This window comes from Sinorhizobium sp. KGO-5 (genome assembly GCF_036245905.1).
In the GTDB taxonomy this organism is placed as follows: domain Bacteria; phylum Pseudomonadota; class Alphaproteobacteria; order Rhizobiales; family Rhizobiaceae; genus Sinorhizobium; species Sinorhizobium meliloti_A.
In genome coordinates this window covers 448,849-506,519 of the sequence record NZ_BDIZ01000002.1, presented here as the reverse complement: position 1 = coordinate 506,519, position 57,671 = coordinate 448,849, and the positions used below count along the sequence as shown (strand labels likewise).

General features: G+C 61.9%; 46 protein-coding genes and 1 pseudogene (2 of these 47 only partly in view). 38 read left to right on the top strand and 9 right to left on the bottom strand.

Annotated features, from left to right (window positions below; translation table 11 throughout):
* Window positions 1-27, top strand: the final stretch of a protein-coding gene (locus tag BHD07_RS11585) for an NADH:flavin oxidoreductase (RefSeq protein ID WP_338280187.1). 1,110 nt of this gene lie to the left of the window's left edge; 27 of the gene's 1,137 nt are visible here — the last part of the coding sequence; the start codon falls outside the window, past its left edge; its stop codon occupies window positions 25-27.
* A gap of 46 nt (window positions 28-73) precedes the next feature.
* Here BHD07_RS11585 and BHD07_RS11580 read toward each other — a convergent pair whose 3' ends face one another.
* Window positions 74-958 carry a LysR family transcriptional regulator gene (locus tag BHD07_RS11580; protein WP_275598588.1) on the bottom strand — a complete coding sequence of 295 codons (885 nt, stop codon included), beginning with the start codon at window positions 956-958 and terminating at the stop codon, window positions 74-76.
* 311 nt (window positions 959-1,269) lie between these two features.
* On the opposite strand from BHD07_RS11580, the gene BHD07_RS11575 reads away from it, so the two are divergent.
* The 3 genes from BHD07_RS11575 (at window position 1,270) to BHD07_RS11565 (ending at window position 6,647) form a co-directional block, all read left to right on the top strand.
* Window positions 1,270-3,705, top strand: a complete 2,436-nt coding sequence (locus tag BHD07_RS11575; protein ID WP_338280183.1) for a penicillin-binding protein 1A — start codon at window positions 1,270-1,272, stop codon at window positions 3,703-3,705.
* 32 nt (window positions 3,706-3,737) lie between these two features.
* Window positions 3,738-5,441: a peptidoglycan D,D-transpeptidase FtsI family protein gene (locus BHD07_RS11570; RefSeq protein WP_338280180.1), complete on the top strand. Its 1,704-nt coding sequence runs from the start codon at window positions 3,738-3,740 to the stop codon at window positions 5,439-5,441.
* 390 nt (window positions 5,442-5,831) lie between these two features.
* Window positions 5,832-6,647: an SH3 domain-containing protein gene (locus BHD07_RS11565; RefSeq protein ID WP_338280917.1), complete on the top strand. Its 816-nt coding sequence runs from the start codon at window positions 5,832-5,834 to the stop codon at window positions 6,645-6,647.
* Between the two features lie 64 nt (window positions 6,648-6,711).
* Here BHD07_RS11565 and BHD07_RS11560 read toward each other — a convergent pair.
* From BHD07_RS11560 to BHD07_RS11550, 3 genes and pseudogenes are all read right to left on the bottom strand, one after another.
* Window positions 6,712-7,035, bottom strand: a pseudogene (locus BHD07_RS11560) (DUF6969 family protein); the annotation flags it as partial.
* A gap of 36 nt (window positions 7,036-7,071) precedes the next feature.
* Entirely contained in the window at window positions 7,072-8,352 is a 1,281-nt protein-coding gene (locus BHD07_RS11555) for a GGDEF domain-containing protein (RefSeq protein WP_275598594.1), read from the bottom strand.
* Window positions 8,353-8,508: 156 nt separating this feature from the next.
* Window positions 8,509-9,678: an ROK family transcriptional regulator gene (locus tag BHD07_RS11550; protein ID WP_338280176.1), complete on the bottom strand. Its 1,170-nt coding sequence runs from the start codon at window positions 9,676-9,678 to the stop codon at window positions 8,509-8,511.
* A gap of 237 nt (window positions 9,679-9,915) precedes the next feature.
* Here BHD07_RS11550 and BHD07_RS11545 point away from each other — a divergent pair, with 237 nt between their 5' ends.
* From BHD07_RS11545 to BHD07_RS11470, 16 genes are all read left to right on the top strand, one after another.
* Window positions 9,916-11,184, top strand: coding sequence for an ABC transporter substrate-binding protein (locus BHD07_RS11545; RefSeq protein ID WP_338280173.1), 1,269 nt, complete (start codon window positions 9,916-9,918; stop codon window positions 11,182-11,184).
* A gap of 74 nt (window positions 11,185-11,258) precedes the next feature.
* Window positions 11,259-12,143, top strand: a complete 885-nt coding sequence (locus tag BHD07_RS11540; protein ID WP_338280170.1) for a carbohydrate ABC transporter permease — start codon at window positions 11,259-11,261, stop codon at window positions 12,141-12,143.
* Window positions 12,143-12,994, top strand: a complete 852-nt coding sequence (locus BHD07_RS11535; RefSeq protein ID WP_324764868.1) for a carbohydrate ABC transporter permease — start codon at window positions 12,143-12,145, stop codon at window positions 12,992-12,994. The genes BHD07_RS11540 and BHD07_RS11535 overlap by 1 nt, the downstream gene beginning before the upstream one ends.
* Window positions 12,995-13,050: 56 nt before the next feature.
* Complete coding sequence (locus BHD07_RS11530; protein ID WP_275598598.1) at window positions 13,051-14,217, top strand: ABC transporter ATP-binding protein; 1,167 nt, start codon at window positions 13,051-13,053, stop codon at window positions 14,215-14,217.
* Complete coding sequence (locus BHD07_RS11525) at window positions 14,214-16,247, top strand: aldo/keto reductase (RefSeq protein ID WP_338280163.1); 2,034 nt, start codon at window positions 14,214-14,216, stop codon at window positions 16,245-16,247. Before BHD07_RS11530 ends, BHD07_RS11525 begins: the two co-directional genes overlap by 4 nt.
* Before the next feature lie 188 nt (window positions 16,248-16,435).
* Window positions 16,436-17,212, top strand: a complete 777-nt coding sequence (locus BHD07_RS11520) for an aminoglycoside adenylyltransferase family protein (protein ID WP_338280162.1) — start codon at window positions 16,436-16,438, stop codon at window positions 17,210-17,212.
* Window positions 17,213-17,373: 161 nt separating this feature from the next.
* A complete protein-coding gene (locus tag BHD07_RS11515) occupies window positions 17,374-18,024 on the top strand; it encodes a glutathione S-transferase family protein (RefSeq protein WP_338280160.1) in 651 nt (216 codons plus the stop codon).
* A gap of 150 nt (window positions 18,025-18,174) precedes the next feature.
* On the top strand, window positions 18,175-20,238 hold the full coding sequence (locus BHD07_RS11510) for an ATP-dependent helicase (protein ID WP_338280158.1): 2,064 nt from the start codon (window positions 18,175-18,177) through the stop codon (window positions 20,236-20,238).
* Between the two features lie 301 nt (window positions 20,239-20,539).
* A complete protein-coding gene (locus tag BHD07_RS11505) occupies window positions 20,540-20,980 on the top strand; it encodes a potassium channel family protein (protein ID WP_338280155.1) in 441 nt (146 codons plus the stop codon).
* Between the two features lie 980 nt (window positions 20,981-21,960).
* Window positions 21,961-23,265, top strand: coding sequence for a RhtX/FptX family siderophore transporter (locus BHD07_RS11500; RefSeq protein ID WP_338280153.1), 1,305 nt, complete (start codon window positions 21,961-21,963; stop codon window positions 23,263-23,265).
* 56 nt (window positions 23,266-23,321) lie between these two features.
* Window positions 23,322-24,698 carry a diaminobutyrate--2-oxoglutarate transaminase gene (gene rhbA / locus BHD07_RS11495; RefSeq protein ID WP_338280915.1) on the top strand — a complete coding sequence of 459 codons (1,377 nt, stop codon included), beginning with the start codon at window positions 23,322-23,324 and terminating at the stop codon, window positions 24,696-24,698.
* A complete protein-coding gene (rhbB, locus tag BHD07_RS11490) occupies window positions 24,695-26,182 on the top strand; it encodes a diaminobutyrate decarboxylase (protein ID WP_338280151.1) in 1,488 nt (495 codons plus the stop codon). The genes rhbA and rhbB overlap by 4 nt, the downstream gene beginning before the upstream one ends.
* Complete coding sequence (locus BHD07_RS11485) at window positions 26,169-27,926, top strand: IucA/IucC family protein (RefSeq protein ID WP_338280150.1); 1,758 nt, start codon at window positions 26,169-26,171, stop codon at window positions 27,924-27,926. Before rhbB ends, BHD07_RS11485 begins: the two co-directional genes overlap by 14 nt.
* On the top strand, window positions 27,919-28,509 hold the full coding sequence (gene rhbD / locus BHD07_RS11480; protein WP_338280149.1) for a rhizobactin siderophore biosynthesis protein RhbD: 591 nt from the start codon (window positions 27,919-27,921) through the stop codon (window positions 28,507-28,509). The genes BHD07_RS11485 and rhbD overlap by 8 nt, the downstream gene beginning before the upstream one ends.
* Before the next feature lie 2 nt (window positions 28,510-28,511).
* Complete coding sequence (gene basC, locus BHD07_RS11475; RefSeq protein ID WP_338280147.1) at window positions 28,512-29,876, top strand: putative histamine N-monooxygenase; 1,365 nt, start codon at window positions 28,512-28,514, stop codon at window positions 29,874-29,876.
* Window positions 29,860-31,665 (top strand): IucA/IucC family protein, encoded by a 1,806-nt coding sequence (locus BHD07_RS11470; protein ID WP_338280144.1) that lies wholly within the window; start codon window positions 29,860-29,862, stop codon window positions 31,663-31,665. Before basC ends, BHD07_RS11470 begins: the two co-directional genes overlap by 17 nt.
* A 73-nt stretch (window positions 31,666-31,738) precedes the next feature.
* Here BHD07_RS11470 and rhrA read toward each other — a convergent pair whose 3' ends face one another.
* Complete coding sequence (rhrA, locus tag BHD07_RS11465; protein ID WP_338280141.1) at window positions 31,739-32,683, bottom strand: rhizobactin biosynthesis transcriptional regulator RhrA; 945 nt, start codon at window positions 32,681-32,683, stop codon at window positions 31,739-31,741.
* Window positions 32,684-32,835: 152 nt separating this feature from the next.
* On the opposite strand from rhrA, the gene BHD07_RS11460 reads away from it, so the two are divergent.
* Both BHD07_RS11460 and BHD07_RS11455 read left to right on the top strand, forming a co-directional pair.
* Window positions 32,836-35,076: a TonB-dependent receptor gene (locus BHD07_RS11460; protein WP_338280138.1), complete on the top strand. Its 2,241-nt coding sequence runs from the start codon at window positions 32,836-32,838 to the stop codon at window positions 35,074-35,076.
* A gap of 362 nt (window positions 35,077-35,438) precedes the next feature.
* Window positions 35,439-36,191, top strand: a complete 753-nt coding sequence (locus BHD07_RS11455; RefSeq protein WP_338280135.1) for a GNAT family N-acetyltransferase — start codon at window positions 35,439-35,441, stop codon at window positions 36,189-36,191.
* Window positions 36,192-36,419: 228 nt separating this feature from the next.
* Here the strand turns inward: BHD07_RS11455 and BHD07_RS11450 are convergent, their stop codons facing one another.
* Window positions 36,420-37,307, bottom strand: a complete 888-nt coding sequence (locus BHD07_RS11450) for a LysR family transcriptional regulator (protein ID WP_338280133.1) — start codon at window positions 37,305-37,307, stop codon at window positions 36,420-36,422.
* Between the two features lie 99 nt (window positions 37,308-37,406).
* Between BHD07_RS11450 and BHD07_RS11445 the strand changes: the two genes are divergently transcribed.
* Together BHD07_RS11445 and BHD07_RS11440 are read left to right on the top strand one after the other, a co-directional pair.
* On the top strand, window positions 37,407-38,129 hold the full coding sequence (locus BHD07_RS11445) for an SDR family oxidoreductase (RefSeq protein ID WP_338280130.1): 723 nt from the start codon (window positions 37,407-37,409) through the stop codon (window positions 38,127-38,129).
* 54 nt (window positions 38,130-38,183) lie between these two features.
* Window positions 38,184-38,555, top strand: coding sequence for an Atu4866 domain-containing protein (locus tag BHD07_RS11440; protein WP_338280128.1), 372 nt, complete (start codon window positions 38,184-38,186; stop codon window positions 38,553-38,555).
* Between the two features lie 20 nt (window positions 38,556-38,575).
* On the opposite strand, the gene BHD07_RS11435 is transcribed toward BHD07_RS11440, so the two are convergent.
* Window positions 38,576-39,256 (bottom strand): class I SAM-dependent methyltransferase, encoded by a 681-nt coding sequence (locus BHD07_RS11435; RefSeq protein WP_338280125.1) that lies wholly within the window; start codon window positions 39,254-39,256, stop codon window positions 38,576-38,578.
* Between the two features lie 271 nt (window positions 39,257-39,527).
* Here BHD07_RS11435 and paoA point away from each other — a divergent pair, with 271 nt between their 5' ends.
* The 6 genes from paoA (at window position 39,528) to BHD07_RS11405 (ending at window position 46,779) form a co-directional block, all read left to right on the top strand.
* Entirely contained in the window at window positions 39,528-40,163 is a 636-nt protein-coding gene (paoA, locus tag BHD07_RS11430; RefSeq protein ID WP_445190481.1) for an aldehyde dehydrogenase iron-sulfur subunit PaoA, read from the top strand.
* Complete coding sequence (locus BHD07_RS11425; protein ID WP_338280120.1) at window positions 40,160-41,110, top strand: FAD binding domain-containing protein; 951 nt, start codon at window positions 40,160-40,162, stop codon at window positions 41,108-41,110. Before paoA ends, BHD07_RS11425 begins: the two co-directional genes overlap by 4 nt.
* A 4-nt stretch (window positions 41,111-41,114) precedes the next feature.
* Window positions 41,115-43,313, top strand: a complete 2,199-nt coding sequence (gene paoC / locus BHD07_RS11420) for an aldehyde oxidoreductase molybdenum-binding subunit PaoC (RefSeq protein WP_338280118.1) — start codon at window positions 41,115-41,117, stop codon at window positions 43,311-43,313.
* A 90-nt stretch (window positions 43,314-43,403) separates the two neighbouring features.
* The gene (dinB, locus tag BHD07_RS11415) at window positions 43,404-44,537 is read left to right on the top strand and encodes a DNA polymerase IV (protein ID WP_445190480.1); all 1,134 of its coding nucleotides are present in this window, start codon (window positions 43,404-43,406) and stop codon (window positions 44,535-44,537) included.
* Between the two features lie 499 nt (window positions 44,538-45,036).
* Entirely contained in the window at window positions 45,037-45,159 is a 123-nt protein-coding gene (locus BHD07_RS11410) for a hypothetical protein (protein WP_018096561.1), read from the top strand.
* A gap of 888 nt (window positions 45,160-46,047) precedes the next feature.
* Window positions 46,048-46,779: an adenylate/guanylate cyclase domain-containing protein gene (locus BHD07_RS11405; protein WP_275600247.1), complete on the top strand. Its 732-nt coding sequence runs from the start codon at window positions 46,048-46,050 to the stop codon at window positions 46,777-46,779.
* A 13-nt stretch (window positions 46,780-46,792) separates the two neighbouring features.
* Here BHD07_RS11405 and BHD07_RS11400 read toward each other — a convergent pair whose 3' ends face one another.
* Window positions 46,793-47,569, bottom strand: a complete 777-nt coding sequence (locus BHD07_RS11400; protein WP_338280111.1) for a sulfite exporter TauE/SafE family protein — start codon at window positions 47,567-47,569, stop codon at window positions 46,793-46,795.
* Window positions 47,570-47,865: 296 nt separating this feature from the next.
* Here BHD07_RS11400 and BHD07_RS11395 point away from each other — a divergent pair, with 296 nt between their 5' ends.
* The 8 genes from BHD07_RS11395 to BHD07_RS11360 all read left to right on the top strand — a co-directional run bounded on the left by BHD07_RS11395 (window position 47,866) and on the right by BHD07_RS11360 (window position 57,170).
* Window positions 47,866-48,852 carry a BMP family protein gene (locus tag BHD07_RS11395; protein ID WP_338280109.1) on the top strand — a complete coding sequence of 329 codons (987 nt, stop codon included), beginning with the start codon at window positions 47,866-47,868 and terminating at the stop codon, window positions 48,850-48,852.
* An 11-nt stretch (window positions 48,853-48,863) separates the two neighbouring features.
* The gene (locus BHD07_RS11390) at window positions 48,864-50,279 is read left to right on the top strand and encodes an amidase (protein ID WP_338280108.1); all 1,416 of its coding nucleotides are present in this window, start codon (window positions 48,864-48,866) and stop codon (window positions 50,277-50,279) included.
* Window positions 50,276-51,802 (top strand): ABC transporter ATP-binding protein, encoded by a 1,527-nt coding sequence (locus BHD07_RS11385; RefSeq protein WP_338280105.1) that lies wholly within the window; start codon window positions 50,276-50,278, stop codon window positions 51,800-51,802. Before BHD07_RS11390 ends, BHD07_RS11385 begins: the two co-directional genes overlap by 4 nt.
* Complete coding sequence (locus tag BHD07_RS11380; protein WP_338280102.1) at window positions 51,792-52,841, top strand: ABC transporter permease; 1,050 nt, start codon at window positions 51,792-51,794, stop codon at window positions 52,839-52,841. Before BHD07_RS11385 ends, BHD07_RS11380 begins: the two co-directional genes overlap by 11 nt.
* Window positions 52,838-53,782: an ABC transporter permease gene (locus tag BHD07_RS11375; RefSeq protein WP_338280100.1), complete on the top strand. Its 945-nt coding sequence runs from the start codon at window positions 52,838-52,840 to the stop codon at window positions 53,780-53,782. The genes BHD07_RS11380 and BHD07_RS11375 overlap by 4 nt, the downstream gene beginning before the upstream one ends.
* Before the next feature lie 17 nt (window positions 53,783-53,799).
* Window positions 53,800-55,098: an amidohydrolase family protein gene (locus tag BHD07_RS11370; RefSeq protein WP_324764843.1), complete on the top strand. Its 1,299-nt coding sequence runs from the start codon at window positions 53,800-53,802 to the stop codon at window positions 55,096-55,098.
* Between the two features lie 95 nt (window positions 55,099-55,193).
* Entirely contained in the window at window positions 55,194-55,871 is a 678-nt protein-coding gene (locus BHD07_RS11365; RefSeq protein WP_338280097.1) for a cupin domain-containing protein, read from the top strand.
* A 96-nt stretch (window positions 55,872-55,967) separates the two neighbouring features.
* Window positions 55,968-57,170 (top strand): MFS transporter, encoded by a 1,203-nt coding sequence (locus tag BHD07_RS11360; protein WP_338280094.1) that lies wholly within the window; start codon window positions 55,968-55,970, stop codon window positions 57,168-57,170.
* A 64-nt stretch (window positions 57,171-57,234) separates the two neighbouring features.
* On the opposite strand, the gene katG is transcribed toward BHD07_RS11360, so the two are convergent.
* Window positions 57,235-57,671, bottom strand: partial view of a catalase/peroxidase HPI gene (gene katG / locus BHD07_RS11355; protein ID WP_338280092.1) — the final stretch only. 1,747 nt of this gene lie beyond the right edge of the window; 437 of the gene's 2,184 nt are visible here — the last part of the coding sequence; its start codon lies beyond the right edge, outside the window; its stop codon occupies window positions 57,235-57,237.

Below are 57,671 nucleotides of genomic sequence, written 5' to 3'. Positions count from 1 at the left end.
GACATGAGGGCGCGGCGACCAGTCTGAAGCCAGGTATGCCGGGGCGGGCATGCCCCGGCAGCTACCCTGCCGCCTATGGCACGCCGGCAGGGTTGGGCAATTGTTGCTTCAGCCACGACTTGAACGCGGTCATGCCTCTGGTGAACTGGCGTGACTTCAGCCAAGTCAGCCAGTAGTCGCCCGCTGCCACCGTGATGTCGAAAGGCTGAACCAGCCGTCCGCTCTCGATATAATGCTCGAACATGGTGATCGGCAGGAGGGCTGCGCCCGAGCCCCGGGCGGCCGCCTCTGCCAGCGCCAGCGAGGTATCGAAAACCATGCCGCGCAGGATGGGAGGCTGGGCGCCCGCTGCCCGGAACCATTGGGCCCACTCATCGGATCGGTACGAACGCAACAGCTCGATTCCGGCGAGGTCGACCGGTTCCTTGAGCCGAGCAGCAATCCGAGGCGAGCAGACCGGCGATAGCGGTGCGACCGACAGATGCATTGCGTCCGTGCCATGCCATGACCCGTCCCCGAAACGGATCGCGAAGTCGAGGCCGTCGCCGGCCAGATCGACGCGGTTGTTATTGCTCAGGATGCGCAGGTCCAGGTTCGGATGTGCATCATGAAAATCCGGCAAGCGCTGCATCAGCCAGCCGATCGCAAAGGTGCCGACGACGCCAACGGTCACGACTTCCTGGAAGTTTCCTTCTTCGAAACGGCTTATGGTCGCACACATGCGCTTGAACACGTCGCTCATCACCGGCGCAAGCGCCGACCCCTCATCGGTAAGGGCGAGGCCCCTCGGCAGCCGCCGGAACAACTTGACGCCAAGCAGATCCTCGAGCGACTTCACTTGATGGCTGATCGCGGTCTGCGAAACCCGTAGCTCCAGTCCGGCACGGGTAAAGCTGCAGTGGCGCGCCGATGCCTCGAAGGCACGCAATGCATTGAGGGGCAGTTTTGGGAGTTCCATGGAATCAGCTTCGTTTAGACCAAGTTTGATTCATGCCTACCCGCAAGATTGCTCGTTTGTCGAGTGCTCTTGCTTCTGCCATTCTCCCCGCAGTTCAAGGCAGTACAAGATCACGACGATTTCTGGTCGAGTCGACCAAAAAATCACGAACGTGATCGATTCCAACAAGTTAGAGAGGGATGCGGGCGGAAAGCCGCACACACTTTCCTCATCCCGCTCCAGGCATTCAATCACGACCGTCGCGGCATCCGCCACAAGCGGCATCTACTCCTGTGTCAAGTTTTTGTCTGGTCGGAGCCACTGGTATCGGCATGAAGGTCATCGGTTATATATTCGGCATCGCCTCGGCTGCATTGCTGGCCATTTTCGGCACGGGCGCCGTTTATCTGTCGGGAATCGCGAAGGATCTGCCGGATCACCGCAAGCTTGCAGAATGGGAGCCGGCGCTCATGACGCGGTTTTACGCGTATGACGGAACGCCGATTGCCGAATACGCCAAGGAAAGGCGTCTGTATCTGCCTATCGCCGCGATCCCGCAGCGCGTGAAGGCAGCCTTTCTCTCGGCGGAAGACAAGAGCTTCTATACCCATTCCGGAATCGATGCCTTGAGCATCGTCAAGGCTGCCTGGTCCAATGCCGTGAATCTGGGCTCCGGCCAACGGATGATCGGAGCCTCGACGATCACCCAGCAACTTGCCAAGAACTTTCTGCTTTCTTCGGATCGCACCCTTGAACGCAAGATCAAGGAGGCGGTGCTTTCGATCCGCATCGAGCACTCGCTCAGCAAAGACAGAATTCTCGAACTCTATCTGAACGACATCTACCTGGGGCTCGGGGCCTACGGTATTGCCGCCGGTGCGCTGACCTATTTCGACAAGTCCGTCAGCGAATTGACCGTTGCCGAGGCAGCGTATCTCGCTGCTCTGCCGAAGGGACCCAACAACTACAACCCGCACCGGCATCCCGAACGCGCGGTCAGCCGGCGCAACTGGGTGATCGGCCAGATGCAGCGCAACGGCTTCGTCAGCGCCGCGGAGGCAAGCAGCATGATGGCGAGACCTCTCGGCGTTAAGCCTCGGGCGGAAACCCCCTTGATGGCGGAGGCAAACTATTTCGCCGAGGAAGTGCGCCGGGAAGTCGCCGGGCAATATGGCGAGGCGGCTCTCTATAATGCCGGGCTTTCGGTGCGCACGACGCTTGATCCAACCCTTCAGGCGGCTGCGCTGAAGGCGCTTCGGGCCGGCCTCGTCGAGTACGACCAGGCGCGGGGTTTTCGGGGGCCGGTCGCACATTTCGATGTCTCCGACTGGACGGCCGCCTTGGCTGAGCAGAAGACTTTGACGGATGTGAAGGAGTGGCAGATCGCCGTAGTGCTCTCCCGTTCCGATGCGGGTATACGCATCGGACTTCGCAGTGCAAAGCCCGGTCCCGAGCACTCGCCGTCCGGCCCCGAAACGGGCTTTATCGGCAGCAATACCATGCAGTGGGCGCTGAAGCTTTCTGCCGGAGGCAGGATCAGGCAGGTCGACTCCATCGACAAGGTCCTCTCGCCGGGGGACGTTGTTCATGTCGAGAAGGCGGAAGACGGTTACCTCCTGCGACAAATACCCGAAGTGCAGGGCGCGATCGTGTCGATGGACCCGAATACGGGTCGCGTGCTGGCGAGCATTGGCGGTTTTTCCTTTGCACAGTCACGCTTCAATCGCGCGACGCAGGCTTTGCGCCAGCCCGGCTCGGCCTTCAAGCCCTTCGTTTACGCCGCCGCCCTGGATACCGGCTACACGCCGGCGACGCTGGTCATGGACGCACCCTTTTCGATGCCGGACGGGGCGGGCCGTCTTTGGAAACCGAAGAACTACGACGGCAAATTCGGCGGTCCTTCCACTCTGCGCACCGGCCTTGAGAAAAGCCGCAACCTGATGACGGTGCGCCTCGCCCGGCATCTGGGCATGGACGTCGTTGCCGAATATGGCCGCGCCTTCGGCCTCTACGACAAGCTCGCCCCCTACTTGCCGATGTCGCTCGGAGCCGGCGAAACCACGCTGACGCGGCTCGTTTCGGCCTATGCGGTCCTCGCCAATGGCGGACACGCCGTTAAGCCCTCGATGATCGACCGCATCCAGGATCGTCACGGTCGTACGATCTTCCGTCACGACGATCGCGCCTGCGATCGATGCAACGCCGCAAGCTGGCAGCATCAGGAAGAGCCGGTGCTTCGCGACACCCGCAAGCAGGTGCTCGATCCGATGACGGCCTATCAGGTGACATCGATGCTGCGCGGCGTGGTCGAGCGTGGAACGGCGCACCGGGTGGCGCAGCTCGGCGCACCGGTCGCCGGCAAGACCGGGACCACGAACGACGAGAAGGATGTCTGGTTCGTCGGCTACACCCCGACGCTGGTGACCGGCATCTTCATGGGATACGACGCACCGAAACCCATGGGCTACGGCGAAACGGGCGGCGGACTCGCGGCCCCGATCTTCATCGACTTCATGAAGGTGGCAATGCGTGGCAAACCTGCCGTGGACTTCCCCGTTCCGCACGGCCTGACCTTCGCGAGCGTGAACCGCCGCACGGGCAGGCGGGCCGCTTCAGGAGACCCCGGTTCGGCTGTCGAGGTCTTCAAACCGGGAACCGGGCCGTGCTTGACGGACTGTCCCGTCATAGACGGGTTCGGCGCGGAGGGAGCCGAACTCCCTGCCGCGTTGCGCGAGCAGCTTCTGGCAGCCCCCCAAGGCCTCTATTGAGCCATTGCCTCTTATCTCGTCGAGGGATCGAAATGAGGAAGCACGCCTTCGCCCTGCGGAGCAGGGCACGCAGCAGGCGGTTACGCATCGTCTGCATCATGGCAGCGTTCGCCGCCATTTTCGCCGGCGCGTTCATACGACTTGTGCAACTCGGCATGCAGGAAGAGGCTGGCCGCGAAACCCGCCTCACCTATGACAGGGCTCCCGGTGGACGACCTGCGATCGTCGACAGGAACGGACAGCTGCTCGCGACCGACATTCCGACCGCGTCACTCTACGTCGAGCCGCGGTCTATTCCCGATCTGGACGAGGTGGTCGAGAAACTCACTTCGATCTTCCCCGAACTCGACGCACGCGAACTCCATACCCGTCTCCGACGCAAAGATGCCTTCACGTGGATCAAGCGGCAGATACCACCGGACAAGCAGCAGGCGGTCATCGATTCCGGACTGGCGGCGGTCGGCTTTCGGCCCGAAAATCAACGGCTCTATCCGAACGGTCCGTTGGCTGCCCATGTCCTTGGGGCCGTGGACATCGACAATTTCGGCATCGCCGGCATAGAAAAATGGATCGACGCAAACTGGCTTGCGGACCTGCGCGGCACCGGCATCGAACTTAAGGGGCGTGAGCTCCAGCCGGTCGAGCTTTCAATCGACCTGCGCGTTCAGTACGCCATGGAGCAGGAACTCGGTAAAGCCGTCACGAAATTCGCAGCTGCCGCGGGTGCCGGGCTCCTGCTCGACGTCACGAATGGCGAAATACTGGCGCTCGCCTCCTATCCGGCCTTTGACCCGAACAATCCGGTGGACGCCTTCAAGCCCGACCGGATAAACCGCGTCACCGCCGGCGTTTTCGAGATGGGATCGACGTTCAAGGCTCTGACCACGGCAATGGCGCTGGAGTCGGGCCGGTTCGAACTCCAATCCGTCGTGGATGCGAGCAGACCTTTGCGTTTCGGACGGCAGCGCATCCACGACTATCGCGGGAAATACAGGCCGCTCACCATTCGGGAAGCCTTCATTCACTCCTCGAACATCGTCATGGCGAAAATGGCGATGGCGCTCGGCCCCGAAGCGTTGCGGACTTTTCTCGGACGTTTCGGCGTTTTGTCTCAGCTTGCGACCGAGCTGCCGGAGAGCGCCGCACCGCTGCGGCCCTCCTCCTGGAGCGAGGTGACCACGGCAACGGTTTCCTTCGGCCACGGGATCGCCGTGACGCCCCTGCAAGCCAGCATGGCCGTCGCCGCTTTGGCGAACGGCGGAAGGCTGATCAGGCCCACCTTCATAAAGGACAGCCCCGTGTCCGAACGAACCATGGCGGAGAACCTCGTATCTGCGAACACCAGTGAGGCGATACGCCACCTCCTGCGCCTCAACACCGCCGTCGGCTCAGCCACGAAGGCCGTTGTCCCCGGCTACGTGATCGGCGGCAAGACCGGTACGGCGGAAAAGGTGGTCCAGGGCCGCTATTCCAAGGTTCTCAACGTCACATCCTTCATGGGCATCGTACCGGCGGACGATCCCCGGTACCTGCTGCTCACCTTGCTGGACGAGCCCCGCGGCCTGGCGGAAACCCATGGCAACCGCACCTCCGGATGGAATGCCGTGCCGCTCGGCGGCGCCCTTCTGCATCGCATCCTCCCGATGCTCCTCACGCCCGTTTTCCCATCGCTGCCAGGCGCCGAAGCTGTTCCTGTGGCGATGGGAGAACCGTCTGTAGATCCCTCAAGCGATTAACGCGTGAATGATCGCGGGTCGGTCGTCGTTTGGTTGCGGCTGCGGTTTCGTGCCCGCCCTCACTGATTGGCGCTAGGCGCGTGTTACCGATGGCCCCTGGATACTTCTGGCAGGGCTCGGAGCGCTCAGAGCCCATTTCTGCGGGCACAGGTGCTGAAGAAACTGGAAGCGTCCGTCGTTGTGCCCATCGACTTCCTGCCTGGGGCTCACGGCCTAAGTGTTCAAGCTGCGTTCATGCAAAAGGCGCTATAAACCATTGAAAGACAAGAGGATGGTGGCCGCCTGACGCAAGCTGTCGAGCGCTCCGACCATGCCCGGGACCGGAAAAGCCCGAAGTACAGCAAGTTCCGGATGCGGTGGCAGGACGCAGGCCCCCAGGGAGTTGAAAACATGAAATCCACGCTTTTGAAAATTGCCGCGACCGGTATGCTTTTGCTTGCTCCGTCGATCGCTCAGGCGGCAGAAGGCTTCGCAACGGCGAACGTCAATATGCGCGCCGGCCCAAGCACAGCATATCCGGCGATTACCGTAATACCGGCTGGCGAATCTATCGAAATCTACGGCTGTCTTGCCGACGTGCCATGGTGCGACGTGGAGTTCTACGACGGCCGTGGATGGGTGCACGGGCGATATATCCAGGCACTTTATCAACAGCGCCGGGTTTATGTGGGCCCTCAATATTATCGCCGCCTCGGTATTCCTGTCGTCGTCTTCAGCTTCGGCAGCTATTGGGATCGTCACTACCGCGACCGTGACTTTTATCGCGACCGCGATCGCTGGCGCCGCGGGCCCGACTTCTATCGCGGCCCGGATCGCCGTGTGGAACCCGACCGCCCGCCCAGCCGCAGACCTGATTTCGAGCCGAGGCCGGCTCAGCGTCCGGAATTTGACCGGAGATTGGAGCGGAGGCCCGATTCTAGTCGTAGCTCTGAAAGACGCCGGGACTTCGACGATCGCCCAGATCGCCTTCCGGATGTCGAGCGCGTGCCCAACCGCAGGCCCGATGTGGATCGGCGGCGGGACTCTGACCGTGAACTGCGCAACGATCGCGATCGCAACCGCCGGAACTTCGAACGTGGGGGCGATGATGGCAATCGCGTCATCCGCCGCGGCGACGACAACCGCAACCGGAGCGGTGGTGACGATGACCGCCGCAGGCCGCAGCGACGTGTCTGCCAACCGGGCGATCCGGGTTGCCCGAACTAATGTGGCCCGGGGCGGCAGAAATGCCGCCACCGCGCATCGGCCGCATGGGTCGGCTACACCTACAATCTGAGGGCCCGAGTTCTGACGTGACCTCCAGCGCACGGTCCTGGCGCGCTTCGACGCCTTCAGGCTGGCGGTGTGTGAGCAAGGCGCGGTCGCGCTCACGGATCAGTTCGGTTATCTCGCGCTCATAGGCGGTGAAAATCGCCGTCAGCCAACGGTTCACGAGATAAGACGGCCGCGGCATCTGCACGTCGAAGCGCGGCAAAAGAGCGATCGTGCCTTCCGCGCCGAGCCAGTCATCGCCGACCACCCACTTGTTCACCGTAAAGAGCCACAGAAGGCGCCCGTGAGCGTCAACCCCGACCGCCGCGCAGCGGAGGAAGCGCGAGCTTGGGTGCCGCCGCGGCGCAGGGCGCTCCCGCTATACGGTCGGCAGGTCAGGCTGATAGAGGACCACGCGGTTACGGCCCGCTTGTTTCGCCAGGTAGAGTGCAGCGTCAGCCTGGTTCTGAAGCTTCTCCGGCGCGATGATCTCTTCACCTGGCGCCTGCGCCGCCACGCCAATGCTGAGAGTGACGTAAGGCGATACGCGGGATGCGGGGTTAGGAAGGGAGGCAGCTTCGACGCTCGCCCTGATTCGTTCAGCCGTAGCCAGCGCCGCCTCTTCATCTGCGCCCGGAAGCACCACGAGAAACTCCTCACCGCCATAACGGGCTACATGGTCGCGGTTTCGCCTGACGCTGCTCTGAATGATCCCGGCAACTTTGACGAGGCAGCGATCGCCCTCGGCATGACCGAGCCGATCATTCAGGTTCTTGAAATCGTCGATGTCGCACATCAGCATGGCGGTGCCCGGCCGCCGCTCCGCGCCTGCGCTCCAGAGGCGGCTGAGGGTTTCCATCATCCAGCGCCTGTTGGCGATCCCGGTCAAGGGATCGGTCTTTGCGAGGCGCTCCAGCCGGGCATTGGCGTCGGCCAGCTCCGCTACCCGCCGCATGTCGCGAAGTTCGAGAAGGAAGGTCTTCTGGGCCAGGATCGTTATCGTGCGTCGGGCAACGACGGTCGCAACAATACCGCTCGCAAAAAACAGCGTTCCAGCCACGGCACTGCCCCTCTCCAGCATCGGATTCTGCAACTGAAAGATCAGGTAGAGGCCGAGCGCGAAAGAGGCGACCGCCACCGTCCAAGCCAAAGGAACTGCGAAAATGATGATGGCGGTGATGGCGACGAACAGCATGATGTTCAGGTGCCGCTCATGGAATTCCCCACCGGCGCTCACGCCCACCAGCGCAACCGAAAGGAGGATGAGGAACAGGCCCGCAAGCAGGGACATCCTTTGCAGCCGCACACCGCGCGGTTTTCGCCAGACATAGGCGGTGGCCAGCGCCGCGGGCGGCAGAATGCAGGCCGGCGGAAGCATCGAGAGCACGACCGCCTTCGGAAGCAGGATCGCGTTGAGACCCAGCGTCAGCACGTCCAGCAAGGTCACCCATATCATCCACGCGCGAATGATCTTGGCCGTACGCGACCACGAACGCTCCTGGAACAGGCGACCGAGCTCACCTCTTAGGCGAATGTCACGCGTGCGGCCCGTGAGAAGGCGCTCGACTTCGGCCATGACAGCCGGATTGCGCGGCTGATACCGCATTTCCGGAGAGGCGCTCACGCGACCGGCACCAACTGCGCTTTCCTGAAGCTCCATCCTTGCCCATCTAGGGGAGCACCTCCTGCTGGCAAGATCACCGGCGTATGAACTCGCGAGTTGCAGTCCATACGGCAAATGGTGGCGGCGGTTGCCGCGAGCGTTGGAAGGCGTGGCGGCTGCGGTGCAATGTCGCGACTTCCGGGTCAGGCGCGCTCAGGCATTGCCCGCCGTTGTCTCGAAGTCGAATAGCTTTTGAGTCACGAGCGCCGCTGCACCCCGCGCCCAGGAATCGTCTTCCCAATCTAGTAGAACAGGCGGTGCTTGACGGAATGCAAAGCGTTCAAGGGTCGCTCGCAAGGGTCCGAAGAGCGCGTCTCCGTAGGCGACTGCTTCGCCGCCGACCACAATTACCTCCGGGTCGATCACGTTCATCAGACCGGCGAGGTGCCGGCCCAAAGTTTCACCCGCTTCGCGCATGACCGAATGAGCGGCCTTGTCGCCGGCGGCAATCGCGGCGACCATTTCGGCCCGTCCGTCCGTCTCCGGTCGGCCGCTGCGTTCGTGCCAGGTTTGAAGCATTGCCGGCTCTGAGAAGTAAGACATAAGGCAGCCGCGCTTGCCGCATTCGCAGGGTCTGCCGCCCTCCACATGTGGGAAATGGCCGAACTTGCCGGCCGCGCCGTGCGCGCCGCGATAAAGCTTACCATCCAGCACCAAAGAACAGGCTACCCCCACCCCAATCGCAAGAACACCCATGGTCTTGTAATGCCGTCCGAGGCCGAAAAGCTGCTGGGCGATCGCATAGGCATTGGTGTCGTCTTCCAGCCAGACGGGTACCCCGATTCGGCGCGCCACGAGATCACCCAGTGGTACATTGTCCCAACCGTACCGGTTGCTCCGAATACAGACCGCCCGCTGATTGTCGATGACCCCGGGCATGGCGATGCCAATCCCGGCGAGCCGGGTGCCCGGCCGGTTGGCGAGTGCAATCAGCTTCGGCACCGCTCCCGCGAGGGCATCGGCAATCGTATCGGGATCATGCGCCGGCAGCGGCAGCCGCAGGGAAGCGAGCGGTGTCGTCTCTAGATCAGTGACGACGCACTCGACGCTGCCTGCCATCAGCTTGAAGCCTAGCGCCACACCGCCGGCATAGTCGATGGCGACCGGGATCGGACGCCGCCCCTGTGCGCCGGCAACGGATTGACCTTCGATGAGCAACCCCTCCTCGATGAGGTCGCCCACCACAAAGGTAACGGCCGCGGGACTAAGGCCCGTGGTGGCGGCTATTTCGGCACGGCTCTTGGGGCCCTCGCGCCGGAGCAGGTTGAGGATAAGCCGGCGGTTCATCGCACGCGTCGTGCTTTGGTCACCCTTCGTCTTCACGTCTGTCCTTATTTTATTTTGTAAATTAATATTGCCTCGTCTCCGCGACTATGCATAACTGAGCGCGCCGATCAAGCGGGTCAACCCTGATCCGCGACCGGCTGAAATGCAGAAATCCCGCAGCGAAAGCAGGCGACGCAATGCGTTGCCGGCACGGGGATCCTTTTGCCGGCAGCCAGCCCGGGGAGGAGACGGGGCGAAGCGCCTTAATCGAGCCATTCCAGGGAGGATTATCGAGTGACTTTCAATTGGATTGAGCGCAGCCTGTCCCGACGTACGTTCCTCAAGGGCACCGCCGGAGTTTCTACCGCCTTGAGCGGGTTTCCAATTCCCGCTCTCGCGAAATCGAGCGAGGTGACGATCATCTCCGCCGAGAGCAACGCCAATACGGCAGAGGTCCTGCGGCGCATTGCTGCGGATTTCGAAGAGGCGGCTGGCACCAAGGTCGTCGTCAACAATATGGACCACGAGGCCCATAAGACGGCGATCCGCAATTATCTCGTCGCCGGTGCGCCGGACGTCTGCTTCTGGTTTTCGGGCAACCGCATGCGCGCCTTCGTGACACGCGGTCTGTTCGACGACATCTCCGACCTCTTCCAAAAGGAGAAATATGCCGATGTGCTGGGCGCTACCGCCGGCTCGGTGACGGTCGAGGGCAAGCAGTACGGCCTGCCGACAGGCGGCACCCTCTGGGGCATGTTCTACCGCAAGGACGTCTTCGACGAGCACGGGCTGAAGGTCCCCGCTTCCTGGGAAGATTTCCTTGCGTTCGGCGAGAAGTGCAAAAGTGCGAGCCTGACGCCGGTCGCCATGGGAACGAAGGACCTCTGGCCGGCGGCCGGATGGTTCGACCAGATGAACCTCCGTATCAATGGTCTCGACAAACACTTCGCACTGATGAACGGGGAGATGGCCTATACGGATGAGACGCTGACGCCGGTCTTTAAACATTGGGAAGAATTGATAAAGCAGGGCTTCTTCACGCCGGATCATACCTCCTTCGGGTGGCAGGAGGCAGGCGCCTTCCTCGCTCAGAAGCGGGCCGGAATGATGAACCTCGGTGCGTTTGTCCGGGCGGCTTTCCCCGAACAAGACTTGCCGCAACTCACCTTCGCTCCCTTCCCGGTGATCGACGATGGCCTCGGCCGGTATGAGGAATTCTCGCTGAACTCCGTGCACATTCCGACAAACGCCAAAAACAAGTCGGGTGCGCGCGAATTCCTGACCCATTTCTACAAGCCGGAGAATCTGGCCGCCTATCTGGAGCCGGGCGGCAATGTTCCGCCGCGCAACGACCTACCGCCAAGCAAGGACCCGCTCGTCAACGCCGCCGTAGAGAGTCTCAAGGCAGTTGCCGGCACGTCGCAATTTTACGATCGGGACACAGATCCTGACATGGCTCAGGCTGGTCTTGTCGGCTTCCAGGAGTTCATGGCCCGACCGGAGCGCCGGGACGCCATCCTGCAGCGGCTGGAGGGAACTCGCCGGCGGATCTTCAAGCTCTGAGACCTTCCTCAATAACCTCGGGGCTGGGCTGCTGCGGTCCCGCCCTTCCCTTACCCACACAGGGACTTCCACGCATGACGAGCCTTTGGCGCCGCCACCGCTGGTGGCTGACCCCGACACTCCTGATCCTGCCTGGCGCGATCCTCTTCGCCGTGGTTATCCTGGCATCCTCCATCCAAAGCTTGTGGATCAGCTTGCACGACTGGGACGGCTTCGGTCCCATGGTCTGGATCGGCCTGGGTAACTACCGCGAGTTGATGGACGATCCACAATTCTACGTCTCGCTCAAGAACAACGTCATCTGGCTCGTCATGTTCATGCTCGCACCGCCGATAGGGCTCGCGATCGCGCTGCTGGTCAACCAGAAGATAAAGGGTATGCGCCTCATCAAATCGATGTTCTTCATACCGCTGGTGCTCGCCTCGGTCGCCGTCGGCGTGGTCTTTACCTGGGTCTACACGCCTGAGTTCGGGCTACTGGCGCTCATCTTCCGCGCATTCGGGGCGAACGCTCCGGCGCTGCTGTCGGACGAACACTTCGTCACTTTTGCCATCGTCGTCGCCGCCCTCTGGTCGCAGATCGCCTTTTGCATGGTTCTCTACCTCGCCGGGCTCAACAACCTGAGCGAGGAGCTGATCGGTGCCGGCCGCGTCGACGGCGCGCGCGGATGGAACATGTTGCGCCACATCGTGCTGCCGCAACTGACGCAAGTCACCTTCATCGCGATCGCCGTGACGGTGGTCGGCGCGTTGCGCTCCTTCGATATGATTTCCGTCATGACGCGCGGCGGCCCCTTCGGCTCCTCGTCTGTGCTGGCCTACCAGATGTTCGAGCAGTCGATCTTTTCCTACCGCTTCGGCTATGGCGCGGCGATCGCCTCGGTGCTCTTCGTGATCATGGCCGTCTTCATCGCCTGGTATCTCACGCGCATCATCCGCGCGGAAGAAAGGGGCGCCTGATGTATCCCCGTCCCATACCCGAAACTGCGCATGCGAGCCGCAGGCTCTACATGACGCTCGTCGGAGCGATCCTCATCATCTGGCTTGCGCCGCTCTTCGCCGTGATCCTAACCTCGTTCCGCTCGATGGCGGACGTGATGAGCGGCAATCTCTGGGGCTGGCCCACGGAAATTGCCGTCATCGAGAACTACACGGCGGTCTTCACGCAGACTCCGATGGCGCGCTATTTCCTCAACAGCCTCGTCATCACCATTCCCTCGGTGATCGGCGTGCTGATCCTTTCGACGCTGGCGGGCTTCGTGCTGGCGCGGTACCGCTTCCCGGGCAATATGCTGATCTTCGCGCTCTTCGTCGGCGGCAATTTCCTGCCGCACCAGATCATGATGATCCCGGTGCGCGATCTCATGGTGAGGCTGAACCTCTATGACACAACCACGGCGCTTATCATCTTTCACGTCGCCTTCCAGACCGGCTTCGCGACGCTCTTCATGCGCAACTTCATCGCCGCGTTGCCCGACGAACTGTTCCAGGCCGCGCGTGCCGAGGGTGCGACACCCTTCCAGACCCTGAACCATGTCGTCGTACCCCTCGTCCGGCCGGCGCTGGCGGCGCTCGCCATCCTGCTCTTCACCTTCATCTGGAACGACTACTTCTGGGCGGTGGTCTTGACGGTGAGCGACAATGTCAAGCCGGTGACGGCAGGACTTGCGAACCTGCGCGGCGAATGGGTCTCCGCCTGGAACCTGATCTCGGCCGGCACGATCATCGTCGCCGTGCCGCCGGTCGTCATGTTCTTCCTCATGCAAAAACACTTCATCTCAGGACTTACCATGGGAGCGGTGAAGGGATGACTGCAGCTTCCTCGCCGATCTTTGCCAAGTCCAGGAACCGTAGCGAGCGGAACACCATGAAAAGCCTTGAACTTCACCGGATCGAGAAGAGCTACGGCGCCTACCACGCCCTTCGCGGAATAGACCTTTCCGTCGAAGACGGCGAGTTCATCGTCATGGTCGGACCGTCCGGCTGCGGCAAGTCCACCCTCCTGAAGACGATCGCCGGGCTCGAGACGATCTCCTCGGGGCGGATCCTGATCAGCGGGCGGGATGTGACGAAGGAAGAACCGGGCGATCGCGGCATCGCCATGGTCTTTCAATCCTACGCGCTCTATCCCCACATGACGGTCGCAGAGAATATGGGCTTCGGGCTTCGCATGGCTAAGCGTCCGAAGGAGGAAATTGACGCCGCCGTCGCACGCGCAGCGAAGATCCTCCGGATCACGGACCAGCTCGACAAACGGCCAAAGCAGCTCTCCGGCGGCCAGCGCCAACGCGTCGCGATCGGACGCGCAATCACGCGCTCGCCGGACGTCTTCCTGTTCGACGAACCGCTGTCGAACCTCGATGCGGCGTTGCGGACGCAGATGCGCGTGGAGCTTTCGAGCCTCCATGCTGAACTCGGCGCGACCATGATCTACGTCACGCACGACCAGGTCGAGGCGATGACGATGGCGAGCCGCATCGTCGTGCTGAATCGCGGTGCGATCGAACAGGTCGGTTCGCCGCTCGAACTCTATCGCAACCCCGGCAACCTCTTCGTCGCGGGGTTTCTGGGCGCGCCGCGCATGAATTTCTTCGACGTGACGATCGACGAGGTTTCCGGGGCGATGGCCGGGATCTCGGCGCCCGGTCTTGCACCCCTGGCCGTATCGCTCGCCGAGGGTACAGTACTGAAATCGGGCGACAGGGCCACGCTCGGTATCCGGCCCGAGAACATCCGCCTCGCCGCTGGCGATGCCACCCGGGCGGCGATCTCCGGCAAGGTACGCCTCGTCGAGCATCTCGGCCGCGAAACGATCCTCTATGTCGACGCCGGCGCCCTGCAATGCGTCAGTTCGGAGAGCGGCACGGGCAACATCACGGTGCAGATCGGCCAGGTGACGCCGATAGCCGCCGATAGCCTGGTATCGCTCTCGATCGATCCGCACGACGCCTATCTCTTCGCCGGCGACGGCGAGCGGACCGTGACGGTCCGCAAGGCCATCCATTCAAACCAAACCAAAGTAGGCACGATATGAACGAACTGACCAGGATCCGCTGGGGCATTCTCGGCCCCGGCAACATCGCGAAGGACTTCTTCGCCGGCGCGCTGCAATCCGCCAACGGAAAGGTCGTCGCAATCGGCGCCCGCAATCCGGCAAAGCCCGGCCTTGCGGACGATTTTCCGGGCACGCGCATCGTCGCCGGTTACGATGCACTGCTCGACGACCCGGAAATCGATGCGGTCTACATCGCCACGGTCCATCCGCTTCACGCGGAATACGCAATCAAGGCCGCCGAAAAGGGCAAGCACGTGCTCTGCGAGAAGCCGATGGGTCTGTCGGCGGCGGAAGCGGACGCCATGTTCGAGGCTGCCCGCAAGGCGGGCACCTTCATGGCCGAAGCCTACATGTACCGGCTTCACCCGCTGACCGCCAAGATCGTGCAGCTCGTGAAAAGCGGGATGGTCGGCGAGGTGCGCAAGATCCAGTCGAGTTTCGGTTTTGCAAAGCTGCCCTACGATGAGGGGCATCGGCTCTTTTCCAATGAAATGGCGGGCGGCGGCATACTGGACGTGGGCGGCTACACCACCTCCATGGCGCGCCTCATCGCGGGCATCGGCACATCGTCGGGCGTGATGGAGCCGACCGAGGTGACCGCCCTCGGCCATCTTGGTCGGACGGGCGTCGACGAGTGGACCTCTGCCCTCCTGTCCTTCCCGAACGGCATCATCGCCGAGCTTTCCTGCTCGGTCTCTCTCGTGCAGGAAAACGTGCTGCGGATCCTCGGCACGAATGGCCGCATCGAGGTCGGTCACTTCTGGTTCGCCGGCGGTAAGCGGGGAGGCACCAACATCATCCGCGTAATCCACGCCGACGGCCGCCAGGAGGAAGTCCCGGTCGCCGAGCCACGCCATCTCTACAGCTTCGAGGTCGAGGCCGCCGGCGACGCGATCCGCGCAGGTCGCACGGAATTTGCCTATCCGGGCATGAGCCGGGCCGACACACTCGGGAATCTGCGTGTCATGGACAAGTGGCGTGCGGCGATCGGCCTGGAATACGAAGGCGAGAAACACACGGTGCGGACCCGAACGGTGCGCGGCGACAAGCTTTCCCGCAAGACCAGCCTTGTGCGGAGCGGCCGCATCGACGGCCTGCAAAAGGAGATATCGCTTGCTGCGCTCGGCCTCATGGAGTTTTCGACCTTCTCATCCGCTGCCATGGTACTCGACGCCTTTTTCGAGGCGGGCGGCAACCTGGTTGATACTGCGTTTCTCTACGGCAATGGTCTGCAGGACCGGCTCGTCGGCGAGTGGATGCGCAGCCGCGCCGTGCGCCAGGAAACGGTCGTCATCGCCAAGGGCGCGCACAGTCCGCTCTGCTATCCGGACGTGATCCACAAGCAACTGACGACCAGCCTCGAGCGCATGGGCACCGATTATGTCGACATCTACTTCATGCACCGCGACAATCCGGACATCCCCGTCGGCGAATTCGTCGACGCCATGGACGCGGAGGTGAAGGCCGGCCGCATCCGCGGCCCGTTCGGTGGTTCGAACTGGACGCGCGAACGCTTCGAAGAGGCAATCGCCTATGCCGAGCGTACCGGCAAGACGAAACCGAGCGTGCTTTCCAACAATTTCTCGCTGGCTGAGATGGTCGAGCCGGTTTGGGCCGGCTGCATTTCGTCCTCGGACGACGCCTGGATGCACTGGCTGGAGGAGAAAGGCGTCACCAATTTCGCTTGGTCGAGCCAGGCGCGCGGCTTCTTCACCGACCGCGCGGGCCGCGGCAAGCGGGACGATTCGGAACTTGCCCGCTCCTGGTATTCCGAAAGCAACTTCGCTCGGCGGGACCGGGCGATCACACTCGGGCGCAACCTCGGCAAGGACCCGATTCAAATAGCGCTCGCCTATGTTCTGGCGCAGAAGGGCCGTGTCATCCCGCTGATCGGCCCGCGCTCGCTTTCCGAGCTCAACCACAGCCTCGACGCTTTCTCAATTGCGCTTTCCCCAGGTGACGTCCGGTGGCTGCGAGATGGCGACCCGGGCCAGTCGAGCGCTGCCTGAAGGTCTGCTCGCACTAAAAGCTGCCTTGTATCGGTTCAAGAGCTTGATACGCTCGTTGCAGTATTCTAGCGCGTTTCACTGTTTCATTGGACCAGTGAAACGCTCTAACACTTTGAAACTGCGCACTTCCGCACGGGAAGCCGGTACGCACTTTCTCCTGGTAGTACTCATGCAAATCGAGCCGAGCCATGCGAGCGGACAGACAACAGATTGACGAGGCACTGGCAGCGACAGAAACCATCCGCAGCATCCTTCGAGACGCGCTCCTTGCGGTTTATCTGCATGGATCGGCAGTTTCGGGTGGCTTGCGACCGCAGAGTGACGTCGACCTCCTCGCGATCGTCGACTGCCCCATGGCTGACGAACAGCGTCGCGATCTTCTGGCGGCTTTGCTGCGAATGTCCGGCCGCCATCCCCGTCTGGTCGGGGCGCCCCGCTGCATTGAACTGATGGTGTTTCTGCGGGCAGATATCGCCGCACCGGATTTTCCTGCTCGGGCTGAATTCATCTATGGCGAATGGTTGCGGGACACATTCGAATGCGGAGGTCTCCCCGTACCTGTGTCCGACCCGGAAAACACGCTTGTGCTGGCCCAGGCACGACAAGAGGCCGTTCCACTGTTCGGCCCCGATGCAAAGGAGCTTCTGCCCTCGCTTCCGCCAGAACAAATTCGCCGCGCAATGCGCGATGCACTCCCCTCATTGGGCGACAGTTTACAGGGGGACGAGCGGAACGTGTTGCTAACCCTTGCGCGCATGTGGCGTACATCGGCCACCGGTGACTTCATCCCCAAGGATGCTGCAGCGACATGGGCGGCAAGCCAGATGCCGGACGAGGAAGCTGATATGCTGATCTACGCGCGTGAGGCCTATCTGGGCAAGGTCAAGGACGACTGGCAAGATCGGCAGACTGCTTGCGAGCGGACGGCAGCATTTCTGCGCCAGCGGGTCTCGGAACTCCTGTGACGCTTTGGAGCGGAATCTGCCGGGAAGCCTCTTCCGCTTAGCAGCGGCAGGAACGCACCATCGTGCCGTATCTGAATCGGCCGCGAGGATTATCTCGCGCATGGGGTGTCGGAATCGCGTTCAGCCGGTCGTCTTCAAGATGGACAAGGATGGAGAGCAGCATGACTATTACCATTACCGCCTTTGAGCGGTCGCCCGATGGCGGCCAGGGTATGGCGCGTGACATGCGCGTTCGTTGGGCGCTCGAAGAAGTGGGCCAGCCTTACGACGTTCGTCTTCTTTCGTTCAAGGCGATGAACGAACCCGCGCATCTCGCACTTCATCCATTCGGGCAAATTCCGACCTATGAAGAAGGCGATCTCGCTTTGTTCGAGTCGGGGGCGATCGTGTTTCATATCGCTGAGCGCCATGCGGGCCTGCTGCCGGAGGATGCGAATGCCCGGGCGCGCGCGATCACATGGATGTTTGCCGCGCTCAACACGGTGGAGCCGCCGATCGTCGATCGCGAGGTCGCCGAGTATCTGGAAGGCGACGAGACCTGGTACGAGCGGCGTCTGCCCTTCATCGACGAACGCATCCGCAGGCGGCTGGGCGAACTTTCCGACCGACTGGGCAATGCGGACTGGATCGACGGAGCGTTCAGCGCCGCTGACCTCCTGATGGTGACGGTGCTGCGGAGATTGGAAGGATCGGGTATACTGGAGGAATATCCGAACCTCTGCGCCTATGTGGCCCGCGGCAAAGCGCGGCCCGCATACAAGCGCGCTTTCGACGCTCAGCTGGCGGTTTTCACCGCCGCACCGACCGGCTGACAAAGGTCCGCGCCGGCCGATTGATTACAAGCGGCAATGTCCGAGCGAATCCGGGACGTCCCACTTTCCAAGGGCCGATCGGGCTTGTATGTTCCCCCTCCGTTCTTAAGGCCGCGGCCGGATATCAAAGAGCTCATCGAGGGGAAGTAAATGGCGACGGCGGCGTATCTGGAGAAACTGAACGAGAGACAGCGCTGCGCCGTCGAATATGGTATCGGAGCAGGAGAAGGCGCCCGGACAGGCCCACTTTTGATCATCGCGGGCGCGGGCTCCGGGAAGACCAACACCCTGGCCCATCGCGTTGCTCACCTGATCGTTAACGGCGCCGATCCGCGCCGCATTCTGCTGATGACCTTCTCGCGAAGGGCCGCGGCCGAGATGTCGCGCCGCGTCGGGCGCATCTGCGCGCAGGTGCTCGGTCCCAGTTCCGCAACGACGACCGACGCTCTTTCGTGGGCGGGCACATTTCACGGTATTGGGGCACGGCTGCTGAGAATCTATGCCGAACAGATCGGGCTGAATGCGGAGTTCACCATTCACGACCGCGAGGACAGCGCCGACCTGATCAACCTCATGCGGCACGAACTCGGCTTCTCGAAGATGGAAAGCCGGTTTCCGGCCAAGGGCACCTGCCTGGCGATCTATTCGCGGGCAGTGAACGCGGAAATGCCGCTGAATGAAGTGCTCCGCACTTGGTACCCGTGGGTGTCCGGCTGGGAACAGCAGTTGAAGGAACTGTTTGCCGTCTACGTCGAGGCCAAGCAGGCGCAGAACGTCCTCGACTACGACGACCTGCTTCTCTATTGGGCGCAGATGGTCAGCGATCCCTCCCTAGCCGACGATATCGGCAACCGCTTCGACCATGTCCTCGTCGACGAATATCAGGATACCAACAGACTCCAGTCCTCAGTGCTGCTGGCCCTGAAGCCCGGCGGGCGCGGCCTGACGGTCGTCGGCGACGACGCGCAGTCGATCTACTCGTTCCGGGCGGCGACGGTCCGCAACATTCTGGATTTTCCGAAGCAGTTCTCGCCGCCGGCCGAGATCGTCACCCTCGACCGCAACTACCGTTCGACCCAGCCGATCCTCGCGGCCGCCAACGGGGTCATCGATCTGGCCCGGGAACGCTTCACCAAGAACCTCTGGACGGATCGCGAGTCGGCTGAACGTCCGAAGCTGCTGACGGTGAGGGACGAGGCCGATCAGGCGAACTGCATCGTCGAGCAGGTGCTTGCCAATCGCGAATCCGGAATGCTCCTCAAACAGCAGGCCGTCCTCTTCCGCACCTCGAGCCACAGCGGCCCCCTCGAGGTGGAACTGACCCGCCGCAACATCCCCTTCGTAAAGTTCGGAGGTCTGAAGTTCCTCGACAGCGCTCACGTCAAGGACATGCTGGCTGTGCTGCGCTTTGCACAGAACCCGCGTGACCGCGTCGCAGGCTTCCGGCTCCTGCAGATGCTGCCGGGCGTCGGCCCGCAGACCGCAGGCAAGATCCTGGACACGATCGCAACCGACCCCGAGCCGTTGATGGCGCTTGGGGAAGTCCCCGCTCCGCCGAGGAGCGGCTCGGACTGGCTGTCCCTGGTCGAGCTGCTGCAGGCCCTGCGCAAACCCGCATGGCCGATGGAAATCGAGATTGCGCGGATATGGTACGAACCGCATCTCGAACGACTACACGAGGATGCCGAAACGCGCCGGGCCGACCTCGTGCAACTCGAGCAGATCGCCGCCGGCTATCAGAGCCGCGAGCGCTTTCTCACCGAGCTGACGCTCGATCCGCCGGACGCGACGAGCGACCAGGCCGGCGTACCGCTGCTCGACGAGGACTATCTGATCCTGTCGACCATCCATTCGGCCAAGGGGCAGGAATGGCGCTCCGTCTTCATGCTCAACGTCGTCGACGGTTGCATTCCGTCAGATCTGGCCACAGGCACCAGCCACGAGCTGGAAGAGGAGCGGCGACTTCTCTATGTCGGCATGACGCGCGCCAAGGACAGTTTGACGCTGATGGTGCCGCAACGCTTCTTCACCGGCGGTCAGCACGCGCAGGGTGACCGCCATGTCTACGCGAGCCGCACACGCTTTATCCCCGCGACATTGCTTCAGTTCTTCGAGAGTGCAATCTGGCCCGTCGCCAGCCCCAATGCCTCCGAGCGCAGCGCAAAGCAGATCCGCATCGATGTCGCGGCCCGGATGCGCACCATGTGGCAGTAGAGTTCAGCAATGCGTGATGGTCATCGCACTGGCTGTCCTCTGGCAGCGCTTCGCAGGGGTTCCTATTAGAGAAAATAAGGAAATGCTCGACGGACCGCGCCGAATTCCTGAGATGCATTGTCCTGTACTCCCGCTATTGCCCACCGTCGGTCTCGGCAACGGCACATTGGGACGGGTCCGACAGACCGAAACTCCCAATCCGGACGATGTCCTGCTATGGTGGTTGTACCAGCGTCGTCGAGTCGAGTTGGTGCGTTTGAGGCGCCGTCGTACTGCGGCAAGCACAGGGCGAGGTTGATAAGTGCCAGGGATTGTGTTGGTCTGCCTGCTTTCCGCCGCACTCATCACCGTGACAAGCGCTACTCATTTTGAAATCATGACCGGCGTAGCGATCCTGCGTCGACGCAAGGTGCTTTCAAAACGAGCTGAAATGGTCGTTTTTCTTGGGTCAGCCTTTATGGCTCACCTCTTCGGCGTCGGCCTTTACGCTCTGGCCTTTGCCTGGATGCATTACCATCCTGAATTCGGTTCACTCGAAGGGCTGGCAGGCTCAAACGCCACAGACTTCTTCTATTTCTCGCTGACCTGCTACAGTACAATGGGGTTTGGCGATGTCTACGCGACAGGCGACATGCGAATTCTTGCCGGACTGGAAGGGTTGAACGGGCTCGTTCTGATTGCCTGGTCGGCTTCGTTTACTTTCATTGCCGTAGAGCGCATCTGGCGCGACGACCCGAAGTAACAGCCCAGAGGCCAATGAATAAGGGGGTTGAACATGGCGACCCCCACTCTTCTCCGCACGGAGATGCCCCAGCTTCGTTTCCCGCAATTCGGAAACCGCTGCTCACTGTTCCTGGAATTGCCCTGCAGAGAATTCACCGCCGCCGGGGCTCCATGATGGGGGGTCGGCTGCTCGAGCTCCTCAATCCCCGTTCGCCGACGAAGCCGCAACCGACGCCGGGTCCCTGCGGACGATCTTTGGATTGCCGGGATCCCGTTCGATCTTGCCAAGCAGTGACTGGATGTAGACTCTCAAATGTCCTCCCGTGAGCGACGCCCAAGATGGAGGTTGCAGTGTGCTGTGGGTGACCACGCGGCCGGCCTGATGTGCGAGCACGACGAGGAAGTCGTATTCCGTCGGGAATCAGGCGGAGCTCCGTGGTCGCGCGTCACGACGCGCTTGACCATGTCGACCGAAAGGCGCCGACCGGTGTGCCTAGCATCACGCTCTGTGACTAGACCAAGACTAAATTGTCACTACAACCGAGAAACGTCTGGCCGACAAGCGTCACGATAAGATGGGTTGCGAGCGCGACGGCGACGACGAGCTTGATCAACACCTCGACCATTGCATCCTCCTAAACCTGACTGAGGGCCCGCGCATAAACCGCAAGCGCCGCCACGCCGGGTGGCTGCCCCATAAGATAAGATAAGGAGTTCGGGCCGAGGGTGATCATAGCCTTCGACGCTGCGCCGGAAGCGTCGGCTGGTCTCTTTCTCCTCGCCCGAGTATTTCAGCAGAGTAAGCGCTCTTGTGCCGTCCTATCGCCACTCTCAAAAGGGCGTTCGCTATTGTCTTAATCAGGTTCGCTCACATCCAAGCCGTTCACCGGCCGCCCATTTAAAGATGATGACGATACTCATGTTTATCATCAAACAATGTTGCCCGGCAGTGGCAGTTTTCGATGTTCGCCGCTGTGGTCCAAGGATCGGATCCTTATCATGACAATTGCGAAGACTTCTCCAGCGGTCCGCGAAGGGTCGACGGCGGCAGGTGCAGGAAGGCTTTACGCGGTTTTGGGCGGACTCTATCTCGCCCAGGGGATCCCAACTTACCTCCTGCTCGTGGCCCTTCCGCCCTTGATGCGCGAGAGCGGCGCATCGCGCACTGCGATCGGTCTGTTCTCGCTTCTGATGTTGCCGCTTGTGCTGAAATTCGCGGTTGCGCCTCTCATCGATCGTTGGACGCCGTGGCCGGGGCTCGGCCACCGGCGCGGCTGGGTCGTGCCGACACAGCTTCTCGTCAGTGCAGGTATAGCATCGATGGCGCTGGTCGAGCTCGACCAGGCCGGCGCGCTGTTCGCGATCGGCATCTGCATTACGCTTCTTTCCTCGGTGCAGGATATCGCCACTGATGGCTATGCAGTGCGCCACCTTAGCGGCAGGACGCGGCCTATCGGCAATGCCGTCCAGGCCGGATCGGTCGCGCTTGGCGTCATTGTCGGAGGTACGCTGACGCTGGTCCTTTTCGACAAGATCGGTTGGCGGCCGACGATCCTGCTTGTCGCGTGCCTCTCCCTGTTGCCGCTGGTCGCGGCGGTCTGGATGAAAGATAAGGCCATAGCTAGTCCGGAAGCGCCGCCGCGCATGCGACCAAGCCTCTTCAGCTTCTTCCAGCGGCCGAATGCCTGGATGATCCTTGCCTTCGCCCTCACTTATAGGGCGAGCGAGGGCCTCGTGCGCGGCATGGAAGGACCTTACCTCGTCGACAGTAAAGTGCCGACCGAGTGGATCGGCTACATGTCCGGGGCGGCCGCAGCGACAGCGGGGCTTCTCGGCGCATTGATCGCCGCGCTGATCATCCGCAAGGCGGGCTTGACGGCGACGCTCATCCTGCTCGGCGGGCTTCGCAGCCTCTGCTTCCTTGCCTTCGCACTCAATGCCTTCGGCATATGGCCCGGTATAGCCATCGTAATGTCCGCCTCCGCCTTCCAGACCCTGATCCGCTACATGGAATTGGTCGCCATCTATTCCTTCTTTATGGCGTCCTCGTCCGACGACCAGCCTGGGACGGACTTCACCATCCTGAGCTGCGCCGAGTTGGTGGTGTATCTGATCGGTACCTCGGTCGCGGGCTATCTTGCCGACCGATACGGGTATGCGACGCTCTTCTCCTCGGCGACGTTCATTTCCGTGCTCGGCATCGGATTGTCCGTCTGGATGCTGGAAAGGATCAAAGCGCGTCCTTCACCTCTAGGTCATGATGAGTTCAGGTCGATCGACCTGAAAATCGCAGAAGCAGAGTGATTGTAAAGAGTTAGGCCGAGGCGCCGGCTGAGTTAGCCGCCCGAACGTCATCGAAAATCTTGAACGGAGTTGATCTCATGGATGCTTCCGCACGCGCTGACAACGCCTTTTATCTCAACCGACAGGAAAGACGCGAGTCGAATGCCCGCAGCTACCCGCGCCGCTTTCCCGTCGCGCTGAAATCGGCCTTCGGCTGCACAGTTACCGACGTCGACGGCAGATCTTATCTCGATTGCCTCGCAGGCGCTGGAACATTGGCGCTCGGTCATAACCACCCGGAAGTGATCGAGACGCTGCAGCAGGTCCTCGGTTCGGGCCTGCCGCTTCACACCCTAGATCTGACGACGCCGGTGAAGGACCGCTTTGTCGCCGACATTTTCGGCACCCTCCCCGCCGGACTTCGTGACGAGGCAAAGATCCAATTTTGCTCGCCGAGCGGTACTGATGCCGTCGAGGCGGCCATCAAACTTGCGAAGACGGCGACAGGCCGCACCGACGTCGTCTCGTTCCGGGGCGCCTATCACGGCATGTCGCAGGGTTCGCTTTCCCTCATGGGCTCGCTTGGACCAAAAGCTTCCGTTGGCCAGCTGGTGCCCGGTGCGCATTTCTTTCCCTACCCCTATGCCTATCGTTGCCCCTTCGGCCGTGGGGGCAACGAGACTGCAACCCTCGCCGCGGAGTACTTCGAGCGCGCACTGCGTGACCCGGAGGGGGGCTTCAACCGCCCAGCCGCGGTCATTCTCGAAGCCGTGCAGGGAGAAGGCGGCGTCATACCCGCTCCGGTCGAATGGCTGCGCGCGGTCCGCCGCGTGACGCGCGATCTCGGCATCCCCCTCATTGTCGACGAAGTGCAAAGCGGTGTCGGGCGCACGGGCAGCTTCTACGCCTTCCAGAAGGCCGGCATCATTCCCGACGTCGTCGTGCTCTCCAAGGCGATCGGCGGCGGACTGCCGCTTGCGGTCGTGATCTACCGCGAGGGTCTCGACCTTTGGGAACCGGGCGCTCATGCCGGAACCTTCCGTGGAAATCAGCTTGCCATGGCTGCCGGGTCCAAGACGCTGGAAATCATTGAGCGCGACAGGCTTGTCGAACGAGCGGCGATCGCCGGGCGAAGGCTTCGCGCCAATCTCGAACGGATCGCGGCACAGACGCCTTACATAGGTGAAGTGCGCGGCGAAGGCCTGATGCTCGGCGTCGAAGTCGTCGATCCAGATGGCCTGCCGGATGCGCTCGGCCATCCGCCGCATGGGCAGGAGATCGCACGGACGATCCAGCACGAGATGTTCCGTGCCGGGATCATTCTCGAAACAGGCGGCCGCTACGGCAGCGTGCTACGCCTCTTGCCCCCGCTGGTAATCTCCGACGCGGAGATCGATCAGGTCTCTGGCGCTCTTGCCGCCGCATTCGAGCGTCGTGGACGCAAGGCGGCATGAACATCAACGTCGCTGCATTCAGAACCCCACCGACCAACCAACCTGATCACGCCGACCAGATACTCGGCACCGACAGCGAGTCACGCCTGGTATTCCGCAACGCGATGCTGCAGGCCATCGACATGGTGGTCGATCAAACGGCAGCCGCAAGCGGTCTCTACTCCGGAACGAGCGTCCAGGGGCTACGCGGCCTCCTCGACGATCTCGATCCGCTGCCGGAGGCCGGGACGGGGATCGCCGCCGCACTTGCCGATATCGGCAGACCGGCGCTCGAGCATGCTATGACAGTCGGTCATCCGGCGGCAATGGCTCATCTCCATTGCCCCGTCGCGGTGCCTGCACTCGCGGCGGAGGTCCTGATCTCGGCCACCAACCAGTCGCTCGATTCGTGGGATCAATCGCCCTTCGCCACGCTCGTCGAAGAGCACGTTCTCACCTGCCTCACGCAACTGGCCGAATTGCCGGCCTCGGCAAGCGGCAATTTCACCAGCGGCGGCACCCAGTCGAACATGACCGCCTTATATCTGGCCGCGGTGCGGTGCGGCCCCGAAGCGCGCAAAGCAGGCGTCATCCTGACGTCGGCACATGCGCATTTCAGTATCCGCAAGAGCGCCGCGATACTGGGTTTCGCCGGAGATGCGGTCATCGCTATTCCATGTGATGCAGATGGCCGGATGTCAGTGCACGCGCTTAAAGCCGAGTTGCTGCGGCTGGCCGGCGAAGGTCGCATACCGGTCGCCGTGGTCGCCACGGCGGGAACGACCGACCTCGGCGCCATCGATCCGCTCGTCGACATCGCCGATTTGGCCGCCGCTCAGAAGCTTTGGATGCATGTGGATGCTGCCTACGGCGGCGGGCTTCTGTTTTCCCGCCATCGCAGCCGCCTTAAGGGATTGGAGCGTGCCCACTCGGTCGCGCTCGATTTTCATAAGATGCTGTTTCAGCCGATCAGTTGCGGCGCGCTGCTTTTGCGCGACCGGGCGGATTTCGCACCGCTTGCGAGCAAGGCGGATTACCTTAATCCCGAAGATGCAGTCTTCGCCGACGCCCCGAATCTCGTCGAGCGTTCGATGCAGACGACGCGCAGAGCCGACGCATTGAAGATTCTCATGACCATGCGCGCTATCGGCCGCGACGGGCTGGACGCTCTGATCTGCCAGACTTTGCAAAATACGTCTGCCGCCGCGGAAGCAGTGAAGACACGGGAATACTTGAGTCTTGCTAGGCCACCTTCCTTGTCGACGGTTCTCTTCCGTTACGTCTCGGCGAGGGGACCGAAATTCGCCGATGCAATCACGCTGAAGACGCGAGCGGCGCTTTTCAACGCCGGCATCGCGGCGCTTGCGACGACCGTTCTCGACGGCCGCGTCCACTTCAAGCTCACCCTGCTCAATCCGCGTTCAACCCCCGATGTCGTCCACCGCATCCTCGATGCGATCGGCGAAACGGCCCGCGAACTGGAGACCCATCATGCACGCCCATAACGCTGCGACGCTTACCCTGCGCTCCCTTCTCAACTGCGTAGCACGCGAGTATTCCCATCACGTCCGCTGGTTGGAGACGCAAGGCCAATTGCGCTTTATGCTGACCTTCCCCGACGGCGGCGGGAGCCTCGGCCTACCCGCTCACTACCGCTCGGCAACCGGTCACCATCTTTTCGGCGAGCCGGTGATGCTGACGGACGAAAATGGGGCGAAGGCGGTCGATGCCGTGCAAGCGATAGCCGCCGTTATCGAGCGTCTGGAACCTTCCAATGCTGCGAAAGACGGCCGTGCCGACCTGCTAAGCCGCACGCATTCGAGCCGGCTCCTGATCGAAGCGGCGCTTCAAGCCCGCAACGGTGACCTGGCCGCGCTCGCGGGCAATGAGGTCTCTTTCGTCGCGGCGGAACAGGGGCTGATTGCCGAACACGGCATTCATCCCTGCCCGAAAAGCCGCGAAGGCATGACGGAAGCGGAATCGCGGCGCTACTCCCCCGAATTCGCCGCCGGCTTCCCGCTGCGTTGGTTCGCCGTCGAAGGCGGGCTTTTCCATACCGGCCATTCCGAGGGCTCGCCTTCGGCGGAAGAATGGCTGAAAGAGGCCATGGGGAGCGACATCGATGCCCTCAAGGCACGTCTGCCCGTAGGCGACTTCGCTCTATTGCCAGTGCACCCCTGGCAGGCTGACCAGATGCTGAAGGATCCCACAGTGGCAGCTCTCGTGGCGGGCGGGCGTATAATCGATTGCGGCGAGGCCGGCAAGCCATGGTTCCCGACATCGTCCGTGCGCACCCTTTACCGCCCGGATGCGCCTTTCATGCTGAAGATGTCGCTGGGCGTCGGCATCACCAATTCCGTCCGCGTCAATCTTGCCCGGGAACTCCTCCGCGGGGACGACATGTACCGCTTCCGCCGCCACGGGCTATGGCAGGATTTCTCGCGCAGCTATCCGGGCCTGACACTCATTCCGGATCCGGCCTTTATGGGCGTCAAGATTGACGGCACCTTGGTCGATGGTCTCTCCCTCTCGATGCGTGAAAATCCCTTTACTGGCGCGGATGCCGATCGCAATGTGTCGCTGCTTGCGGCCGTTTGCGAGCATCTGCCGGACCGCGGCAGCCGGCTCGGGGCGCTGATACGAAACCGAGCGCGCCTGGAGAAACGCCCGCTCGATATCGTTGCGAGGGATTGGTTCGAGCGGTTCCTGGCGATTTTCGTCCGGCCGATTTTTGGGCTCTATCTACGCCACGGCATCGCCATGGAGGCGCACCAGCAGAACATCCTGGTCGAAATTGAGCGCGGCTATCCGATCGGCCTGTTCTACCGTGATAATCAGGGCTTCTTCCACCATGAGCGTGCACACGGAGCGCTTGTCGAGGCGCTGCCGGGCTTCGGAGAGCCAAGCGAGTCCGTCTTTGGCGAAGAGCCGGTCGATGAGCGCCTGCTCTACTACGCCTTCATCAATTCGGTTCTCGGCATGGTTGGAGCGCTCGGGCGGGAGGGACTCGTCAGCGAGACCGCCCTTCTTGCGATGTTGCGGAGCGAGCTGCTGCGGCTCGAGGCGCTTGAGGGGGCGAATTCCCCTATTGTGCGCAAGATGCTGGCGCCGACGCTGCAATGCAAGGCGAATCTCAAGACGCGGCTTGCCCGCATGGACGAGCTCGTCGGCCCGCTTGAAACGCAATCGGTCTACCTTGAAATCACCAACCCCCTGTTTGAACCGGAAAAGGTTCTGGCAGATGCTTGAGAGGAGCGAGCTGGACACTGCCTTGGCCTATTCGCGCTACGACCCCGACATCCGCGGGACGATCAGCTTCCGCCTTCTTGAGAAGCAGCGCGATCTTCAGCTCCTTTGGCGGTGGATGAACCAGGCGCATGTCGTGCCGCAATGGAAGATGGCGCAACCGATCGAAGACATCGCAGCCTATATCGATATCAACCTCGCCGATCCGCACCAGGATCCGTATATCGGCCTCATCGACGGGACCCCGATGAGCTATTGGGAAGCCTACTGGGCGAAGGATGATGTGCTTGGCCGCTACTATCCGGCAGAGAAAAAGGACAGGGGCTGGCACATGCTGGTCGGCGAACCTTCATTTTTCGGCCGCGGCATCGCGCCCGCAGTCATCCGTGCCTTCACCCGCTTCCTCTTTCTCGATGACCCGGGAACGCAAAAGGTAGTCGGTGAGCCGAGCGTCGCAGCCCGGCGCCTGCTTCGCTATGCACCAGCCTGCGCCTTCGAGGAACAGGGCGAAATCGACCTTCCCGACAAGCGCGCCAAACTGATGTTCTGCTACCGGGAACGCTTCATTCAACAATTCGGATTATGATCATGACGGATTTCGATCTAGTGGGGATCGGCATCGGGCCGTTCAATCTTGGCCTTGCCGCCCTTCTCTCTTCCCACGAAAATCTCTCGAGCGTGTTTCTCGAGCGCAAACCGGTGTTCCGGTGGCACGAAGGTCTCATTCTTCCCGGGACGACGCTGCAGGTCCCCTTCATAGCGGATCTCGTCACAATGGCGGACCCGACGCATCATCTGAGCTTCCTCAACTACCTTGCTGTGCACGATCGCCTCTACAAGTTCTACTTCTACGAAAACTTCATGATCCCGCGGCAGGAATACGATCACTATTGCCGCTGGGCCTCGCAGCAACTTTCCGCTTGCCGCTTCGGCGAGGAAGTGGTCGACGTCGCCCATGAGCCGGCATCCGACAGCTTCATTGTCGAAAGCAGATCCGCCCTGGGGGGAAAGCAGCACTATCGAAGCCGAAACATTGCGGTCGGTGTCGGCACGGCTCCTTTCCTGCCGAAGTGGGCGCAGATCAAGACCGTGGCACCGCTCATGCATTCCAGCGAATTCGGGAGGCGGCGTCTGGAGCTCTCGAAACGACGCCGTGTAACAGTCATCGGCTCAGGGCAAAGCGCCGCAGAATGCGTTCTTGCGCTTTTGAACGATCTGACGCCGGAGATGGTCGCAGCTGGCGCTTCGATCCAATGGATCACCCGCTCGGCGGGGTTCTTCCCGATGGAGTATTCGAAGCTGGGACTCGAATACTTCACGCCTGACTACATGCGCCATTTCCATCGAATCGCGCCGGCCAGACGTCGCGAGATCGTTGCGAATCAAGGCCTGCTCTACAAGGGCATCAGCTTTTCGACCATCGGTGAGATCTTCGATCTCATGTATGAACGTTCGGTGGGCGGACGCGATCCAGGCCTGGCACTCTTTTCCAATTGTGCGGTCGAAACGCTGGAGAGCGCAGGGGCATCGGGGTCGTTGCGCATCGGCATCAACCACAACCATCTGGATGAGAAGGCAACGGTTGAGACCGACGCGATTGTGGCCGCAACGGGGTACCGGCATGCCTGGCCGGAATGGCTGGGGTCGCTGAAGGGCAGCGTTCTAGCGATTTGCGAGCGGGGCGACCTGATGGTCGGCGAGGATTTCCGTGCACGCCGCAGCGACGACGGCTACGGCCATGTGTTCGTCCAGAATGCCGAAACCTTCCACCACGGCGTCGGCGCGCCGGATCTGGGCCTCGGCGCCTTCCGCAATGGCGTCATCGTCAATCAGCTTCTCGGCCGCGAACATTACCGCGTCAATGCGCCGGCATCGTTCCAAAAGTTCGGTCTGCCCTCCAGTCAGACCGGTTCGTCCTCGATTTCAGGAGATTACTATGCCCATGCATCATGATGCCCTTCTTCCCGGCGCCTTTTCCGAGGAGCTCTGGCAGCAGGTCTCCAAACGCCTTCTGGCCAAAGTCGTCGAGGAATTCGCCTATGAACGTGTCTTCGGCGTTCTGGAGGAAAAACCGGGGCACTACCGCATCGATCTCGGCGAGTTTCAGTATCGCTTCAATGCGAAGCGCTATGTCTTCGACAACCTTTCGGTCGATCCTGCGAGCTTGTCGAAGCGACACGGCAATACGGATACCCCGCTTCACGATCCGCTGGCCTTTTGCGCTGAGGTGCTGCCCATGCTCGGCGTCAAGCCGATGACGGTCGCACACTTCATCAAAGAACTCGGCAACACGCTCCTTTCCGACGCCCATATTGCCGCACGCGCGGCCAAAACCGGCGCCGAACTTGCCGAGCTCGATGACATTAACATGGAAGGCGAGACCACAGGTCATCCGTGGGTCACCGTCAGCAAGGGGCGCATCGGCCTCGGCTATTCCGATTATCTTGCCTACACGCCAGAAAACCGGACGGCGACCGAGGTGCTTTGGCTCGGTGTCAGCAAGGAGCGCGCCTCCTTCGTCGCGGAAAAGACGCTGACCAACGAGGGGCTTGTCCGCGAAGCCGTCGGAGTGTCGCGCTTCGACACGTTTTGCGCCACGCTCGCCGTGCGAGGCGGTTCAGTCGACACGCATTACATGATGCCGGTGCATCCATGGCAATGGGATCACATGATCGTTGCGCACTTTGCCGCCGACATAGCAGCAGGGCACATCGTGTTTCTCGGCGAGGGTGATGATCTCTACCTGCCGCAGCAATCGGTCCGAACCTTGTCGAACATCTCCCATCCGGAGAAGTCGACGCTGAAGCTATGCATGACCATCCTGAACACGGCCGTCTATCGCGGTATACCCGGCAAGCGGGCGCTGACGGCTGCGCCGCTGACGACGTGGCTCGACCAACTGCTCGCCAGGGACCGATTCCTTTCCGAGGAGTGCGGTCTCGTTCTTCTAGGCGAGCGCGCAGGCATGCACTACGTCCATCCGCAATTCTCCGCGATTGAGGGCGCGCCCTATCAGTTCAACGAAATGCTAGGCTGCATGTGGCGCGATAGTCTGGCAGCGCATCTGAAGTCCGGCGAAACAGGCATGCCACTTGCCGCCCTCCTCCATGCCGGCACGGACCGCAAGCCGCTGGTTCAGGCACTCGCCGAAAAAACAGGCATGACGGTTTCGGAATGGATGGCGCGGTTCTTCGACGTCGTGATCCCGCCGGTCTTCCATCTGCTCGCGAAGCACGGCCTTGCCTTTTCGGCGCACGGTCAGAATGCGACACTTATTCTCAAGGACGGCCGGCCGGAGCGTCTGGCACTGCGCGATTTCATCGACGACGTTATTGTATGCGATCAGGCGTTTCCCGAAAGCGCCACCCTGCCGGAAGAGGTCCGGGCGGTTCTCCTGTGCCTGCCTGCGGACTTCCTGATCCATTTCATCCAGACGACGCTATTTATATGCGTCTTCCGCTACATGTCGGTCCTGCTCGACCAGCGCTCCGGCCTCTCCGAGCAAGCCTTCTGGGCTTTGGCGCGCAGCAGCATACTCGCCTATCAGAAGCGCTTCCCCGAGATGGCCTCTCGTTTCGCGACATTCGATCTCTTCGGCGATGAATATCCGCGCCTTTGCCTGAACCGGGTTCGCCTGTTCACGCATGGCTATGCCGATGACGACGAGCGCCCGGTACCGGATTTCCAGGGCATGGTGGACAATCCACTGGTCGCCTTCGACAAGCGCAGCAACGCCGCGTAACCGACTTCAAGGCGGCTGCAACGGAAGAATGGCGGCTCCCTAAACCGGGAGCGCCCTTTTGTCTGCCAGTTCGTCAGGCGGCCGCCGCGAGCCGGCGCAGGTCGGAGGGGCGCACGCCGTAGCGGCTCCTGAAGGTTCGATTGAAATAGGAAAGATCGTTGAAGCCGACATTGTAGGCGATCTGGCTGATGGACGTGGCCTCGCCTTCGGCCAGTATGAGGCCCTTGGCGAGTGAGAGCCGTCTTCCGAGCACATAACGGGAGAATGTTGTGCCCTCGCGGCTGAAGAATTTCTGGATTGCCCTCGGGGTGATACGCTCGGCCTCGGCCACGTCGGTTATCGAGAAAGAGCCGTTCGCAAGGTTCTGTTCTATGTGCATCTTGATGGATGCCATGCGACTGTGGGGCGTTTCTCGCGGAGTTACCTTGCCGATATCTTGAGCAAGCACCGGCAGAAGATCGTAGAAATGCGCGACCATCATACCGGCATGTTCCTCGCTCTGATACTCCTGCCTTAGAAGATAGCCCGCATAATTCGTCAGGAGCTGCAAAGGCAGGCATTCCGCCGCGAGCGGTTGCATCATGATCGGCTTTAGAAGATCACGCTTGGAAGCCAGAGCATAGGCCGGAAGGTGCGCACAATCGAAGCGCCCACCTTCCGGCAGTGTGATCTCGGATGAAGCGTCCGAGGGAAGAAATATGACGTCTGCGCGCGCCGTCTCAACCTTTATCCGACGGTGACGGATGACGAGCGGACCGTCCATCGCACGAAGGATGACGATACCGGCGTCTCCCATGCCGCTTGCCTTGACGCGAAGCATTGTTCTGGGAAAATACACGGTTGCCAGCGACAGGGAAACGTATTTCCAGAAGAGGCCGGTCACACCAGTCAAATCGCCCTCGTCCGCGGCGATGGTCGCCTCTCCGAGCATATCCAGAAGAATGCTTCTGCAAACGAGTCTACTTTCCCGATCAGGCAAAGAAAGCGTCCCGAATTTCAGCGGTCGGATCGTCTCCATGTCGTGAGCAGCCTTTCCTGTTGACGTTCGCATGCGTCCAAATAAGGTTCGCCATTATCCAAGCGGCGAACACCCTTAGCCCATTAAACATGACTTAAATAGTCTTGTATTCACCGGCAGCGGCAGTTGTCTTCTGGGCCGCAGGGGGCGTTATGGGTAATTTTGAGAAGGGCGGCCTAGGCTCGTGCGTCTGCTTCCTGTTAATGACGCTTGGCACGAGTGCTGTCGCGCAGGAGGCGGCGAATCAATCCGAAGCTGCGACGAGCCTGGAAGAGATCGTAGTCACCGGGGGACGATCCGCTCAGCAAATTTCGGAAATCGCGCGCACCATTTACGTCGTCGATTCGGATCAGATCCAGGCCGAGGCTAGGTCGGGCAAGACGCTGCAGCAGATTCTGGGCGAATCCATTCCGAGCTTCGATCCCGCGAGCGACGGAGCGCGCACGTCCTTCGGCCAGAACCTGCGTGGCCGGCCACCACTGATCCTCATCGACGGTGTCTCGATGAACTCGGCGCGCTCGCTGAGCCGACAATTCGATGCCATCGATCCGTTCAACATCGAACGGGTGGAGGTCCTGTCCGGGGCCACCGCAATCTACGGCGGAAACGCGACCGGCGGCATCATCAACATCATCACGAAGAAGGGCAAGGACGCGGAGCCGGGCCTGCATGCGGAAGTGACCGGCGGCATGGGCAGCGGCTTTGCCGGCAGCCAGGACTTAGACCGCAATGCGGCGGGTGCGGTCACCTACAACGGCGAAAACTGGGATGCCCGCCTTTCGATTGCCGGCAACAGGACCGGCGCCTTTTATGACGGCAGCGGCACGCTGCTGATCCCCGACATTACGCAGACGTCCACCGCCTTCAACGAGCGCATCGACCTGATGGGGTCAGTCGGCTACCAGATCGACGACGGCCGTCGCCTTGAATTTTCCGGGCAATACTTCGACAGCAAGCAGGATTCGGATTACGGGGTTTATTACGGGCCCTTCTTTGCAGCGCTCGCCGACCCCAGCCTGTTTGAAACCCGTCCCGGATACGAGTCCGACTTCAATCCGCAGACACGCCGCTCGATGTTCAACCTCACCTACACCGATAATGACGTTCTCGGCCAGCAGCTATTGCTTCAAGGATCTTACCGGACTGAGCGAATAAAGTTCCATCCCTTCCCTGCTTCAGGCAATAGTGAGACGGGTCCTTACTTCTACGGCAGTTCGCAGGACACAGATTATTACGGCATCAGGGCCGCCTTGGTCGCGGAACCCACCGATGCACTGAAAATCACCTATGGCGTCGACGCCGACAGGGATTCCTTCAAGGCGCGTCAGAACATTTTCGACACGCTGACAGCGGGGCAATCCGGAGGGCTCGATTTCGATACGATCGGGAGGACCGGTCTTTATCCATCCATCGATGTCTCCACCATCGCCGGCTTTCTTGAGGCCTCCTACGAGGCTACCGACAGGCTCACTCTAAACGGCGGGGTGCGCTATCAATTCGTCAACACCAAGGTATCCGACTTTATCGGAGCGGCGCAGCAGGTCGCCATCCTGCAGGGCAGAGCAACTTCTGCCGACACCATACCTGGCGGCGAAGTCAATTATGACGCCGCTTTGTTCAGTGCAGGCGCGACCTATCAGTTGACGAATACGCAGCAGGTCTACGCCAATTTCAGCCAGGGCTTCGAATTGCCGGATCCGGCCAAGTACTATGGAATTGGCAACTACTCCTTCTCCGGTGGACACTACACGCTTCTCGATAGCGTGAACGTGGGCGATTCCGCGCTCGAGGCGATCAAGACCAACTCATTCGAAATCGGCTATCGTCTCGATGACGGCACCTACAGTCTTGAAACGGCGGCCTATTACTCGCTCTCCGATCGTTCCATCAATCTCAATCGCTCATCGCTTGCCGTTGAGGTCATCGATCGGGAGAGACGCGTCTACGGCATCGAAGGAAAGGCGGGCGTAAAGCTCGGTCATGGTTTCAACGTTGGAGTTCTGGGGCACTGGGTCAGAACCGAGGTCAAGGGAGCCGACGGTTGGGAAAAGGACTCTGTCGGCAGCGCGAGCGTCTCCAAATTCGGCGGCTATGTCGGCTGGACCAATGACGCTCTCAGCGTGAGGTTTTCCGGTCAGCACGTATTCGAACTCACCGACGCCCAGGATTTCAAGATCGACGATTATACGCTGTTTGATCTAACCGGCGGCTATAGGTTCGAGAATACCGATACGACGTTGAATTTCGGTATCCATAACATCTTCGATACTGATTACACCACTATCTGGGGTTCTCGCGCCAAAGCCCTTTACGGCGGCCTGGCCGACGAGTCGGTGTTCGACTACAAGGGCCGCGGCCGCACATTCGCGGTCTCGCTGACCAAGGTTTTTTAATGGACCGGGGTCACCGAGGACAGTGGGGTTCCACCCCGGGAGCGGGCGGCGGGCACGCTGGGTCCGACGTTCAAGATGGCCGCGCCTTTCGCTCCTTTCAGCTTCATTCTAGCGGACCCGTCGACCTCTACGAGGCCGGTTCAATCTTGTCGGCCTCGGCGGCCCGCGGTCACCGCGCGCGCTTCGCATTTGCGGAGGGGGAACTCCGCATCGACGATCTCCACTTAGGCGACGCCGAGGGTCTTCGGCTTGCCTGCGCAGCCTTCGAATTTCTGTTCGCGACACGACGAGACCTGGCGTCAATCAGACTTGCGGGAGAGGGCTGGAACGCTCTTTCCCCGGAGTTGAAGCGGAGTGGCATTTTGGGCGAGAACACCAGCGCGATCTCGCATCGAACGATCTTCGCAGATATGTTCTGGCAGATACCGGAGATCTGGATGGCCTCGCCGTCAGTCGCCTTCCCACGGCGCGACCTCTTTGACGGTAGGACCGAGCATCCCCTACGCCCGCCAAAACCAGCCGGATGCGTCTATGCCCGATTCATCCCGTGGCTGTCGGGCACGCTGTCGCTCCACGTCGCGACACTCGATGACCTTCCCGACATTCACCGCTGGATGAATGACCCGAGGGTCGACGAATTCTGGAACGAGGCGGGAAGCGAAGCCGCCCATGGACGCTATCTGGAGCGCATGTTCGCCGATCCGCATACGATACCGCTGATCGGCCGCTTCAACGCACGGGCCTTTTCCTACTTCGAGATCTACTGGGCAAAAGAGGACGTGATCGGACCATTCTCAGGTGCCGGCGACTACGACCGCGGTTGCCACGTCATAGTTGGAGAGGAGTCCTGTCGCGGCAAGCCCTGGTTCACGGCTTGGCTACCCTCCCTTCTGCATCTGATGTTTCTCGATGATCCTCGAACCGAACGGATCGTGCAGGAACCGAGCTCAGCGCACCACCGCCAGCTCCGCAACCTGCAGCGCTCGGGCTTCTCTCACACAAGAACCGTCGACCTTCCGACAAAACGCGCCGCGATCATGTCGATCTCCAGGCAGCATTTCTTTCCGAATCGGCTGTGGCATCCGGCCCCGGGTCCGCATTGGAGCAACTCATGAGCGGCCGACCGTACCATCTGCAGGCAACAATCGTAGCTAAGGAGGCCGCGCAGCTTTTCGAAAGCCTGTACGCGCACCTCAACCCTATCTGGGCAACGCTTCGGATGCGGGGGGTTACGAAACAGGAGCAATCGGTCGCCACCTATTGGCACGCATCGTAAGAGGCAGGCACGCTCTTTGCATCGGCATCCTCACCCCCCGCAACCACATCTCCCGAAAACTCGCCGGTTATCGCCACCGCCGTATATGCTCGATCAAAGCTCGCATCTTTGGTGCCATGTTGCGGCGCTGAGGGAAATAAAGAAAGAAGCCGGGGAACGGCGGCAGGAAATCCTGCAGCAGCGGAACAAGTTCGCCGGTTTCCACGAACGGGCGGAAGGTATCTTCCGTTGCGAAGGTGATCCCGGCCCCGCACAGTGCCGAGCGGAGCATGAAGCGCAGGTCATTGGTGGTGATCTGGGGCTCGACCGCTACATCGAAGGGAACACCATTCTCCTCGAATTCCCACCTGTAGGGCGCGACATTCGGCGCTCGCCGCCAGCCTATGCAGCGATGATGGACGAGCTCACGCGGGTGCGCCGGCGTGCCGTGGACTGCAAGATAGGCGGGGGCGGCAACGGCCAGCTCGCGCTGATCGCCCGTCAGCGGCACCGCGATCATGTCCTGCTCGATCACCTCGCCAAGCCTGACGCCCGCGTCGAACCCGGCGGCCACGATGTCGAACTCCTCGTCCGTGACGGTGATGTCTATCGTCACCTTCGGATGGGTCCGAGCAAAGGAAGCGATGAGCGGACCGGAAAGGAATTGCTCGGCGATCGAGGTGACGGCGATCCGCAAAAGACCGCGGGGCTCATCCTCACCCGCTACCCGATCGAGCGCCGCCCCAATATCCGACAAGGGCTGCGACAGAGCCTCGCGCAGACGCTCCCCCGCTCCGGTCAGGCGAACTGAACGCGTCGTGCGGGTGACGAGCGTCGTTCCAAAGGCATCTTCGAGCCGCCGAACTCCCTGGCTGACAGCCGAGCGGGTCACACCGAGGCGATCCGCGGCAGCGCGGAAGTTGTCCTCCTCCGCGACGGCCAGGAAGAGCGGCAAAAGGTTCATGTCTATTTTCATTGTAGAGCAGTGCTAACCATTGAGTTCAGTGATCGATGGATACCGGCGACAGTCATTGAAGTCCATCTTCTCCGTGCAAATCAAAGGACGGAGTACAACATGGACAAGGTCATTCTGATCACGGGCGCCTCCAGCGGCATCGGCGAGGGCATTGCTCGCGAGCTTGGCGCCGAGGGTGCGAAAATATTGCTCGGTGCACGCCGCCAGGCCCGTATCGAGGCCATCGCCGCGGAGATTCGAGACGCAGGAGGAACCGCCCAGGCGCAGGTGCTGGACGTGACCGACCGTCACTCCATGGCAGCCTTTACGCAGGCCGCGGTCGACAGATGGGGACGCATCGACGTTCTGGTGAACAATGCCGGCGTCATGCCGCTCTCGCCGCTTGCCGCCGTCAAGCTGGACGAGTGGGAGTGCATGATCAACGTGAACATAAAGGGCGTGCTTTGGGGCATCGCGGCCGTATTGCCGATCATGGAGGCACAGCGCAGCGGGCAGATCATCAATATCGGCTCGATCGGAGCGCTGTCGGTCGTACCCACAGCCGCGGTCTATTGCGCAACGAAGTTCGCGGTTCGTGCGATCTCGGACGGGCTGCGCCAGGAGAGTACCAATATCCGCGTCACCTGCGTCAATCCCGGCGTCGTCGAGAGCGAACTTGCTGCAACCATCACCCACCAGGAGACCGTGGCGGCAATGGACGCCTATCGCGCCATCGCGCTTCAGCCCGCCGACATAGCCCGCGCGGTCCGGCAGGTGATCGAGGCTCCGCGGAGTGTGGACACCACCGAGATCACGATCAGGCCGACCGCATCGAGCAATTGACCCGGCGCGTTCCCGGGACGCTTTCCCGCGTCCCCCTGACGAAAGGAATATTCCATGATCTTTTCCTTATTGACAGATCGCCTCACCGGCGGCGGCCGCAAGCTGCTGATCGCTTCGACCTTGATGACCGCCGCACTCCTGAGCCAAACCGTAGCCGAGGAAGCCGAAATGCAGGCCAATCACCCCTATGTCGGCCTTTGGGTTACAGAAGACAGTTACATCCGCCACGAACTCCTGCCGAACGGTCGCTATGTCGAGGCCCGCGGTACGCGTGAACGGGCCTATGAGGGACGCTACCAAGTGACGGGCACGCATATCGATTATTGGGACGATACCGGCTTTACAGCGGATGGAGATTTTATCGACGGCGTTCTGCATCACGGCGGCATGATCTTCTATCGCGAAAGCAGGACGGGGAGACCATAAGCGCTCAGGATGTTGAGAATTCAGGCGTATCCTACCCAGCCCCTGAAGGTGATCGCCGCATAGAACAGGCGAACATCCGAGAAGCCCGCCTTGCGAAGCACCGCCTCGTCCTCCTCGGGCGAGAGAACCGATAACTTCGTCGCGATCGCCTGCCTTGCACTTTCAGCATCGCCGGAGGCTGTTCCGCCGAACGCGACGTGACGGGCAATCCAGGTCGAGCGCTCAGGTTCCGATTGCGGGAAACTGATGTGCGCGACGACGAACGGAGCGCCTGGCACCAGACGGCGGCGAATCTGTTCGAGTGTGTCGAGGCGTTGAGGGCGATCAACAAAGTGGAGCGTGAGGAGGCAGACGGCCGCGTCGAACGGCCCCTCCGGTGCGTCGCCTATGTAGCCCTGTTGCAGATGGACACGCGCCAGATGGGCCCCCACCGTCTGTTCTGCGACGCGAAGCATGTCCGGCGACGGGTCGATGCCACAAAAACGCCAACCTGAATTGTCGTCGGCGAGGGCTTTGAGCTCCATGCCGCCGCCAGCGCCGAGCACCAGAACCCGCGCTTGCACCGGTGCACGTTCCGCGACCAACATCGATGCCATGCGATGCAGAGCGGCCAACCCCGGTACTTTTCTCAACGTCCCTTCGACGTACGAACTGGCGTGGGCGGCGGTAAAAGCTGGACTATCGACGCTCGGAGATTTCATCGTGCGGTTCTCCCAAATCATGTAACAATGTTTGTTACATGATTCGCCTTTCGTCAAGTCACCTCTGCCTGTGAAGGCGCCCAATTCAGTACCGCCATTCAACAATCGGTTCACAGGCACTATCGGCATCGCGATGGTAGTCACACGCGCTCTCCGCCCTAACTCACTTGTGAATGCGCCTGCGGGATCATTTCTCGCGCTCGGTTGTTGCGCGTTCGCGGCGTAGGCCGCTTCGTCCTAGACCTTTCATCATCAAGACATGGAGCTGGATATGCAAAGTCCTGGCGCACTTGAAATCTCGCGGCGCGACCTGCTCGCCGCCTCGGCCGCTACCGTGACAGTGGTGAGCGCACACTCGCTCGGTCACGCGCAGACCAATGTCTCCACCACACCCCAGAGCACGAAGGTCACTTTCACGGTGAACGGAGAACGCCGGGAGCTTCAGCTTGATAACCGCACGTCCCTCCTCGACGCGCTGCGCGAGCATCTGCATTTGACGGGCACCAAGAAGGGATGCGATCACGGTCAGTGCGGAGCGTGCACGGTTCTCATCGACGGCCGCCGCGTCAACGCTTGCCTGACGCTCGCCGTCATGCACGAGGGCGACAGCATCACGACGCTCGAGGGATTGGGGCAGCCCGAAAACCTCCATCCGATGCAGGCCGCCTTCGTCCAGCACGACGGATTCCAGTGCGGCTACTGCACGCCCGGCCAGATCTGTTCCTCCGTTGCAATGCTCGATGAAATCAAGGCCAATATCCCAAGCCATGTGACGGTGGATCTTACGGCGCCGGCCGAAATAACGCCTGCCGAGATCCGCGAGCGCATGAGCGGCAACATCTGTCGTTGCGGCGCCTATTCGAACATCGTCGAAGCCATCACCGAAGCCGCGGGGAGGAAGGCATGAGAGCTTTCAGCTACGAACGCGTCTCGTCGATCGAGGCCGCGGCCCGGGCCGCTGCCACCACGGATGGCGCGAAATTCATCGCCGGCGGCACCAATCTCCTGGATCTGATGAAGCTGGAGATCGAGACACCGACACATCTGGTCGATGTCAACGGGCTGGCACTGGACAGGATCGAACCCACACCGGAAGGGGGGCTGCGTATCGGTGCCCTCGTCCGCAATACGGATCTTGCCGCCAACGAACGGGTCCGCCGCGATTACGCCCTTCTGTCGCGCGCCCTGCTCGCAGGGGCATCGGGACAATTGCGCAACAGGGCGACGACCGCCGGCAACCTGCTTCAACGCACCCGCTGTCCGTATTTCTACGATACCAACCAGCCGTGCAACAAAAGGCAGCCGGGCAGCGGCTGCTCGGCGCTGGCCGGCTTCAGCCGCCAGCTTGCGGTGGTTGGCGTCAGCGATGCCTGCATCGCCAGCCATCCGAGCGACATGGCGGTCGCCATGCGTGCCCTCGACGCCGTCGTGGAGACCGTGCGAGCCGACGGCACGACGCGCAGCCTCCCGATCGCAGATCTCCATCGCCTGCCGGGTGACACGCCGCATATCGAACATGTCCTCGAGCGGGGCGAATTGATCACCGCGGTCGTCCTGCCGAAGCCGGCCGGCGGCAAGCAGATCTATCGCAAGGTTCGCGACCGGGCGTCCTACGCATTTGCGCTCGTCTCCGTCGGCGCCATCTTGCGGCCGGACGGAACCGGCCATGTCGCGCTCGGCGGCATCGCGCCGAAACCATGGCGTGACGAGGCGGCCGACAAGGAGCTGGCGAACGGAGCAAAGGCGGTCGCCGCCAAGCTTCTTGCCGGCGCCCGCCCGACTGAACAGAACACCTTCAAGCTCACGCTCGTGGAACGCGCGCTGAGCGCGGTCCTCGTCGAAGCGAAGGGATGAGACAATGAAATTCGATACACCAGCAACGACGAACCCGATCGACCAGGGCAAGGTAATCGGCAAGCCCATCCCCCGCATCGACGGTCCGCTCAAGACGACCGGCAAAGCAATCTATGCCTATGAGTGGCATGATCCGAATAACCGCTATGCCTATGGCTATATCGTCGGTTCGGCAATCGCCAAGGGCCGGATCAGGTCGATGGATGTCGCCGCCGCGAGAAATGCTCCCGGTGTGATCGCGGTCGTCACCACCGATGGCGTCGGGGAACTGAAGAAGGGTAAATACAATACCGCCAAGCTCTTCGGTGGCACCGAGATCCAGCACTACAACCAGGCCATCGCCGTCGTGGTCGCCGAGACATTCGAGGAGGCCCGCGCCGCCGCGGCGCTCGTCAAGGTCGAATATGCCGAGGAAAAAGGCGCTTTCGATCTGGCCGCGGCCAAGGACAGCGCCGTCAAGCCGGAAGGCGAGGAAGACTCCGGAGCGGGCGACTTCGATGCCGCCTTCGAGGCAGCTTCCGTCAAGCTCGACCAGGTCTATACCACCCCGGACCAATCGCATGCCATGATGGAGCCGCACGCTTCCATTGCCGCGTGGAGCGGCGACGACCTGACGGTCTGGACATCGAGCCAGATGATCGACTGGTGGCGGACCGATCTCGCGACGACGCTTGGGATCGACAAGGACAGGGTGCATCTCATGTCGCCGTTCATCGGCGGAGGCTTCGGGGTGAAGCTGTTCCTACGCGCGGATGCGGTGTTGGCAGCGCTTGCCGCACGTGAAGCCAAGCGCCCCGTAAAGATCGCCCTCCCCCGCCCTTTCCTGATGAACAACACCACGCATCGCCCAGCGACGATTCAGAGGATCCGGATCGGCGCAGGACGCGACGGCAAGATCACGGCGATCGCGCATGAAAGCTGGTCCGGGGACCTTCCGGGCGGTGGTCCCGAAGTGGCCGTCCAGCAGACTCGTCTGCTTTATGCCGGAGCGAACCGGATGACCGCCATGCGGCTTGCCACCCTCGATCTTCCCGAAGGAAACGCGATGCGCGCTCCCGGCGAGGCGCCGGGCATGATGGCTCTGGAGATCGCCATCGACGAGATGGCCGAGAGGCTGGGTCTCGACCCCGTCGAATTCCGCATCATCAACGACACCCAGGTCGATCCGGAGAATCCCGAACGGCCCTTCTCGCATCGCAATCTCGTCGGCTGCCTGCGCACGGGCGCGGAGCGCTTCGGCTGGCAAGACCGGAGCAAGCAACCCGGTGCTCGGCGCGAAGGAAACTGGCTGATCGGCATGGGAGTGGCGGCGGCGTTTCGCAACAATCTTGTGCTGAATTCGGGCGCCCGCGTCCGGCTCGACCGCGAGGGCATCGTCACGGTCGAAACCGATATGACCGATATCGGTACGGGCAGTTACACGATCATCGCCCAGACGGCGGCCGAAATGCTCGGTGTGCCGATCGAGAAGGTCGCCGTCAGCCTGGGAGACTCGCGCTTCCCTGTTTCCTCGGGTTCCGGCGGGCAGTTCGGAGGAAACTGCTCCACGGCCGGCGTATACGCGGCCTGCGCCAAGCTGCGGGAAGCCGTGGCGCAGAAGCTCGGCTTCAACAGCACCGACGACCTTGTCTTCGCAGACGGCGAAGTCCGGTCGGGTGACCGCCGAATGCCGCTCGCGCAAGCTGCCGGCGATGAGGGGCTCGTCGCTGAGGATCTGATCGAATTCGGCGACCTCACCAAGACCCATCAGCAATCCACCTTTGGAGCTCATTTCGTCGAGGTCGCGGTCGACGTTGCGACAGGAGAGACACGGATCCGGCGAATGCTGGCGGTCTGCGCCGCCGGCCGGATCCTCAATCCGATCACGGCACGCAGCCAGGTGATCGGCGCGATGACAATGGGGGTCGGCGGCGCGCTGACCGAGGAACTCGTCGTCGACAAGGAGCGTGGCTTCTTCGTCAATCACGATCTCGCCGCCTACGAGGTGCCGGTGCACGCCGACATCCCGCACCAGGAGGTCGTCTTCCTGGAAGAGACGGATCCGATGTCCTCGCCGATGAAGGCCAAGGGTATTGCCGAGCTCGGGATCTGCGGTGTCGCGGCAGCTGTCGCGAACGCCATCTACAATGCGACCGGCATAAGGGTACGGGAGTATCCCATCACGCTCGACAAGCTGATCGAGGAGCTTCCGGAAGTCAGCTAGAACATGCCAAGGGCATCTACCCGGCGTAACTTTAAGGCTAAGCAAGCATGGGAGGTTCGGATAGGATAGACAGCGCTATAGCGAGAGGAAATGATGCCAGCGGAGCCGGAGGAAGATGAAAGGAGTGGAGGGGCACCTGTCTCCTCCACTTTTGCCCGCGTGCGGAAAATCATCCATATCGACATGGACGCATTTTATGCTTCGGTGGAGCAGCGCGACAATCCGGAGCTTCGAGGCAAACCGCTCGCAGTCGGGTATCCGGAGGCGCGCGGCGTGGTCGCCGCCGCGAGCTACGAGGCCCGCAAATTCGGCGTTCACTCGGCTATGCCGTCGGTGACGGCCAAGCGCAAATGTCCGGAGCTGATCTTCGTTCCGCACCGCTTCGACGTCTACCGGGCCGTCTCGCGGCAGATTCACGCGATCTTTGCCGAATACACGCCGCTGATCGAACCTTTGTCGCTGGATGAAGCCTATCTCGACGTTACCGAGAACCTGAAAGGCATGCAGCTCGCAACCGAGATCGCGGAACAGATACGCGCCAGAATCCGGGCCGAGACCCAGCTCACCGCATCCGCTGGCGTATCCTACAACAAGTTCCTTGCGAAGATCGCTTCGGACCAGCGCAAGCCCGATGGGCTATTCGTCATCACGCCGAAGCACGGCCCAGATTTCGTGCAGGCGCTTCCCGTCAAGAAGTTTCACGGCGTCGGACCGGCAACGGCGGAGAAGATGAAACGGCTCGGCATCGAAACCGGCGCCGACCTCAAATCCCGTGATCTCGCCTTCCTGCAACAGCACTTCGGCAAGTCGGGGCCGTATTTCTACTGGATCGCCCGCGGCATCGACGAGCGTGAGGTCAAGCCCGACCGCATCCGGAAATCGATCGGCGCCGAGGATACGTTTCGGGAGGATGTTCATGATCTTGAGGCGGCCCGCGCGGGCCTTAAGCCTTTGATCGACAAGGTCTGGCACTATTGTGAAGCCAGCGGCATTCGCGGCAAGACCGTGACACTGAAGGTGAAGTGGGCAGATTTCACGCAGATCACCCGAAGCAAGACCATCGTTGCGCCGATTGCGAGCGCCGCCGAAATGGGCGAGATCGTGGAACTGCTGCTGTCACCAATCTTTCCCGCCGCCAAAGGCATTCGATTGCTCGGGGTCACGCTCTCGTCTCTCGATCCCGTGGACGATCGGAGCGGGCCGCAGCTCGCCCTGGCGCTTTGAAGCCGCGGCCTGACAGAAACGAAAAAGCCTGCCGCGGGAGGAAGCGCGACAGTCCAGCCAAGTAAAAATCAAATCCCGAGAGCTGCAGGGAAAAACACTTATGCGTATCGGAAAAAGAAAATATCGAAGAGGGGGCATTCAGCGAGAAAGAAAAATCCCGAGGCGTTTACAAAAATTCCCTCAGTCTCCTGGAATCTCTTCAGGAATAGCTGAGAAAATCTTGGTTTCGCCACATTTATGGCCCAACAGTTAATGGCTACTCATTGACGGGCTTGGCTCCAAGATCCTACCCCATCTCTCCGATCATCGATCGACTCCATAAGGGCGCAAAGCTTTCTCTGTTGCCGATGGAGAATATGGCGGCACTTGTTCGTGCTGCCATGGAGTCGAACCTGCTCCGCGGGCTCTGAGCGAGCCTTGCAAATCACGCTTCCGAAGGAAGCGGGTGGTCCGTTCGCCAAACCGTCTCGATTCCAGACAGCTCACCGGGAGGAAACCAATGAAATCCTATGTTGAAAGCTTCGGATACCAATTCAATCCCGTCGATTTCGCGATCAGGTCGACGCCAGCACTCTGCATTGGAATGATCGTCTTTATTACTCTTTACGACGTGATCTGGTGAATGGCTTCGGCAAATGCGTCCGCATCCCAAGCGGCCGCAAACCGGACACACTTTTCCTTATCCCGCTCTAGCCCGAGCCACGCCTGAAATAGCTAGGAACGGCCGGTGAACATGGCGGAATGATACCCCGCCAATAACCCCTCCGCGGCAGCGACGGCATGGTATAATGCCGGCTCGTTACAACGCCTCGAACATCGTTACCCAGGTTCAACCATCGTTGCAGGAACTGCTGCATCGGTGGCTCGTTCTCACTTTGTGTGGAGTGGAGTACGTTCGAATGACTGGATGGAATTATCAGGAACCGGAACATCACGCCTCAACGGGACTGCCCGTAAGCATTCTGCTGTTGTCGGTCCTCGGAATATCAGCCTATCTGCTGGTCGGGGGTTCCTTGAGTGGTGGAGAGCGCGCCGGCTCCAAAGTCTATCTGCCTGTCGCGCAAACACAGGTTCGTTGAGGAAAGACAGTTGGAGATCCCGCTCGGCCGGACAGGTGAAAGCCGTCGGCTGCCGCCGAAAAGGCAGTACCGGTTTTCGTCGTCAGGCTTATCCGTGAATTACTGCTCAGTTAGTCGGTTGGCGTTTCCGCCGAACCGGATGTGCTGGAACAACGAGGTCTCCGGGAGAGTTTCTCGGTGTGGCAACGAACCTGGTAAATCTTCATGCGTATCGTCATTATAGTTATAGTCGCATCAATTGTCAGCATACTAGCTTTCAAATACGTCAACAATTCCTTGTGGAATGCACCCATAGCGGCCACGGCCGAAGAACTGTCCGAAGGTTAACGGACCATCGCGGTCTCAGTTACGGACCGCAAGGGTTTTCGAGAGATTTTGTGGCCCATATATGCGAGAGTCGCAGCGCGTTACGCAAATAGGGCGGCGGCAACATGTCTCAATCCAGGATTTGCAAGGGATGCTGGGAGCAGATGCGTATTCCGGTGCCCCTGCGCGGGCCGGCTTCCATTCCCTTTCGCGCCTTTGGCATCCGCCCGAGCCGGATGAATCCGAATACCTGCACGATCTGCGAACTCATGTTCACGCGCGTGATGAAAGCCCGCAAGATCACCGTTGACGTCTCCGTCCTTTTTGCAGATCTGCGAGGCTATACGGCGCTTTCGCAGTCGCTTACGGCCGATACTGTCTCGTCGCTGCTGGATGATTTCTACGATGAATGTGCCGCGGCGATTTGGGAGTTCGACGGCCTTCTCAACAAGACGGTCGGGGACGCGATCATGGCAATCTTCAACTTTCCGATCCCCCACGCGGATCACGCCGAGCGCGCCGTACTTGCCGCACGCGAGATCCAGCGCCGATGCCAATTGCGCCGTGAGGTTCGCCTGGCGGAGGGTGCCGGCCTGGACGGAAGTGAGCTCGGTGTCGGCATCGGCATCGACACCGGTGAGGCCAGCTTCGGAGAGTTCGGCCGATCCCACCGCGACCTGACTGCAATCGGAACGGTTGTGAATACTGCCGCTCGGGCCCAGTCCGCCGCCGAGGCGGGGCGAATTCTGGTGACCAAAGCCGTTTGCGAGCGCGCGCAGAGCCAAACGGCGGCAAGCGAGGGCCGAAAATACTCTCTCAAGGGCTTTGAGAAGCCGATCGAACTTTTCGCAATCTGAAGAAAGCCGGGGTTCAGAAATACCCGGTAAGTTCGAGCGTCTGATAGCCGGCCAACAGCGTGATCAAAGATCCGACGAGCCGCAGGAGCGTTTTCTCTCGCAGTGCCTTGACCACCCATCCTGCAAAGGGTGCGGCAAGCACGCCGCCCGTGATCAGCCCGCCGATGGATGTAAGATGGTCGCGGAAATCGCCAGCCTGTTCCCAGTGACCGGTTAGAACCGTGGCCAGGAAGCTCAGAGACACTGAAAGTGCGATCAGAAACTCGCTCGCATTGACGGTCCCGATGACGTAGCGCGGCTGTCCGCCTGCGCCGAGCAGACCGGTGGTGGCGACGGGCCCCCATCCGCCGCCTTCCGCGGCATCCAGAAACCCCGCGGTTGCGCCGAGCGGTGCCACGATCCTCAGCTTGACCGGGTTTGTGGGAATGCGATGAAAGGAGCGGTAAAGCAGCCAGGCTCCGATCACTGCAAGATAGGCCGTGACGAAAGGCTTGACCTGATCTCCGTCAAACGAGGTCACGACGAAGGCACCCAGCATTCCACCGGCGATGCCGAAAGGAATGAGCCGCCAGAACAGCTTCCAATCGATGTTGCGGTGATAGAGATGGGCCGATCCGGAAGCGGCAGTGGTGAACAATTCCGCCGCATGGGCTGATGCCGACGCCTGGGCAGGCGGCACGCCAAAGGCAAGAAGCACCGTTGAGCAGATGACGCCGTAGGCCATCCCGAGAGCGCCATCGATCACCTGCGCGAGAAAGCCGACCAATGCGAACAGGATGAATTCTTCCATGGACAGCTCCGGGTTGGGGGCTCGACCGCCCCGCACAAGGAAGCCTCACATGTGCAGCGGCACACGGAGGCTTCCTGTTTCACTTCAGTCTCTGCTTCTTGGCAAGGTGGAAAACGAACGCACATGGCGCTTGTTCCGCGAGGCCCGTAGCCTCGAGCGGCTCAGGCATCGATGACCGTCATCCGCGATCGCCGGAAAAGTCGCTCATTGCCGCTTTTCTATTCACCCGCACTGCTTGACAAAGCTTTGTACAAAATAAAGATTCTACCAATTGGTAAAAATGGGGAACACCATCCATGGCAAGAGATCTGATGATGAGCCGGCGCAATGTGCTTGCGTCGGGCTTGGCGCTTGGCGTGAGCGCTTTTGCGCCGGGCGTCCGCGCCAGCACGCCGGTTATGGTTGCCGGTATTCACGCCTCCCCTGTCGAAAACGCCTGGAACTCGGTCCTGCACAAGGCGCTGCAGGATGCGGCCGCGGAAGGCGTGATCGAGTATGTCTTCTCCGAAGGCGTTTCCGGCACGGACTATCCCCGCGCGATGCGCGAATATGCCGAGCAGGGTGCAAAGCTCATCATCGGCGAAGCCTATGCCGTTGAAAAGCAGGCCCGCGAAGTGGCCGCAGACTATCCGGAGACCGCCTTCGTCCTCGGCTCGAGCGGCAAGGAATCGGGCGACAACTTCGGCGTTTTCGGCACCTGGAACCACGACGGCGCCTATCTGGCCGGCATGCTCGCCGGCAAGATGACGAAGTCGAACGTCGTCGGCTCCGTCGGCGCTATGCCGATCCCGGAAGTCAACATGCTGATCAACGCCTTCGCTGCGGGCGTGAAGGCCGTCAATCCCGATGCCAAACACCTCGTCACCTTCATCGGTACCTTCTTCGACCCGCCGAAGGCGCGCGAAGCGGGCCTCGCCCAGATCGACGCCGGTGCCGACATCCTCTTCGGCGAGCGCATCGGCACCGCCGATGCCGCGAAGGAACGCGGGCTCAAATCCGTGGGTTCGCTGATCGACTATACGCCGCGCTATCCCGACACGGTCTTCGCCAACGCGCTCTGGGGCTTCCGCCCTATCCTCAACGCCGCAATTGCCGACGTCTCCGCCGGCAAGCCGGTCGGCAAGGACTACACAGCCTTCGGCCTGCTCAAGGAAGGCGGCAGCGACATTGCCTATGTCAAGGGCGTCGCCCCGGCAGATGCCGAAGCGGCGATGGAAGCCAAGCGCGCCGAGATCAAATCCGGCGCCTTCGAGGTTCCGCGCATCACGGACGAGCCGAAGTAGCCGGCTTGTCCATGGCAGGCGATGCAATCTCTCTCGGTGAGGCGATCCGAATGGGCCGCCTCACCGCTTCCGAAGCGATGGAAGCATCCCTTGCGGCGGCCGGCCGGTCGGCAGAAATAGGCGCGATCGTCCATCTCGACCCAACGCTCGGACGAACGGCCGCAGAAAATGCGGACGCCCGCCTGCGCCACTTGCCTGACGGCGGGCAGACCGCACCGTTTCTCGGCGTCCCGAGTCTTGCCAAGGATCTGGGCGGCCCCTTTGCCGGCCTTCCGGTTGCGGCCGGATCGAACTTGCTCGAGCGCCGTGCCGCCGTCGCGGAAGACAGCGAACTGGCAGCGCGGCTCCGCGGAGCAGGCCTTTGCTTCTTCGGACTGACCACGGTGCCCGAAATGGGCCTGTCGCTCGCAAGCGAACCTGCGGCCGGGCCTATCTGCCGCAACCCCCTCGATACGGGCCGGACGCCCGGCGGCTCTTCCGGCGGAGCGGCGGCTGCCGTTGCCGCCGGCATCGTGGCGATCGCCCATGCGACCGATGCGGGCGGGTCGATCCGCGTCCCCGCGGCATGTTGCGGTCTCTTCGGCCTCAAGGCGAGCCGGGGTGCGATCGCGGCTGGACCATCCTTCGGCAATCATCTCGGCGGCATTGCCGGTGAACTTGCGCTGTGCCGCTCCGTCCGTGACCTGGCGGCGATCTTCGACGCGGCAGCCGGACGCGCCAGAGGGCCGTTTGCCGATCCGTGGTTCGCCCCCTCCCCGTCCGGCCCCTTACGTGTCGGCCTTCTTCTCGAGACCGGCGGCCAATACCCGACCGAACCGGCGCGCAGCGAGGCCGTCGAAGAGGCAGCGCGGGCACTGGAGCGAGGCGGCCACAGCATCGTTGCGATGCGTTGGGACGCGTTCGCTGCGGGCATTGCCGCGAGCGGCCGGGTCCTGCGCGACATCGTCGCCGTCAACCTGGCCAATTTCGTCGTTTCCGCCGGTCTCGATGCCGGGCGCGCCGAACGGCTGACGCAGGCTTTTATCAGACATGGGACGCGACTCGAGGCGACCGCGCTCTGGGCGACGCTTGACGACGCCGTCCATGCGAGCCATGCGGTCTGGTCGCTTTTCGACCGGGTAGACTGTATCCTGACGCCCATGCTCGCGTCGGCACCCCTTCCTATCGGATCCTTTCCTTTCGACCACGACGATATCGACCTTCAGATTCGCCGCATGACGGCGTTTGCGCCACTTGCCGCACTCGCCAATGCCACCGGTTTTCCGGCCCTCACGCTCCCATTCGGCGCGGATGAAGCCGGATTGCCGCTGCCGGTGCAGATCCTGGCGCCCATGGGCGGCGACCGCCTCCTCATCGAGCTTGCGGCGCGCCTGGAAAGAGAGGGCCGCTGGCAGCACCGTTTCGCCGTCGCGGGAATTCCGGAATGAGCCAAGCCATTCTCGACATTTGCAGCGTCAGCAAGCGCTTCGGCGACAATCTCGCCAATGACGACATCTCGCTGAGTCTCGGAAAGGGCGAGATCGTCGCCCTCCTCGGCGAAAACGGCGCCGGCAAGACCACGCTGATGAGCATCCTGTTCGGCCATTATGTGCCTGATAGCGGCAAGGTGCTGGTCGAGGGGCGCGAACTGCCTCCGGGCAAGCCACGCGCGGCGATCCGCGCCGGCATCGGCATGGTGCATCAGCATTTCTCGCTCGCCCCCAACCTGACGGTGCTGGAAAACGTCATGGCGGGCACGGAACGCCTCTGGCAGCTGCGATCCGGCACCGGCGCGGCGCGGCGGAAACTGCGCGGCATTTGCCAGCGGTTCGGTCTGACGGTGGAGCCGGACGCGCGCGTCGGCGACCTCTCGGTCGGCGAGCAGCAGCGCGTCGAGATCCTGAAGGCGCTCTACAACGATGCGCATATCCTGGTGCTCGACGAGCCGACGGCGGTGCTGACGAATCTGGAGGCCGAGCGGCTGTTCTCGACACTGAAGGACATGGCGCGCGAAGGGCTTTCGCTGATCTTCATTTCGCACAAGCTGGACGAGGTCATGGCCGCGGCCGACAGGATCGTCGTGCTGCGCGGCGGCCGCAAGGTGGCCGAGCGTCTTGCGAAAGAGACGAACAAGGCCGAGCTTGCCGAACTGATGGTCGGCCGCAAGGTGGCCCGGCCGGTGCGCGAGCCTTCGACGCCCGGCGAGGTGGTGCTTGATGTCGCGGATGTGAGCGTCAGCATCGACGGGGTGGAACGGCTGAAGTCCATCGATTTCAGCCTCCGCGCGGGCGAGATTCTCGGCATTATCGGAGTTTCCGGCAACGGCCAGACGACGCTGGCGCATCTCCTGTCGGGTACGGTCAGGCGCGACAAGGGCGAACTCCTGCTGTTCGGCGAGCCGATCGGCGACCTTACGGTTGACGGCGCCGTCCGGGCGGGGATCGGCCGCATTCCGGAAGATCGCAACAAGGAAGGCGCGATCGGCGAAATGGCCATTTGGGAGAACGCCGTTCTCGAGCGCCTGCCGCGATTTTCGCGCTACGGCCTCGTCGATCGGCCATCCGGCCAGGCATTCGCCGGCCAGATCATCGATGCCTTCGACGTGCGCGGCGGCCGGCCGACGACACGCACGCGGCTGCTCTCGGGCGGCAACATGCAGAAACTCATTCTCGGGCGCAATCTGATCGACCGACCGCGCATCCTGCTTGCGGCGCAGCCGGCGCGCGGGCTTGACGAGGGGGCTGTCGCCGCGGTGCACGAGCGGCTGCTCGAAGCGCGGCGCGCGGGAACCGCGGTGCTCCTCATCTCCGAGGACCTGGAAGAAGTCATGGCGCTTGCCGACCGAATTCAGGCCATCGTCAACGGTCGGCTTTCGCCTCCAATCGCCGCCGACAGCGCCAGTGCCACGAAACTCGGCCTGATGATGGCCGGCGAATGGAATGAAGAGCACGAGGTTCCGCATGCGTTTTGAACGACGCGAACATCGTTCGCTCGCCTTGGTGATCGCGACGCCCGTGCTTGCGATCCTCTGCGCGCTGGCGTTGGCCGGCCTGCTCATCGCTATCGCCGGCGCCCCGGTCATGGAGGCCTATTGGCGCATTCTCGTCGGGGCCTTTGGCTCGCGGCTTTCGGCGACCGAAACCTTGACCCGCGCAAGCCCGCTCATTCTAACGGGCCTTGCCGCCGCGGTCGCGTTCCGCGCGAGGCTCTGGAACATCGGCGCCGAGGGTCAGTTCTATCTCGGAGCGATTGCCGTCGCCGCGGCCAGTTCGCACCTTTTTGGCAGTCTCCCCTCCCCGCTGCAGATTCCGCTGCTTCTCGTCGTCGGCGCAGCAGCCGGCATCGTCCTGCTGCTCGTGCCGCTTTGGCTGAGGCTGCGCTTTTCCGTCGACGAGGTCGTGACCACGCTTCTCCTCAATTTCGTCGCCGTGCTCTTCGTCTCCATGCTGATCGACGGCCCGCTCAAGGACCCGATGGGCTTCGGATGGCCGCAGTCGCAACCGGTCGCCGACGCGGCGGTCCTGCCGAAGCTTTTCGCCCGATCCCGCCTCCATATCGGGCTGATGATCGCACTCGTCCTCGCCGTCGCCGTCCATCTCGTTCAGTCGCGCACGGTGTTCGGCATGCAGTCGCGAGCAGCCGGCCTCAATCCGGCCGGGGCGGTCTTCGCCGGCGTGCCGCTCGGCCGTACCCTGGTCACGGTGGCCTGCATTTCAGGCGGGCTCGCGGGCCTTGCGGGGGCTATCGAAGTCATGGGCGTGCAGGGCTATGTGACGACGGACCTGTCGCCGGGTTACGGCTATTCCGGCATCGTCGTCGCCATGCTCGCCAATCTCCACCCCCTGGGCGTGGTGCTTGCCGCTCTGTTCACGGCGGTCATGTTCGTCGGAGCCGACGGGATGAGCCGCAGCATGGGTATCCCCTCCTACATAGCCGATGTCACGGTGGCCCTGTCGCTGATCAGCATGCTGACCGGGGTCTTCTTCACCCAGTACAGGATTCGCCGATGAACGCCGCCATCGACATTTTCGCTTCCGCGGGCCTCTGGGCGGCCGTCCTGCGCATCGCCACGCCGCTGATCCTCGGCACGCTCGGCGCGCTCCTGTGCGAGCGCTCCGGCGTCCTGAATCTCGGCATCGAGGGCATCATGACTTTCGGCGCGATGATCGGCTGGCTTACGGTCTATAACGGCGCCGACCTGTGGACGGGCATTCTCGTCGCGGGTCTCTCCGGCGGGATCTTCGGCCTCTTGCATGCGGGCCTGACGGTCACGCTCGGATTGTCGCAGCATGTGTCCGGCCTCGGGGTGACGCTTTTCGCCTCGAGCTTCAGCTACTACGTCTTCCGTCTGCTGGTACCGGTCGCGGGTACGCCGCCGACGATCGAGCCGTTCCAGCCGATCGACGTGCCGGTGCTATCGTCCCTCCCCTTCCTGGGTCCGGCGCTCTTCACGCAGACGCCGCCGACCTATGCGGCGATCCTGCTGGCGCTGGCGCTCGGCTACATCCTTTTCCGTACGCCGCTAGGCCTGGCGATCCGCATGACGGGGGAAAATCCGCACGCCGCCGAGGCGCAAGGCATCAACCCGATGGCGATCCGCTTTGGTTCCGTCGTCGTCGGTAGCGCGCTGATGGGCATCGGCGGCGCCTTCCTGACGCTCTCGGCCTTCAACAGCTTCTTCCCGACCATGGTGCAGGGGCGGGGCTGGATCTGCATAGCGCTCGTCGTCTTCGCCTCCTGGCGGCCGGGCCGCGCCCTCGTCGGAGCGCTGCTGTTTGCACTGTTCGACGGCTTCCAGCTGCGCCTGCAGGCGCGGCTGAGCGGCGTCGTCCCCTATCAGATCTTCCTGATGATCCCCTATCTGATGTCGATCGCAGCGCTGGCGCTCATGGCCCGGCGCGCCCGCGTTCCGCAGGCGCTGATGCAACCCTACCGGCGCGGCGAGCGCTAAATCCGAAGGACTGACCCATGTTCGACCTGATCATCCGCAATGCGAACCTGCCGGACGGCCGGCAGGGCTTTGATATCGGCGTTGCCGGCGGCAAGATCGCCGCCATCGAGAAGTCGATAGCCGCGACCGCCGGCGAGGAGATCGACACGTCCGGCCGCCTGGTCAGCCCTCCCTTCTGCGATCCCCATTTCCACATGGATGCGACGCTGTCACTCGGTTTGCCGCGCATGAACGTCTCCGGCACGCTGCTCGAGGGCATCGCGCTCTGGGGCGAGCTGCGGCCGCTGCTGACGAAGGAAGCCCTCGTCGAACGAGCGCTTCGCTATTGCGACCTCGCCGTGACCCAGGGCCTTCTCTATATTCGCAGCCACGTGGACACGTCCGATCCGCGCCTCGTCACGGCCGAAGCGCTGCTCGAGGTCAAGGAAAAGGTCGCACCCTATATCGAACTGCAGCTTGTCGCCTTCCCACAGGACGGATATTACCGCGCGCCCGACGGCGTCGCCTCGCTCGAGCGGGCGCTTGATATGGGCATCGGCATCGTTGGCGGCATTCCTCACTTCGAGCGGACGATGGAAGACGGCGCCCGCTCCGTCGAGGCGCTGTGCCGGATCGCCGCCGACCGCGGCCTGCCGGTCGACATGCATTGTGACGAAACCGACGATCCGTTGTCGCGCCACATCGAGACGCTCGCCGCCCAGACGGTGCGGTTCGGGCTCAAGGGGCGCGTGGCTGGTTCGCATCTCACCTCGATGCATTCGATGGACAACTACTATGTCTCGAAGCTCATCCCGCTGATGGCCGAGGCGGAGATCAACGTGATCCCCAATCCGCTGATCAACATCATGCTTCAGGGCCGTCACGACACCTATCCGAAGCGGCGGGGCATGACGCGGGTGCGCGAGCTGATGGCGGCCGGCCTCAACGTCTCCTTCGGACACGACTGCGTCATGGACCCCTGGTACTCGATGGGCTCCGGCGACATGCTGGAGGTCGGCCATATGGCGATCCATGTCGCGCAGATGGCCGGCATTGACGATAAGCGCAAGATCTTCGACGCGCTCACCGTCAATTCGGCAAAGACCATGGGGCTCGAAGGCTACGGCCTCGAGACCGGCTGCAATGCCGACCTGGTCGTGCTTCAGGCCGCCGACGTGACCGAGGCGTTGAGGCTGAAACCGAACCGGTTGTTCGTCATCAAGGCAGGCAAGGTCATCGCGAAAACCGCGCCGCGCGTCGGCGAGCTTTTCCTCGCCGGGCGTCCCGCCTCGATCGACATGGGACGCGACTACGTTCCCCCGGTGCTGCAGCGCTGATCCCATGCCGCTGAAGCGGGCCACGGAACTGTTGAGAAAAATGAGGTCCGGTGACGGGAAGTTCCGTATAGTCGTGGCAATGGGAGACCGGTCAGATGCGCATCAATGAAGACCTGACGAAACCCGTAATCGTCCATTCGGCTAAACTCGACTGGGTTCCAAGCCCCGCCGCAGGGGTGGATCGCCGCATGCTCTACCGTATCGGAGGCGAAGTTGCGCGCGCAACCTCGATCGTTCGCTATGCGCCGGGCAGCGCCTTTCCACGCCACGTCCATAGCGGCGGCGAGGAAATCCTCGTGCTCGAAGGGACGTTTGAGGACGAGCACGGCGACTATCCTGCGGGCAGCTATTTCCGCAATCCGCCCGGCACCTCGCATATACCTGCCTCGAAGGATGGCTGCACGATCTTCGTGCGGCTCTGGCAATATCGTGAGGGCGACGGCACGCAAATCGTTCGCTACCCTGGAGAGGGTGAATCGGCGCCGCTGCGCGAGGGGGTCGAGGCAGCGCGCGTCCTGTTCGACGACGGAAAAGAGCGGGTGTCGATAGAAACCTGGCTGCCGGGTTCAGCCGTCAGCGTCGAGAATCGCCGTGGGCTCGAGTTCCTCGTCCTTTCCGGCGGCCTCGCATCCAGGGGTGAGCAACTGGAGCCGCAGAGTTGGGGCCGGTTGCCCGCAGGAGAGGCGCTCGAAGCGATCACCGGGCGTAAAGGCGCTGAGATCTGGATCAAGGACGCACCGCTGCAGCACCCCGACGCGCTGCAGCTGCCCTGAAGCGCTACGCGGGCTCCGGACGGAGCATCTGCCCTGTGCCATCAAGATTTGTGGTGAAACCGATAAGCAAAGTGCGATTGGTTAAGCGAAGTCTGCATGTTATGGGCGGGTATGTCCGTGAATGCTTCGCCAACCGTCATGTTCCTGCTGATCTCATTCGGCACCGTCCTCGGAATCGCGGGGACTGACTTGGTGCTGCCTGCAATTCCGGCCATGCCGACGGCATTCGGCGGGACTGCGGCATTGGCGCAGATGGTCCTCGCAGCCTATGCCGGGGGCACGCTCGTGGGACTGCTTACCTTCGGGGAACTCGGGGCGAGGTACTCTCGCCGCAAGCTGTTGGTCTGGTCGCTGGGCCTGTTTGCCGTCACGTCTCTTCTGTCTGCCTACGCGCCGACCTTGGAATGGCTGGTCGTCTTGCGTTTCGCGCAAGGCGCGTTCGGCTCGGGCCCGGCGGTTTTCGCGCCGGGCTTTATTCACGGGCTTTATCCTGCGGACAAGGCGCCTTCCATGTTCGGCAGGCTCGGCTCCATCGAGTCCTTGACGCCGGCTCTTGCGCCCATCGTCGGAGCCTATCTTATGGCGGTGGGGGGATGGCAGACTTCTTTCCTTATGCTGGCCGGACTTGCAATTCTCTGCGCCATTGGCAGCTGGGCCTACCGTCAATCGCTTCCGGACCGGCTCGAGGCTCTTGAGCTCCACCGAAGCTATATGTCGATCATCCGCAATCGCGACTTTCTTCGGCACGGCTTAAGCCAGGCGCTTTCCCTCGGCAGCATTCTCATCTTTGTATTCGGCGCCCCCGCAGTGATGACAGGGGCATTGGGCATGACGATCGGAGACTTCATTCTCCTTCAAGTTTTCGGCATCGCCCTTTTTATACTGGCGTCGAACGCGTCCAATGCGCTTGCCCGAAGATTCGGTACCGAACGCATGATCATGATCGGTACCGGAGCTGTGGTTCTTGGCTTCTTCCTGATCCTTCTCTACACATCCCTCGGCGGACGCAGTTTGACTGTGCTCGTGCCCCTGTGGATGACCGCAAACGGCGCGTTCGGCATCCGGGGACCAATCGGTTTCCACCAGGCAATCCTTGCCTCAAGAGGGGATCATTCACGCGGCGCCGCATTGGTCGTTGCCGCTATACTTGGGATCACTGCCGGAGGTACCGCCGCCGCCGCTCCTTTCATCGACATAGGCTGGTTGCCGCTAGCCTTGGCGAGTAGCCTCGCTGCGCTGCTGGCTTTGCTGTGTCTGACGCTGATCGGCAGCACGGCGAAAGAAGCTGAAGACGGTTAGCGCATTTCACGACGATCCGGGGGAAGGCCAGGACATGGTTCAAGCCACGTCCTGGCCTCGCCAATCATACCAGATCGAAGCGGTCGGCGTTCATGACCTTGGTCCAGGCCGCGACGAAGTCCTTCACGAACTTCTCTCCGGCATCAGAATGGGCGTACACCTCCGCAAAGGCGCGCAGCTGTGAATGCGCGCCGAAGATCAGGTCGACGCGGGTGCCGGTCCACCGCGCAGCGCCGGTCTTGCGGTCTCGGCCTTCGTATACGCCTTCTTCGCCTGCGATGGGTGACCACTGCGTACCCATATCGAGCAGGTTGACGAAGAAGTCGTTCGTCAGCGATTCGGGCCGCGACGTGAAGACGCCATGCCTGGGCTCGCCCGCCTTCAGCACGCGCAGGCCGCCGACGAGAACGGTCATTTCCGGGGCGGTCAGCGTCAGCAGCTGAGCGCGATCCACAAGCGCCTCTTCCGGTTTCATGAATTGCCGGCGGCTGGTGCTCACAT

Excerpts from the sequence above, each read along its gene's own strand:
- BHD07_RS11395 (WP_338280109.1), top strand. The coding sequence starts at position 47,866 with ATGGCAAGAGATCTGATGATGAGCCGGCGCAATGTGCTTGCGTCGGGC.
- BHD07_RS11485 (WP_338280150.1), top strand. The coding sequence starts at position 26,169 with ATGCACGCCCATAACGCTGCGACGCTTACCCTGCGCTCCCTTCTCAAC.
- basC (WP_338280147.1), top strand. The coding sequence starts at position 28,512 with ATGACGGATTTCGATCTAGTGGGGATCGGCATCGGGCCGTTCAATCTT.
- BHD07_RS11380 (WP_338280102.1), top strand. The coding sequence starts at position 51,792 with ATGCGTTTTGAACGACGCGAACATCGTTCGCTCGCCTTGGTGATCGCG.
- rhbD (WP_338280149.1), top strand. The coding sequence starts at position 27,919 with ATGCTTGAGAGGAGCGAGCTGGACACTGCCTTGGCCTATTCGCGCTAC.
- BHD07_RS11365 (WP_338280097.1), top strand. The coding sequence starts at position 55,194 with ATGCGCATCAATGAAGACCTGACGAAACCCGTAATCGTCCATTCGGCT.
- BHD07_RS11510 (WP_338280158.1), top strand. The coding sequence starts at position 18,175 with ATGGCGACGGCGGCGTATCTGGAGAAACTGAACGAGAGACAGCGCTGC.
- BHD07_RS11425 (WP_338280120.1), top strand. The coding sequence starts at position 40,160 with ATGAGAGCTTTCAGCTACGAACGCGTCTCGTCGATCGAGGCCGCGGCC.
- BHD07_RS11565 (WP_338280917.1), top strand. The coding sequence starts at position 5,832 with ATGAAATCCACGCTTTTGAAAATTGCCGCGACCGGTATGCTTTTGCTT.
- BHD07_RS11570 (WP_338280180.1), top strand. The coding sequence starts at position 3,738 with ATGAGGAAGCACGCCTTCGCCCTGCGGAGCAGGGCACGCAGCAGGCGG.
- BHD07_RS11400 (WP_338280111.1), bottom strand. The coding sequence starts at position 47,569 with ATGGAAGAATTCATCCTGTTCGCATTGGTCGGCTTTCTCGCGCAGGTG.
- BHD07_RS11390 (WP_338280108.1), top strand. The coding sequence starts at position 48,864 with ATGGCAGGCGATGCAATCTCTCTCGGTGAGGCGATCCGAATGGGCCGC.
- paoA (WP_445190481.1), top strand. The coding sequence starts at position 39,528 with ATGCAAAGTCCTGGCGCACTTGAAATCTCGCGGCGCGACCTGCTCGCC.
- paoC (WP_338280118.1), top strand. The coding sequence starts at position 41,115 with ATGAAATTCGATACACCAGCAACGACGAACCCGATCGACCAGGGCAAG.
- rhrA (WP_338280141.1), bottom strand. The coding sequence starts at position 32,683 with ATGGAGACGATCCGACCGCTGAAATTCGGGACGCTTTCTTTGCCTGAT.
- BHD07_RS11530 (WP_275598598.1), top strand. The coding sequence starts at position 13,051 with ATGAAAAGCCTTGAACTTCACCGGATCGAGAAGAGCTACGGCGCCTAC.
- BHD07_RS11460 (WP_338280138.1), top strand. The coding sequence starts at position 32,836 with ATGGGTAATTTTGAGAAGGGCGGCCTAGGCTCGTGCGTCTGCTTCCTG.
- BHD07_RS11385 (WP_338280105.1), top strand. The coding sequence starts at position 50,276 with ATGAGCCAAGCCATTCTCGACATTTGCAGCGTCAGCAAGCGCTTCGGC.
- BHD07_RS11405 (WP_275600247.1), top strand. The coding sequence starts at position 46,048 with ATGTCTCAATCCAGGATTTGCAAGGGATGCTGGGAGCAGATGCGTATT.
- BHD07_RS11500 (WP_338280153.1), top strand. The coding sequence starts at position 21,961 with ATGACAATTGCGAAGACTTCTCCAGCGGTCCGCGAAGGGTCGACGGCG.
- BHD07_RS11555 (WP_275598594.1), bottom strand. The coding sequence starts at position 8,352 with ATGGAGCTTCAGGAAAGCGCAGTTGGTGCCGGTCGCGTGAGCGCCTCT.
- BHD07_RS11445 (WP_338280130.1), top strand. The coding sequence starts at position 37,407 with ATGGACAAGGTCATTCTGATCACGGGCGCCTCCAGCGGCATCGGCGAG.
- BHD07_RS11440 (WP_338280128.1), top strand. The coding sequence starts at position 38,184 with ATGATCTTTTCCTTATTGACAGATCGCCTCACCGGCGGCGGCCGCAAG.
- BHD07_RS11375 (WP_338280100.1), top strand. The coding sequence starts at position 52,838 with ATGAACGCCGCCATCGACATTTTCGCTTCCGCGGGCCTCTGGGCGGCC.
- dinB (WP_445190480.1), top strand. The coding sequence starts at position 43,404 with ATGATGCCAGCGGAGCCGGAGGAAGATGAAAGGAGTGGAGGGGCACCT.
- BHD07_RS11370 (WP_324764843.1), top strand. The coding sequence starts at position 53,800 with ATGTTCGACCTGATCATCCGCAATGCGAACCTGCCGGACGGCCGGCAG.
- BHD07_RS11525 (WP_338280163.1), top strand. The coding sequence starts at position 14,214 with ATGAACGAACTGACCAGGATCCGCTGGGGCATTCTCGGCCCCGGCAAC.
- BHD07_RS11515 (WP_338280160.1), top strand. The coding sequence starts at position 17,374 with ATGACTATTACCATTACCGCCTTTGAGCGGTCGCCCGATGGCGGCCAG.
- BHD07_RS11540 (WP_338280170.1), top strand. The coding sequence starts at position 11,259 with ATGACGAGCCTTTGGCGCCGCCACCGCTGGTGGCTGACCCCGACACTC.
- BHD07_RS11410 (WP_018096561.1), top strand. The coding sequence starts at position 45,037 with ATGAAATCCTATGTTGAAAGCTTCGGATACCAATTCAATCCCGTCGAT.
- BHD07_RS11535 (WP_324764868.1), top strand. The coding sequence starts at position 12,143 with ATGTATCCCCGTCCCATACCCGAAACTGCGCATGCGAGCCGCAGGCTC.
- BHD07_RS11450 (WP_338280133.1), bottom strand. The coding sequence starts at position 37,307 with ATGAAAATAGACATGAACCTTTTGCCGCTCTTCCTGGCCGTCGCGGAG.
- BHD07_RS11575 (WP_338280183.1), top strand. The coding sequence starts at position 1,270 with ATGAAGGTCATCGGTTATATATTCGGCATCGCCTCGGCTGCATTGCTG.
- BHD07_RS11435 (WP_338280125.1), bottom strand. The coding sequence starts at position 39,256 with ATGAAATCTCCGAGCGTCGATAGTCCAGCTTTTACCGCCGCCCACGCC.
- rhbB (WP_338280151.1), top strand. The coding sequence starts at position 24,695 with ATGAACATCAACGTCGCTGCATTCAGAACCCCACCGACCAACCAACCT.
- BHD07_RS11470 (WP_338280144.1), top strand. The coding sequence starts at position 29,860 with ATGCCCATGCATCATGATGCCCTTCTTCCCGGCGCCTTTTCCGAGGAG.
- BHD07_RS11520 (WP_338280162.1), top strand. The coding sequence starts at position 16,436 with ATGCGAGCGGACAGACAACAGATTGACGAGGCACTGGCAGCGACAGAA.
- BHD07_RS11580 (WP_275598588.1), bottom strand. The coding sequence starts at position 958 with ATGGAACTCCCAAAACTGCCCCTCAATGCATTGCGTGCCTTCGAGGCA.
- BHD07_RS11360 (WP_338280094.1), top strand. The coding sequence starts at position 55,968 with ATGTTATGGGCGGGTATGTCCGTGAATGCTTCGCCAACCGTCATGTTC.